Consider the following 57,671-nt stretch of genomic DNA (forward strand, 5'->3'; position numbering starts at 1 on the left):
GAAATGACATTTGAACGGCCCCGAGCGAGATCGGGAACAGGTTCTTGGCCAGCGGTATTGGCGGCAGGCCTGCGGGTAGTGCCAAGCAGCCCTGCGCCTTTTCTTTTACACTGGCCGCTGGCAAGGCGACGCCAGTGCGCCACGCCGTAAGAGCCTGTTCCAAGACATAGAAATGCAGAAATGGCCGGTCGACCAGCCGCCATCCACTACGGAGTTTCCCAGATGAGTTTCGCCATTCCCGCGCCTGTCCAGCCCACTATTCCGGTGGTTGGCGGCGATCCTTTCCCGGTGCGCCGCATCTATTGCGTCGGCCGCAACTACGCTGCCCACGCCCGCGAGATGGGCCATGATCCAGACCGCGAACCGCCATTCTTCTTCATGAAGCCGGCCGATGCCATCGTGCCGACCGACTCGGTGGTGCCCTATCCGGCGGCCACCAGCGACTACCACCACGAGATCGAAATGGTGGTGGCATTAGGCCAGGGCGGGCGCGACGTGCCGGTGGAAAAGGCGCTGGAACTGGTGTTCGGCTACGCCGTCGGGCTCGACATGACCCGCCGCGACATCCAGGCCGCCGCCAAGAAAATGGGCCGCCCCTGGGACATGGCCAAGGGCTTCGACCAGTCGGCGCCATGCGCACCGCTGCTGCCGGTGTCCAAGGTCGGCCATCCCGACAAGGGCGCGGTCTGGCTCAAGGTCAATGGCGAAGTGCGCCAGCAGGGCGACCTGTCCGACCTGATCTGGAGCGTGGCTGAAACCATTTCCTACCTGTCGGGCCTGGTCGAGCTGTTCCCGGGCGACCTGATTTACACCGGCACGCCGGAAGGCGTGGGCGCCGTGGTCAAGGGCGACAAGCTGGAAGGCCATGTCGACGGTCTGCTCGATATCAACGTCACCATCGGCTGACCCGGCCGGGTTTTTCTTCCCGGCTGAATGAAGCAAGCGCCGCGGCCTTGACGGGAGCGGCGCTTGGTCTTTCGGGATGGTCATGAGAAATGTTAAAATAACAACATTTTGTGCCGATTTGCCCGCCTTCACGGAGGCGGACACCAAACTGTCATGAAGCCTGTTGCGATGCGGCGTATAATAGCGGTCTTCCGGGTAATACGGCCAGCGCGCCTTCTGCGCGTTCGCACTTGCAGATTAAATGTGAACAGGTCCTGGGCCCGGTCAGCATATGCATCATCCGAAGCGAGCCGCCGCGTTGATTTGGCCCGGCCTCGCGTAATACTCTTCAACACTGAAAGCAATTGAACCCGTGCGCATGCACCCCATGCATCGGAGCCGTTGTACAGGCTGCCGCGGCGCTGTCGCACCGTTCGCAATAAACCATGTCCGACACCACGCCCGCGTCCGCAGCACCGGCTGCACCCGCCGTCCGCTTTGAAGATTTCGGCCTCTCGCCAGATATCCTGAAGGCCTTGGCCGAACAAGGCTATGTCCATCCCACCCCGATCCAGGCGCAGGCGATTCCCGTCGTGCTGCAGGGGCGCGATGTGATGGGGGCGGCGCAGACCGGCACCGGCAAGACCGCCGGCTTCTCGCTGCCCATCATCCAGCGCCTGCTGGCCTACGCCAGCACCAGCGTATCGCCCGCGCGCCACCCGGTGCGCGCGCTGATCCTGACGCCGACCCGCGAGCTGGCCGACCAGGTGGCCGACAACGTCAAGGCCTATTCGCGCTTCACGCCGCTGCGCTCGACCGTGGTGTTCGGCGGCATCGACATGGCGCCGCAGACCGCCGCGCTGCGCGCCGGCGTCGAGATCGTGATCGCCACCCCGGGCCGCCTGCTCGACCACGTGCAGCAAAAGACGGTGAACCTGTCGCAGACCCAGATCCTGGTGATGGACGAAGCCGACCGCATGCTCGACATGGGCTTTTTGCCCGACCTGCAGCGCATCATCAACCTGCTGCCCAAGCAGCGCCAGAACCTGATGTTCTCGGCGACCTTTTCGCCCGAGATCAAGAAGCTGGCCGCCAGCTTCCAGAACAACCCGGTCACCATTGAAGTCGCGCGCAGCAATGCCACCGCCGAGACCGTCACGCAAACCATTTACAAGGTCGATGAGAGTGCCAAGCTCGATGCCGTCGGCTACATCATCCGCGAGCGCGGTTTGAAGCAGGTGATCGTGTTCTCCAACACCAAGATCGGCGCCTCGCGCCTGGCGCGCCAGTTGGAGAAGGACGGTGTCAATGCCTCCGCCATCCACGGCGACAAGAGCCAGTCCGAGCGCATGGCTGCGCTGGAAGCCTTCAAGCAAGGCCAGATCGAAGTACTGGTGGCGACCGACGTGGCCGCCCGTGGCCTTGATATCGCCGAACTGCCTTGCGTGATCAACTACGACCTGCCTTACAACGCCGAGGACTATGTCCACCGCATCGGCCGTACCGGCCGCGCCGGCGCATCGGGCGACGCCATTTCGCTGTTTTGCGATAAGGACGAGCGCTTGCTGGTCGATATCGAAAAGCTGATCAAGAAGAAATTCGAGCGCGCAGAACTGGCCGGCTTTACCCCGCGTACGCGCGAACGCCATGAGCGCGCGGAGCGCGGCGAACGTAGCGACCGCGGTGAGCGCAGTGAACGCGGCGGCCGTCCCGAGCGGAGCGAGCGCAGCCGTGATGGCGGTGCTCCCGTTTCGCGCCGCGAAAAGGTGGACCCGTGGTTCCTCAAGCCTTATGAGCCGACCGGCATTGAAGAGGAGTCCACCAAGCCGGAGATCCTGCCCAAGTCGAATCGCCCCAAGCCCAAGGTGGCGGCGTTGCTGGGCGGGATGCCCAAGCGTTGAGCCGCTCCGGTTCAAGATGAAAGCCCGCAGATGCGGGCTTTTTTTATGTGGTGCGGCGACGGGAGGGCTAAGCCGAGTCATCTTGCGCCGAAGCGCGCATCCCACGCCGACAGCGCCAGGCGCCAGAAGCTTTCACGGTCATGTCCCGGGGCTGTATCCAATCCAAGAAATGCCGCCGCCCGTTGCAACTCCTTCAACGGCTGGCCGAGATCGATCGCCTGCGCGCCGTTCTGCTTGGAAAATTTCTCGCCCACGTCATTCATCAGCAGCGGCACATGCAGGTAGCGTGGTGTCGGATAGCCCAGCAGGCCCTGCAGGTAGATCTGGCGTGCCGTCGAATCCAGCAGGTCGGCGCCGCGCACGATGTCGGTGACGCCCTGGTCGGCATCGTCCACTACCACCGCCAGCTGATACGCCCAAAAACCATCGGCGCGCTGCAGGATAAAGTCACCTGCTTCCGTAGCCAAATGCTGCTGTTGCGGGCCCAGCCAGCGGTCGTTGAAGCGCACCAGTTCATCCGGCATGCCGGCGTCGGGGACACGCAAGCGCAGCGTTCGCGCCACCTTGCCGGGCGCCAGCCCGTGGCGGCAGGTGCCGGGATAGATGGCCGCGCCGTCGCTGGCGACGCCAACGCGCGAGTCGGCGATTTCCTTGCGGCTGCAGCCGCAAGGGTAGGCGTGCGCGCCCAATTGCTTGCGCGCCGCCTGGTAACGGGGCTTGCGCTGGCTTTGCACCCATACCGGGCCGTCCGGCTGCATGTCCAGTGCCGCCAGCGTTGCCAGGATGCCGTCGGCGGCGCCGGGAACGGTGCGGGTTTCATCGATATCTTCAATGCGCACCAGCCAGCTGCCGCCATGTACGCGCGCATCCAGGAAACTGGCCAGTGCCGCAACCAGCGAACCTGCGTGCAGCGGACCGGAAGGCGAGGGGGCGAAGCGGCCCGTATAAGCGCTTCTGCTCATGCGTTCTTTCCGGGCGCGACCGGCCCCAGCAGCATGCGTTGCACTTCCGGCCGGGACAGGTATTGGATGAACCACTTCAGCGACTTGCCCTGTTCCCCCTTGGGCCAGGCGATCATGAAATTGTCGTTGGGTTTGGCGGCCAGCGTCTGTTTCTCGACCAGCGCGCCGCTGGCCAGGTAAGGCTCGGCCCAGATGCGCGGCAGGTGGCCGCAGCCCAGGCCGGCCAATTGCGCTTCCAGCTTGTCGGCCACCGTGGCCACTGTCAGCGTCTCCTGGCCGGACAGCAGCCCCATGGTCAATGTCGGCAGCGACTGGCTGTTGTCGCCCACGGCCACGGCGCGGTGGCTGCGCACCTGCTCGGCCGGCAGCGGTTCCGCGGCATTCGCCAGCGGATGCTGGGGCGCGACAGCAAAGACCCAATCCACCGTGCCCAGGTCATGCATCTGGAAGCGTCCGCTGGTGCGCACGATTTCCGGCCCGTCCAGCGTCACGCCGATGACCAGGTTGGCGCGGCCTTCGATCAGCTTTTCCCAGGCGCCGGTCAGCACACCCGGCGTGAAGCGCAGCCGGGTGCCGGACTGTTCGCGGTCGAAGGCCTCGATGATGGGCAGCATCTTGCCGAACGGGATCAGGCTGTTGAGCACGATGTGCAACTCGGTCTCGCGTCCGGTGGCGGTGCGCTTGACGCGCTGCTCAAGGTCGTTGGCGGCCAGCAGCAGATGGCGGCCTTCCTGCAACAACTGCTGGCCGGCCGGGGTCAGCTGGGCGCGGTGGCCGCGACGGTCGAACAGCAGGACGTCAAGGTCGTCTTCCAGCTTGCGCACGCTGTAGGTGAGCGCAGAGGGCACGCGATCCAGGGCCAGCGCGGCGGCGGCGAAGCTGCCTTTGCGGTCGATCATGTCGAGGATCAGCAGGGATTCCAGGGTCAGGTTCAAGAGGGCGCCTCGTCGGTTTTTATCTTGTTTAAATTATTTGAATGAGCTGTATGAATTTTAGGCCTTATACCAGAAAAATATAGTGTCTATAGTGGCTACATCGACAAACAATTTGTATGAATCAATTCCGAGGCATACAGAATTCACTGAAAGGGGTGTTGTCATGATGCAACTGCGCAAAGCAAACGATCGTGGACACGCCAACCACGGTTGGCTGGATTCATATCACAGCTTTTCCTTCGCCGACTACCACGATCCGCAACACATGGGCTTCGGCCCGCTGCGGGTGATCAACGAAGACCGCGTGGCCGCCGGCCAAGGCTTCGGCACCCACGGCCACCGCGACATGGAGATCATCTCGTATGTGCTGGAAGGCGAACTGGCCCACAAGGACAGCATGGGCAATGGCAGCGTGATCCGCCCCGGGGATGTGCAGCGCATGAGCGCCGGCACCGGCGTGCGCCACTCCGAGTACAACCATTCGAAGGATAGCGGCGCGCATTTCCTGCAGATCTGGATCATGCCCGACCAGGCCGGCGCCGAGCCCGGTTATCAGGAAGCGCATTTCTCGGCCACCGACAAGGACGGCAAGCTGCGCCTGGTGGCCTCCAAGGATGGCCGTGACGGTTCGGTCAGCCTGAATCAGGATGCGCTGCTGTACGCCGGCCTGTTCGACGGCGACCAGCATGCCAGCTACACGCTGCCGGAAGGGCGCCTCGGCTATGTACACGTGGCGCGCGGCAAGGTGAGCGTCAACGGGCAGGCGCTGGAAGCCGGCGATGCGCTCAAGCTGGCTGCCATCGACAAGCTGGAGATCAATGGCGGCGACAAGGCTGAAGTGCTGCTGTTCGACCTGCCGCGTTAAACCTGTTTTTGCAGTACCCGCCGGAGCCGATCACCCGGCGGTTTTTTCACACAGTCAAACTCCCACTCGAGAAGGAAACATCATGAGCAAAGTCGCCATCGTCTACCATTCCGGCTACGGCCACACCAAGAAGCAGGCCGAAGCCGTACAGGCCGGGGCTGCATCGGTTGCCGGCGCCAGCGTCGACCTGATCGCCATCAATGCCGAAGGCAACATCACCGACGCCGACTGGGCGACGCTGGATGCGGCCGACGCCATCATCTTCGGTTCGCCGACCTACATGGGCAGCGTTTCGTGGCAGTTCAAGAAATTTGCCGACGCTTCTTCCAAGCCCTGGTTCAGCCAGAACTGGAAAGACAAGGTCGGCGCCGCCTTCACCAACTCGGCGACCATGAACGGCGACAAGCTGTCGACCCTGCACTACCTGTTCACGCTGGGCATGCAGCACAGCATGATCTGGGTCGGCACCGGCCTGATGCCTTCCAACAGCAAGGCCGCACAGCGCAACGACATCAACTTCGTCGGCTCCTTCTCGGGCCTGATGGCGCAAAGCCCGTCGGACTCCTCGCCGGAAGAAGGCCCGCTCCCGGGCGACCTGGCAACTGCCAAGCTGTTCGGTGCACGCGTGGCTGAAACTGCCGCCAAGTTCAAGAAGTAATCAGGCGTTCGCGCAGTAAAAAGCCCACCTTGCGGTGGGCTTTTTCATTGGCGCGGAGCGCTGGGCGATCAGGCTTGCGCGGCAGCCGCTGTGCCGGCATCGGCCACGGCGCGTTGCTTGGACGCGCAATGCGGGCAGGACTTGCCCGGCACGTAATCCGGCGACAACTGCTCGCGTGGCGTGACCACGGCGCGACAGGCGAAGCATTGCGCGGTCTGGCTTTCCTTCAGGTCGGGACTCAGCGCGGTGCGGTAGTCGAAGACGAAGCAGTCGCCTTGGTAGTGGGCGCCGCCGACTTCCTCGAAGTAGCGCAGGATGCCGCCTTCGAGCTGGTAGACGCTGTCGTAGCCGATGTTCTGCATGTGGATCGCCGCTTTTTCGCAGCGGATGCCGCCGGTGCAGAAGGTGACCACGGTCTTGCCGTCGAAGTCGGGCTTGTGGTCGGCGATGACCTGCGGGAATTCGGTGAACTTGGCGATACGGTAGTCGACCGTGTTGTCGAAAGTGCCCACATCAACCTCGAAGGCGTTGCGGGTATCGACCATCACCACGGGGCGGCCAGCGTCATCGTGGCCCTGGTCCAGCCAGCGCTTCAGGTCTTGCGGCTCCACCGACGGGGCGCGGCCTTCTTCCGGCTTGATCAGCGGGTGCTTCATCGTGATGATTTCAGCCTTGAGCTTGACCAGCATGCGGGTGAAGGGTTGCTTTTCGGAAAAGCTCTCCTTGACCACGATGTCGGCGAAGCGCTCATCGGCGCGCAGCCAGGCCAGGAAGGCGTCGATCTCATGGCGCAGGCCGGCCAGGAACAGGTTGATGCCTTCCGGGGTCAGCAATATGGTGCCGCGCAGGTTGTGCTTTTGGCAAAATTCCAGGAATTGCGGACGCTTCTCGGCCGTGTCGTCGAAGGTGATGAATTTGTAGGCGGCGATGTTGACGTAGGGTGTATCCGGGGACTGCATGGTTCTTTGCTCTAAGTCTTTGAATTGTCAGCATTATATACGCGCCAGCATGGTCTTCGCAGCTATTTGGCGCTTCTCTGATACAGATCAAGCGCGTCCTTCGACCGCAGCCGGCAGGCTTGCGTGATGCCTTGTCAAGCAGGATTTGCATGCGCAAAAACCGGCTAATTCCAGAGAGGGGAGCTCCCAACCTCCGGTAAAATGTGGCCCCATGACTACACCGCAATTCGTTCACCTCCGACTGCATTCGGAGTACTCCATCGTCGACGGCCTGGTGCGCATCGATGATGTCGTCCAGGCTGCCGCCAAGGATGGCCAGGCGGCGATGGCCGTCACCGATCTGACCAACCTGTTCGGCATGGTCAAGTTCTACAAAGCCGCGCGCGGCAAGGGCATCAAGCCGATCGCCGGCTGCGACATCTGGATCACCAATGACGCCGACCGCGAAAAGCCCGCACGCCTGCTGCTGCTGGTGAAAAACCACCACGGCTACCTGCAGTTATGCGAATTGCTGTCCCGGGCCTGGCTGGAAAATATTTACAAGGGCCGTGCCGAAGTGCGCATGGAGTGGCTGGACGCGTTGCGCCGCCAGGAAGGCGGCAATGGCCTGATCGCCTTGTCCGGCGCCCAGGGCGGCGACGTCGGCCAGGCCATCGACAATAGCAATATCGCGTTGGCGGAAGAATGTGCCAAACGTTGGGCAGACATTTTCCCGGGGGCCTATTACCTCGAGATCCAGCGCGCGGGCCATCCCAACATGGATATCCAGGTGCGCCAGACCGTGGCACTGGGCGCCAGGCTGGGCTTGCCGACAGTGGCTACGCACCCGATCCAGTTCCAGTCCACCGAGGAATTCATCGCCCACGAGGCGCGCACCTGCATTGCTGAAGGCGAGATCCTGGCCAATGCGCGCCGTGTACGCCGCTTCAACGATCAGCAATACTTCAAGTCGCAGGCCGAGATGGCCGAGCTGTTCGCCGACCTGCCCGGCGCCATCGCCAACACCATCGAGATCGCCAAGCGCTGCAACCTGGTGCTGCAGTTGGGCAAGCCGCAACTGCCCGACTTCCCTACGCCGGACGGCATGACCATCGACGACTTCCTGGTGGCCCAGACCAAGGCCGGCCTGGTAGAACGCCTGAAGCACCTGTATCCGGACGAGGTCCAGCGCGAGAAGGAACGCCCGCGCTATGAGGCACGGCTGCAGTTCGAGAACGATACGATCATCAAGATGAAGTTCCCGGGCTACTTCCTGATCGTGGCCGACTTCATCCAGTGGGCCAAGAACAACGGCGTGCCGGTCGGCCCCGGCCGGGGTTCCGGCGCCGGTTCGCTGGTGGCTTACTGCCTGCTGATCACCGACCTCGATCCGCTGCGCTACAACCTGCTGTTCGAACGTTTCCTGAACCCGGAACGGGTCTCGATGCCCGACTTCGACATCGACTTTTGCCAGGAAGGCCGCGACCGCGTCATCCAGTACGTGAAGGACCGCTACGGCAAGGAGGCGGTCTCGCAGATCGCCACTTTCGGCACCATGGCCGCCAAGGGTGCGGTGCGCGATGTGGGGCGCGTGCTCGATCTCGGCTACAACTTCTGCGACGGCATCTCCAAGCTGATTCCGTTCAAGCCGGGCAAGCTGGTGACGCTGGCCGACGCCATCGAAGAAGAGCCGCTGCTCAAGGAGCGCCTCGAGAACGAAGAAGAAGTGAAGCAGTTGATGGGCCTGGCCCAGCAGGTCGAAGGCATCGCCCGCAATATCGGCATGCACGCCGGCGGCGTGCTGATCGCTCCCGGCAAGCTGACCGACTTCTGCCCGCTTTACACGCAGGGCGGCGACGCCGGCGTGGTCTCGCAATACGACAAGGACGACGTGGAAGCCGTCGGCCTGGTGAAGTTCGACTTTTTGGGCTTGACCACGCTGACCATCCTCGACCGTGCCGAGCGCTACATCCGCATGCTCGATCCGGCCATGGCCGACTTCGATTTGGCCAAGCTGCCGTTGAACGACCGCGCCTCCTACGATCTGCTGACCAAGGCCAAGACGGTCGCCGTGTTCCAGCTTGAAAGCCGCGGCATGCAAGGCATGCTCAAGGACGCGCGCCCCGACCGCTTCGAGGACATCATCGCGCTGGTGGCGCTGTACCGCCCGGGCCCGATGGACCTGATCCCCGACTTCTGCAAGCGCAAGCACGGCGAAGCCTTCGACTACCCGGACCCGCGTACCGAGGGCATCCTCTCCGAGACCTACGGCATCATGGTCTACCAGGAGCAGGTGATGCAGATGGCGCAGGTGATCGGCGGCTACTCGCTGGGCGGCGCCGACTTGCTGCGCCGTGCGATGGGCAAGAAGAAGGCCGAGGAAATGGCCAAGCACCGCGAGCTGTTCCGCGAGGGCGCGGCCAAGAACGGCCTGTCGACCGAGAAGGCCGACGAGATTTTCGACTTGATGGAAAAGTTCGCCGGCTACGGCTTCAACAAGTCGCACGCCGCCGCCTATGCGCTGCTGTCGTATTACACCGCCTACCTGAAGGCGCACCATCCGGCCGCGTTCATGGCAGCCAACTTGTCGCTGGCGATGGAAGACACCGACAAGGTCAAGATCCTGATCGAAGACGCGATCGACATCTGCAAGCTGTCTATCCTGCCGCCCGATATCAACCAGTCCGACTATCGCTTCATGCCGGTGGGCGAACCAGGCAAGAAGGCCACGCAGGTCCGTTACGGCCTGGGCGCAGTCAAGGGCGCCGGCCAGAACGCCATCGAATCCATCCTCGAAGCGCGCAAGGAAGGCCCGTTCAAGGACCTGTTCGACTTCGCCAAGCGGGTCGACAAGAAACAGATCAACCGCCGCACCATCGACTCGCTGATCCGCGCCGGCGCCTTCGACTGCTTCAAGGTCGACCGCGCCATCCTGCAAGCCTCGGTCAACCTGGCCTGGGAAAGCGCCGAGCAAGCCGAGAAGTCGGCCAATCAGGTCAGCCTTTTTGGCGGCGACGACAGCGATCTCGAAGCGCCGCTGGAATACGTGCAAGTCACGCCGTGGAGCGACAAGCAGCGCCTGACCGAAGAGAAGGGCGCGCTGGGCTTCTACCTGTCGGGCCACCTGTTCTCGGCTTACGAAAAGGAAGTGCGCCGTTTCGTGCGTACCAAGATATCGAGCCTTGAGCCTTCGCGCGAGCCGCGCAGCATGGCCGGCATCATCACCGGCGTGCGGGTGCAGATGACCCAGCGCGGCAAACTGGTGATCTGCACGCTGGACGACGGCACCGGCGTGATCGAAGCCACGATCTATAACGAAGTGTTCGAGCCGTTCAAGCACCTGATCAAGGAAGACGAGCTGCTGGTGGTGCAGGGCCGTGTTTCCGAAGACCGCTTCAATGGCGGCTTGCGGGTATCGGCCGAGAAGGTCATGGACCTGGGCGCGGCGCGTATCCAGTACGGTGTGCGCATGGTGGTGTCGATCAACAAGGCGATCGACGCCAACCTGTTGCGCGACGCGCTGTCGGCGCACCGCCAGGAGCAGGGCTTGCCGTTCGTGATGCGCTACCTGCAGGCGGATGCCGGCTGCGAGGTGGTGCTGGGGGATGCGTGGCGGATCAATCCTAGTGATAGTTTGCAGAGTGCGCTGGTGGCTTCTTTCGGCAAGGAGGCCGTGATTGTTGAGTATTGAGAATTCGGGAGATGGCCACAAGCTTGCGCTGCCGCAACGGTAGAATTGCAGGTTTTGGCTGATCGGGACAGCCTGCCGCAGCTTCGGCAGGCGATCATGCAATGTCGCGGGCGCCACTCCAGGCGCTCGCTTTTGGAATCAAAGAATGAAACTGAACATTTCGCCGTACTTCACCCGCCTGTTGCACATGCACAAGCCTTATCGCTGGCGCTTGACACTGGCTTTCGTCGCCATGGCGGTGACAGCGGGCACCGAGCCGGTGGTCCCGTATATCTTCCAGGTGCTGCTCGACAAGGGGTTCGTCGGTAAGCCGGCGTTTTCGCTATGGCTGGTGCCGGTGGCGGTGATCGGTATTTTCGTCATCCGTGGCGCCTCTACCTTCGCCAGCAGCTACCTGATGACATGGGTGACCACGCGGATACTGAACGAAGTGCGCGGGCAGATGTTTGCGCGCATGCTAGATTTTCCGCTGGCCTTCTATGCCACCAACAGCGTTGGCAAGGTAATCAATTCCATCATGTTTGAAGTGCAGGGCATCACTGACATGGTGACCCGCATCTTCACTTCTATCATCCGGTCGGCGCTAACGGTGCTGGGCCTTTTGGCCTGGCTGCTGTATCTGAACTGGGTGCTGACCACTGTCACACTGGTCTTGCTGCCGCTGTTGGCGATTGTGGTGCGCTTTACCAGCCGTAACCTCAAGAAACTGAATCAGGATTCGCTGCGCGTGAATGCCGAGCTGACCCAGGTGATCGAAGAGTCGACGCGCGCCCAGCAAGTCATCAAGATCTTCGGTGGACAGGATTTCGAAAAACAGCGTTTCCATGAGAACTCGGAAAACCTGCGCCGCTACACCATGCGCATGACCAAGACATTCTCTTCCACCGTGCCGATCACGCAATTCATGACCGCATCGGCGGTGGCGATCGTGATCGTCATGGCGCTGATCCAGTCGGGCAACGGCCAGATTACCGTGGGCGGTTTCGTTTCCTTCATTACCGCCATGCTGATGTTGCTGACTCCGCTGAAGCAATTGGCAGAAGTCAACGGTCCCCTGCAGCGCGGCATGGCCGCAGCTGAAGCAGTGTTCAATCTGATTGACATGCCGACCGAGCGCACCGGCGGCCGTACGCTGGAAAAGCGCGCCGCCGGCAAGATCGACCTGGTCGACCTGTGTTTCAGCTACCCCGAGCGTGACCAGTTGGCGCTGGATCATGTGAATTTGAGCGTGAATGCGGGCGAGACCGTGGCGTTCGTCGGCATGTCCGGCGGCGGAAAATCGACGCTGGTTAACATGATTCCCGGCTTCTATTCGGCCACATCCGGTCAGATCTTGTTGGACGGCGAGCCTATCGAAGACATTTCGCTACGCAGCCTGCGCCAACAGATCGCGATGGTCAGCCAGAACGTGGTGCTGTTCAACGGCACCATCATCGACAACGTGGCTTACGGCGACCCCCATCCCGATTTGGCCAAGGTCGAGGCAGCATTGGAGGCCGCCCATCTGGGTGATCTGATGAAGGAACTGCACGATGGCATTCATACCGTGATCGGCGACAACGGTTCGCGCCTGTCCGGCGGACAGCGCCAGCGCCTGGCGATCGCCCGTGCGATCTACAAGAATGCACCCATACTGATTCTCGATGAGGCCACTTCTGCACTCGATACCGAATCCGAGCGTGCAGTGCAGGCGGCCCTGGATTGGCTGATGGAAGGCCGTACGACCTTCGTGATCGCCCACCGCCTGTCGACGGTGGAACGTGCTGACCGCATTGTGGTGCTATCGGCCGGCCAGGTGGTCGAAATCGGTTCGCATCAGGAGTTGCTGGAAAAGAACGGCGCCTATGCCAAGCTATATCACCTGCAATTCTCGGGTGAAGGCACCGAACAGGATGAAGTCAAGTTGCAGCAATTGAAGAAACTGCTCTGAAACACGGGCGAATATTCAAAGAAAAACGTATGACCAAACAAGTTGACGCAGGATCGCTTCCCATGTTGAGCCAGATCGTCCCGCCCGAGGTGTTGCAGAAGTCGAACAAGATCCTGTTCGTGGCGCACCTCGCTTTGGGTGACTTTACCTATATGCAGGCTTGCTTCAAGGCTTTTGCTGAAGCCTATCCGCATATCAAGATCCACTTGTGGGTGGACGAAGTACGGCGCACCTATGACTTCCGCCAATGGAGGCACCTGCAGAAATACGTCGTGTTCGACTGGTTGCAGACTTGCCCGATGTTCGAGAAACTCTACACCAAGACCTACAGTCCTTTTGTGCTGCGCGATTCGATCCGGGAAGCCCAGGCCGAGGACTACCCTGTCGTCGTTTCCTTTGGACTGGCGCGTCGCCCGATGTATGCCAAGATGGTACGCAAGATCAGCAAAAAGGGCTTTGTTGTGGCAATGACGAAGCGGGTGCGCTTCTATGATTTCCGCAAGCACATGATTTATGGGGCGCTCGATGGTGCCATTCCGGTGTATTCGCATGACAGGACGCTGCATGTGAGCGATGTCTATGCAAACTGGTTCACCGGCCTGTTCGGCATCCAGGTTCCGCATGAAAAGCGCGTGCCGGTAATGGACGTGCCGCAGCAGTGGAAAGACGATGCCTTGCGCCAGCTGGAGGAGTGGAGTGTTGCCGCCAAGGATCGGCGCAAGCATCCTTTGGTATTCCTTAACGCTTTCGCCAAACCGCCCGAGCGATCCTGGCCGCTGGCCAAGGTGACTGAGCTGGTACGTCGCATGCAGGCCGATCCCAAGTGGGCCGAGGCGGATTTCGTCATCAATACCATTCCAGAACAATGGGATAGTACTCAGAGAGAAGTGCTGGCCGCCGGTGTCCCGCGTGTTCGCCTGTTCAGCGCGCACGACCACTTCTTCCAGTTACCCGCCATGCTGGAACAGAGCGACCTGATTGTCACCGTGGAGACTTCCATCATGCATCTGGCCAACGCAGTGCGCGTGCCGGTGGTTGCGCTGATGCGCCAGATCAATCCTGAGTGGGCGCCGATCGATGCCGCCAACACCAATATCGTGTACACCCCCGAGCATGAAGACTGGATTAACAAGATCAGCGTTGATACGGTGATGGAGTTCCTGCACATGCCGATGGGCAGTGCGCCGCGCTTCACGCCCACGCAGCTGCAACGGATGGCCCGCTGAAATGCCGCTCATTCCTGCACAGCGCCTGGCTGCAGCTGACAAGATCCTGTTCATCGCTCACCTGGCGATCGGTGATTTCACGTACCTGCAGAACTTCTTCAAGGCTTTCGCCGAAGCCAATCCACATCTCAAGGTGCACATCTGGATCGACGAGGTACGGCGTACGGGCGACCAGGCCAAATGGGGCTACCTGAAGAACTACGCCCTGTACGATTGGGCGGAGAACTGTCCTTTCTTTGACAAGGTCTATCGGCGCACCTACAGTCCGCAATTGCTGGCCGCATCGATCGCCGAGGCGCGCGCGGAACATTACCCGCTGGTGGTATCGCTGGCCACATTGCGCCCGGCGCAGTATGCCGGGCTGGCACGCGCCGCCGGCGGGCCCGATGCCTGGGTGGTTGGCATGAAGCGCAAGCCGCGCTGGTATGCCCCTTCTGATTTTTTTGCCTACGGTAAGCTGGATGCATCGTTCGCTCCGTTTGCAGGATTTGCGGGATACCACATTACCGATGTCTACGCCGACTGGTTCCGCCAGTTGTCGGGACTTGCGGTCGACGGAGCGGCACGCTATCCCTTCGTCGACATTCCGCAGCAATGGCGTGACGCCGTGGCTGGACAATTGGCGAAATGGGGCGTGACGCCCGATGTTCCGGGCTTGGCGACAGGCAAGCCGCGCCTGGTTTTCATCAATCCATTCGCCAAAACCAGGAAACGTTGCTGGCCGGTACCCAAGGTTGTGGACTTGATCGGCGCCTTGCAGCAGATGGATGAATGGCGCGCCACAACGTTCGTAATCAATGCCACGCCGCAGGAGATCGAGCAGGCCAAGGCACAGGTCGCAGATCGTTTGCCGCCCAACACCCACTGGTTCAGTGCGCAACAGAACTTCTTTCAGCTGCCTGCCCTCCTGCAGCGCAGTGGCCTGATCATTTCGGTCGAGACCGCCGTCATGCATCTGGCCAACGCCGTGCATGTTCCGGTAGTGGCGCTCATGCGCAGGAAGAATCCCGAGTGGGCGCCGATCGATCGTGAGCGTAGCACCGTCATCATGGCGGCCAAACGCAGCGACTGGGTTGACGCCATCGACGTGCAGGAAGTGCTGGAGGTGTTGCGATGAGCGCCATGGCGCAGATAACTGCGCCATCCGGGAATACGGATACCTTCCACGTGGTGTTTTGCGTGGATGACCGCTATTTTCGCTGCATGGGAGCGACCATCGCTTCCATCATCGCCAATAATGCGGAGCGGAATTTTGTCTTCCATGTGCTGGCGACCAAGGTATCAGAGGATAACCGCCGCCGCTTCGAGAGCCTGGCCCAGCGGCCCGGCATCACGGTGTATCTGCACTTGCTCGACGCTGCGCTGTTCTCACGCTTCGATCAGTACACCAAGTCGTCCTATTATTCTTCTGCCATCTTCGCGCGGCTGGTGATTCCGGACATTCTTAAGTCTTATACCGACCGTGTGCTTTATCTGGATGCCGACATCCTTTGCGTAGGTAGCATCGACGAGCTGGCACGACTCGATCTGGCAGATGACATCGCCATCGTAGTGCCTGACGCCGAGGCGACCACGCGGCGCCGCGTGGAGGCGCTCAAACTGAAGCATCCAAGCTACTTCAATTCGGGCATGCTGTACATCAACATCCCGAAGTGGATCGAAGCCGGGATCACCCAGCAAACTATCGATGCCATTTTGAAAGACGGCGAGAACTTTCGTTTCCCCGATCAGGATGCCCTTAATGTAGTGCTGGATGGGCGTGCGCGCTTTGTCGGCGTGCGCTGGAATTACCTCTATGGATTGGTTGGCGACCTGGAGAACAACCGCCCCGCGCTGGCCATTCCCGCGGGAGCGGCAACCTTCATCCACTTCGCAGGTTCGGTCAAGCCATGGGGCGTCTGGAGCGGGCATGATTCCGTGCGCCTGTTCCAGAAGTACCATGCGCTTTCGGCGTGGTCGGATCAGCCGCTCGACCTGGAGCCGACCAACTACAAGGAACTGCGCATGCATTCGCGCTTCCAATGGGCGCGCGGCAACCGGCTGGACAGTCTGCGCTGGTACTGGCGCTACCTTCTGGTGCGCCGCGCGCGTAAGTGAGAGTACGGGTCTTCTGCACCAGCAAACTACAATTCCTGCGATCAGAAAGAACATACATGGCTGACCAACTGGTTCCCGCCGAGCTGCTCGAGAAGGCGGATAAGATCCTTTTCGTCGCCCATCTTGCGCTGGGCGACTTCACCTATATGCAGAACTGCTTTCGCGCATTTGCCGAAGCATATCCGCATATCCGCATGCATTTATGGGTAGATGAGGTCCGGCGTACTTCAGATGCTTCCCAATGGGAGTATTTAAGCAAATATTCGCTCTATGATTGGGTCAAAGCATGCGGCCTGTTCGACAAGATCTACGATAAGACTTATAGTCCAGCGCTTTACAAGCAGTCGATTTCGCAAGCGCAGCAGGAACAGTATCCGATCGTGGTGTCGTTTGCCGTTCTACGGCGGCACCTGTATGCGGAGCTGGCGCGCAAGCTTGGTCACAATGGTTTTGTCGTCGGACAGAAAAAGCGCGTACGGTTGCTGGATATTCGTAAGCATCTGGCTTATCGCAAGCTGGATGCGCATATACCTGCTTACAGTACTTCCGATCTGAATGGCCGCCATATCAGCGCTATCTATGCCGGATGGTTCGAGCAACTATTCGGTATGGCGATTCCTGAAGCGCACCGTTTTCCCTATATTGATATTCCGCAAGAATGGCAACGGCGGGCTCACGAGGATTTGCGCCGGGCCGGGATTCCAGAGGGCAGTAAATTGGTTTTCCTGAATGCTTTTTCTAAATCGGAAGAGCGTAGCTGGCCACTGGAACGAATGATTGAACTGGCGCAACGGATGCGTGAACGGAGCGCTTGGAAGGATGCGCATTTCATCATTAACTGCGTACCGGAAAAGATGGCGCAAGCGCGCCATCTGTTTACAGATGGTGCATACGGGCTGCACTTGTTCAGCGCGGATGAGAATTTTTTTCAACTACCAGCCACGCTCGCGTTGTGTTCCTTGATTGTGTCGGTCGAAACGGCGATCATGCATTTGGCCAATGCTGTGCATGTACCGGTCGTCGCGCTGATGCGCCAGACGAGTCCGGAATGGGAGCCGATCGATGCCGCCTCCAGCAAAGTGCTCAGGGTTAGGACGCGTAAAGGATGGGTTACGGAGATATCCGTGGATGATGTACTTATTGGTGTTGAATAGTTGGTGTGATGCTCAAATGAGAAAAATAAAGATTCGAAGTGGTATCGCAGTTAATGCCGGCAATGATGGCTTAAGGAGTGCATACGTAGGGATAAATTTCGTATGTGAGGGGAAAACATGACCAAACAGTCATCGATGCCGGCATTCGTCAAGCAACTCTTGTTCGTAGTGATCGTAGTTTTCGTCACGCTTGGATTGTCAGTTGATCGCTTGGCAGGTGTCTGTTTTTATTTATTGGTACTGTTGAGCCTGGTTGCCATTTTTATCCGGGGGCGAGAGAGCATCGTTGCGTATGTACATTCATGGCGACGCTTTTGGATTTTCTATCTGGCGATGTCCGCTTTTACGTTGTGCATACTGCTGAACCAGATAGTCGTTGGCAATGGAACTTTGAAGGACCTGAATATCGGATTCAGATTCATGGCGTTCATCACCATGTTTTGGGCCTTCCAGCAGTTGGAGCGCAGGCATTTTCGCCTACTGGGCTTCATGTTCGGGGTCGGCGCATTGGTAGCTACCGCTAAGACGTACTTTATGACTAGTGGCGGAGCCGTCCGTAGCTATTCCAATTTTATGCCTATCATTGCGTATACGGAATTGGCAATGATGCTGGGAGCATTGGCCGTATTGTCTATCAAATGGGATGATGAGATATTATCTAGTCGACTTCGCTTGCTGTCGATGATCTTTAAATTGACTGCCGGGGGAGGTGGGTTGTATTCGGTCTACTTGTACCAATCGCGCGGCGCATGGCTGGCTATTCCCATTTTTGTCGTGACTGGCTGTCTTACCTTCATGTCGCGAAGTGGCTTGCTCCGGAAGATGGCGGTGGCATTGGCGATTCTGCTGGTGATTGGCGGTATTTATGGATCGACTAGCGCAGTGCGCGAACGGTTTATGCAGGCAGGAATCGATATCAATGGTATCAGGCAGAATGGCAATATGGATTCGTCTCTGGGGACTCGTTACCAGCTTTGGAAGGCATCGCTTACGATCTTTAAGGAACACCCGCTGGTGGGGGTCGGTGTGAACGGTTATTCAAAAGCATTGGAAGATGTGGCCGACAGAGGGCTGATCACTGCCGAGAGCGCTAAACTGCCGCATTCCCACAACGAGTTTTTGTTTATTGCGGTTCTGTTTGGTTCTGTTGGCATTGTGAGCTTACTAGCGCTCTATTTTGTGCCGCTCTGGTATTTTTTGCGGGGATTTGGATTAAATAATCCGAAGGCCGACGCCGCAGTGCTCATGGGGGCATCCTTGTGCCTGTCCTACATTGCTGATGGCCTTGTGGATGTGATGTTCGTATGGCGTGAATGCGCCTTGTTTTACACCATCATGGCCGCATTGCTGATGGCTGCAGTTAAACACTTTCGCGAACCTGGCGCCGCTTACCATCGATAAGCCGTGAGTATTGGCAGCCAACACTTGAGCCATCATGTCCTGGTAGTTGTCGCCGAACTTACCCGGTCCGGATTCAGCAGAATCACTTCACAGCCTTTTTTCGGTCGCCTGTACCGGAGAGCGTTCTACGGTCCCCCGAAACGGAGCTTGCTGAGATCGACATAGGCTGCGAGTGCGCCTGTCCCGGCTGATTCTGGTTATTATTCGCGTCAAACAGTAACAAGAGCGGAGGGAGGCTAGCATCGCTTACATTTCGCTGGGCGGGTCACATCAGAATAATATCGTACTGCTCCTGCTGATAATCACTCTGCACCTGCAACGAAATCGGCTTTCCGATGAAATCCCCCAGCATCGCCAGGTGCTGCGACTCCTCCTCCAGGAACATATCCACCACCACTTGCGACGCCAGGATGCGGAATTCACGCGGGTTGAATTGTTTGGCTTCGCGCATCACCTCGCGCAGGATCTCGTAGCATACCGTGCGTGAGGTCTTGACCTGGCCGCGGCCCTTGCAGGCGGGGCAGGTCTCGCACAGGATGTGGGCCAGCGATTCGCGGGTGCGCTTGCGGGTCATTTCCACCAGGCCCAGCGTCGAGAATCCGGATACCGAGATCTTGGTGCGGTCGCGCTGCAAGGCCTTCCCCAGTTCGGCCAGCACTGCGGCGCGGTGCTCGGTGCTTTCCATGTCGATGAAATCGAGGATGATGATGCCGCCCAGGTTGCGCAGGCGCAGCTGGCGCGCAATGGCGTGTGCCGCTTCCAGGTTGGTCTTGAAAATGGTGTCGTCGAAGTTGCGGCCGTTGACGAAGCTGCCGGTGTTGACGTCGATGGTGGTCATCGCCTCGGTCTGGTCGACGATCAGGTAGCCGCCCGATTTCAGGTCTACGCGCCTCCCCAGTGCGCGTTCGATTTCCTCTTCCACGCCATACAGATCGAACAACGGGCGTTCGCCGCGGTAGTGTGCGAGCTTGGTCAGTACCGATGGCGTATAGAGCGTGCCGAACTCCTGCAGCATGTGGAAGTTCTCGCGCGAGTCGACCTGGATGGTCGCAGTGTCGTCGTTGACGAAGTCGCGCAGTACGCGCTGGGCCAGCGAGAGATCCTGGTGCAGCAGCGTGGGCGCCGGATTGGTTTTGCTTTGGCTGACGATGGAGGCCCAGGTCTTGCGCAGGTACTCGACGTCCATTTGCAGGTCCGGGTCCGAGGCGTCTTCAGCCATGGTTCGGATAATGAAGCCGCCTTTTTCTTCCGGCGGCAGCAGTGCCTGGACTTTGCTGCGCAACAGCTCGCGTTCCGCTTCGTTCTCGATACGCTGGGAGATGCCGATGTGCTTGTCCTGCGGCAGGTAGACCAGCATGCGGCCGGCGATCGATATCTGCGTGGACAGGCGCGCACCCTTGGTGCCGATCGGATCCTTGATGACTTGCACCGTCACGGTCTGGCCGTCGTGCAGCAGTTTCTCGATGGCGACGGCAGGGGCGTTCTGGCCGTCGTGCGGCCGCGCTTCCCAGATGTCGGCCACGTGCAGGAAGGCGGCGCGTTCCAGGCCGATGTCGATGAAGGCCGACTGCATGCCGGGCAGCACGCGCACGACTTTGCCCAGATAAATATTGCCCGCCAGGCCGCGCGAGAGCGTGCGCTCGATGTGCAGCTCTTGCACGGCGCCCTGCAGGATCAGCGCCACGCGCGTCTCCTGCGGGGTGATGTTGATCAGAATATCTTCGCTCATAGGATTCGAACGCCCGCTTTTTGTAATAGTTGAGCCGTCTCGAATAGCGGCAAGCCCATGATACCGGAATGGCTGCCGACAATATTGGAGACGAACATCGACGCCAACCCCTGGATGCCGTAGGCGCCGGCCTTGTCGTAGGGTTCGAGCGTGTTGCAGTAGGCCTGGATGGTTTCGGTGCCGAGTTCGGCGAAGCTGACGTCGGATTGCTGGGTGACTTGCCAGACCTCGGTTTCCACGCCCATGGTCAGTCCCACTGCGATGCTGGTCAGCACCTGGTGGGTCCGGCCGGACAGGCGGGTGATCATCTGCACAGCCTCGTCATTGTCAGCCGGCTTGCCCAGGATCAGCTGGTCGATCACCACCGTGGTGTCGGCCGAGAGGATGGGGCGGTGCGGCAGCTGGCGCAGGATCATGGTGTGCTGTGCGCTGTTGAGTTTGTCGCGCGTGACGCGGGCGACATAATCCAGCGGGCTCTCGCCGGGCAGCACGCTTTCATCGACTTCCTTCTCCGAGAGCAGCAGTTCGAAATCGATGCCGATATGGCGCAGCAGCTCGCGGCGGCGCGGGCTCTTGGAGGCGAGGTAGATTTTTTGGTCCGCAGGTTTCATTCAGCCATACATGTCAGAAGTCGCTACCCGCAGCATGTGCTGCAGATGGCAATGGTGATAGACATCAGGCGCGGTGATATGGGTGATTCTGGGTAATCGACCACGCCCGGTACAGTTGTTCCGCCAGTATCACCCGCACCATGCCATGCGGCAGGGTCATGCTGGAAATGCGTATCAGCGTGTCGGCGCCAGCCTTGAAGCCGGGATCGAGCCCGTCGGCGCCGCCGATGACGAAAGCGACGTCACGCCCGTCCTGCTGCCATTGGACCAGTTGCTGCGAGAGCTGCATGGTGGTCCAGTCGCGGCCGCGTTCATCCAGGGCCACGATGCGCGCACCCTTGGGCAGGGCCGCCTCGATCTTGGTGCGCTCTTGCGCCATCACGGTTTCGGCCGTACGGCTGCCGGAACGCTCGATGGGTTTGATTTCCTTCAGGAGGATCCGGCATTCAGGAGGCATGCGCTTGGCATATTCCTGAAAGCCGGTTTCGATCCAGGCCGGCATCTTGTGGCCGACGGCCGCGATGATCAACTGCATCGCATCAGGCGTCAGGCTTTGGTGGTGCGCTTGGCGGCCGGTTTCTTGGCAGTCTCGCTCTTGGCGGCAGCCACGCGCACGGTCTTGCCGACCGGGGTCTTGGACGCGGCGGTCTTGCTGCCGGCCTTGGCCGTGGTACTGCGCGTCGTGGTGGCGCGGGTGGTGGTGGTCTTGGGTGCGGTCGCCTTGGTGCCGGTGGTGCGTGTCGTACGCGTGGCCGTGCCCGTGGTACGCCTGGACGCCGTGGCAGTAGCGCCGGCGGCAGTAGTCGTGCGCGGCTTGCGGGCCGGCTTCTTCGGCGCGTCGTCGTCATCGTCCAGCGCCTGGCTGGCTTCGACGGCTTCTGCCTGGGCCCTGGTGCGGCGGATCTTGGGCGCCGGCGCATCGGCAGCCTGGTCGGCAACGCGCTTGGCAGCGGCCGACGTGCCGGTGCGCTTGGCGGCGCCCAGCTTGACTTCCTTGTCGCCCCAGATCTCTTCCAGGCGGTAATACGTGCGGATCGCAGGCTGCATGATGTGGACGATCATGTCGCCCAGGTCGACCAGCACCCATTCGCCGGTGTCTTCGCCTTCGATGCTGATGACATGGCCGCCCTTGGCCTTGACCTTGTCGCGCACCGAGGAGGCAAGCGCCTTGGTCTGGCGGTTCGAGGTGCCGGAGGCGATTGCCACGCGGTCGAACAGGCTGGTCAGGTGGGTGGTGTCGAAGATGCGGATTTCTTGCGCTTTGACGTCTTCCAGCGCGTCCACGACCAGGGTTTGCAGTTTTTTGATATCCATTAGTTTCGGTACAGATGTTGTTGTTCGATATAGTCTAGCACCCTGGCCGGAATCAGCGAATCAGGACGGGTGCCGCGTTGCAGCTGTGCACGGATTTCGGTCGATGAAATGTCGACCGCCAGCCCGGAGGCCAGGTAGCCGTATCCGTGCGTGGTGCTGCGTATGTCTTGCGGGCTGCCGCCACGGCGCTGGAACTCGTCCATCACCGCCGGCGGCACATGTGCTTCGGCCAGGTTGAAGCCCGGGCGCGAAGCGGCGCACAGGTGCGCGTAATCAAATAAGGCTTGCCAGTGCTGCCAGGTATCCAGGTGCAGCAACTGGTCGGCCCCCATCAAAAATACGATGGAGACGGAAGGGCCGAGTTCCGCGCGCAGGGCGCGCAGGGTGTCGATGGTATAGGTGGCGGTGGAGCGGCGAATTTCCTGCTCGTCGATCACGACCGGCACTTGCTGCGTATCGAAAGCGCGCCGCACCATCTCCACCCGGTCGGACGGGGAGGCCTGCAGCCCGTGTTTTTGCCAGGGGTTGCCGGTGGGAATCACGCGCAGCTCGTCGGGCTGCAGCAAGCGGACGAAATGCTCGGCCAGCAGCACATGGCCATTGTGCACCGGATCGAAGCTGCCTCCCAGAACGGCAACGCAGCGCTGCGCCGCCTGCGCAGGCGGCGCCATTACAGCCATTCCTTGTGCACCAGGAAGTCCGAGTACAGCCGCGCTTCGGCGCTGCCGGGCTCGGGCTGCCAGTTGTAGCGCCATTTCACCAGCGGCGGCATCGACATCAGGATCGATTCCGTCCGTCCGCCCGACTGCAGGCCGAACAGCGTGCCGCGGTCGAACACCAGGTTGAATTCGACATAGCGGCCGCGGCGGTAGGCCTGGAAGTCGCGTTCGCGTTCGCCGTAGGGCATGTCGCGGCGCGCTTGCAGGATCGGCAGGTAGGCGTCCAGGAAGGCATCGCCCACGCTGCGCTGCATGGCGAAGGCCTGGTCGAAGGGCAACGCATTGAAATCGTCGAAGAAGATTCCGCCTACGCCGCGGGGTTCCTGGCGGTGCTTCAGGTAGAAATATTCGTCGCACCACTTCTTGAAGCGCGGATAGAGATCTTCACCATAGGGCGCCAGCGCGTCGCGGCAGGTGCGATGGAAATGCTGCGCGTCTTCGGCAAAGCCGTAATAGGGCGTCAGGTCCATGCCGCCGCCGAACCACCACACCGGCTCTTCACCTTCTGCATGGGTGGTGAAGAAGCGCACGTTCATGTGCACCGTCGGGATGTACGGATTACGCGGATGCAGCACCAGCGACACCCCCATCGCCTCCCATTCGCGCCCGGCGATGTGCGGGCGGTTGGCGGCGGCCGAAGGCGGCAGATTCTTGCCCATCACGTGCGAAAAGCCCACGCCGCCGCGCTCCAGCACATTGCCTTCTTCCAGCAGCCGCGAAGTCCCGCCACCGCCTTCGGGGCGAACCCACGAATCGGACAGGAAGGACTTGCCGTCGGCCTGTTCAAGGGCGGCGACGATGCGGTGTTGCAAATCCTGCAGGTAAGCTTTGACGGAAGAGGTGGCGTTCGGGGAGGTGGTCACGGCGTGTCGCTCAGGGGCACGGTTACAAATACCACGCGATTGTACCTTGCCGAGCCCCTGCCGGGGCGGGCAAAAGAAAAGCCCGGCGGGTGCCGGGCCGGTTTGCCACAACTTTCGGTCAGGTCTGAGGCGGTTGCGCCACAGGTACTGCCACCTGGTAGGTAGCCGGCGCCGGCCAGCCTTGCTTCAGGCACACCTCGGCGATGGCGTTCTGGACATCGTTGGAGACCTGCCCGAAATTAGGCGTAGAGGCATAGATACGCAGCGCCAGCAGCGTGCCGGTGGCGTTGAACTCCAAGATGACGATCGACGGCGCCGGGTTTTCCAGCACATTGGGAATGGCCTTGACGCGCTCCATCAGGCGCGCGATGGCCTCCTGCGGGTTGACGCCGTAGGCAATCTGGCAACGCAGGTCGGTGCGGCGGGTGGCGTTGACGTTGAAATTGATGATGTTGTCCGAAAACAGCTTGTTGTTGCCGATGATGACGCGCAGGTTGTTGTCGGTGGTCATGGTGGTGGTGACCAGACCGATGTCGGAGACGGTACCGGTCTGGCCGGCGGCGGTGATGTAGTCGCCGACCTTGAACGGGCGCAGCACCACCAGGAAGATGCCGGCAGCGAAGTTGGCCAGGAGGCCCGACCAGGCCACGCCCAGCGCCACGCCGACCGCACCGATCATGGCGGCGAACGAGGTGGTGGGGATGCCGCACACTTCCAGGATGCCCATCACCAGCAGGATGCGCAGGACCACGTGGGTGACGGAGATCGCATAGTTGATCAGCGTCGCCTCAAGCTGGCGGGCGGTGAGCACGCGCCGCACCACCTTGGCCAAGGTATTGATGAGGATCCCGCCGATGATCCAGATGGCGATGGCGGCGATCACCTTCAGGCCGAAAGGCACCAGGTAGAGGTTGATCAGCGTGTCGAGGTTGAGGAGATGTTGTTGCATGCGAGGTTCCTTTTCTGCTTTTGTGCTTTTCGTCTTGGGATGCGGCAGGCCGTCTCGAATTTATCAAAATGACAAGGGCAAGAGGGCTTGCGCAAGTTGATTAGTTCGCCGTGGCGCACATTTGTTGCAATACGACAGAGATTTTATGCGATGGAGCCGCCCAAAAAGAACGCTCCCCCGCAAACGGCCTGCTTTGCGGGGGAGTGGTCATTTTCTTCGTCTGGCCGGTGCTTGAACAGCGCCGGCCGGCGAGTTCAGTGCTCTCAGCGCTTCAGCGCGCGCCAGCCGATGTCGCGGCGCATCTGCGAACCTTCGAAATGGATCAGGTCGGCGGCAGCATAGGCATGCTTCTGGGCAACCTTGACGCTGTCGCCCAGGCCCACCACGCACAGCACGCGGCCGCCCGAGGTGGTCAGCTTGTCGCCGGTCAGGGTGGTGCCGGCGTGGAAGGTCACGCAATCGGGCGTCTCGGCCGGGATGTCGGTGATCAGGTCGCCGTTGCGCGGAGTGTCGGGATAGTTGTATGCCGCCATCACCACGCCCAGCGCGGTGCGGCGGTCCCATTCCAGTTCGACCTTGTCCAGCGTGCCGGACACCGCATGCTCGAACACCGTCAGCAGGTCGGTCTTCAGGCGCGCCATGATCGGCTGGGTTTCCGGGTCGCCCATGCGGCAGTTGAATTCCAGCGTCTTCGGGGTGCCTTCGTCGTCGATCATCAGGCCGGCGTACAGGAAGCCGGAGAACGGGATGCCGTCCTTGGCCATGCCCTGCACGGTCGGGACGATGATCTCGCGCATCACGCGCGCATGCAGCGCCGGGGTGACGATGGGGGCGGGCGAGTAGGCGCCCATGCCGCCGGTGTTGGGGCCCTGGTCGTTGTCCTGCAGGCGCTTGTGATCCTGGCTGGTGGCCAGCGGCAGGATATTCTTGCCGTCCACCATGACGATGAAGCTGGCTTCCTCGCCGCTCAGGAATTCCTCAATCACCACGCGTGCGCTGGCGTCGCCCAGCTTGTTGTCCGACAGCATCATGTCGATGGCCGAGTGCGCTTCTTCCAGCGTCATGGCAACCACCACGCCCTTGCCGGCGGCCAGGCCGTCGGCCTTGATCACGATGGGCGCGCCCTTTTGCGCGATGTAGTCATGCGCCGCTTTCACGTCCGAAAAGGTCTGGTATTCGGCGGTCGGGATCGCGTGGCGCTTCATGAAGGCCTTGGCGAAGTCCTTGGAGCTTTCCAGCTGGGCCGCTTCCTTGGTGGGGCCGAAGACTTTCAGGCCGCGGGCGCGGAACACGTTGACGATACCGGCTGCCAGCGGCGCTTCCGGGCCGACCACGGTCAGCGCGACATGCTCCTGTTCGACAAAGTCGGCCAGCGCGGCCGGGTCGGTGATGGCGATGTTTTGCAAGCGTTCGTCCAGCGCGGTGCCGCCATTGCCGGGCGCGACGTAGACAGTCTGGATGCGCGGCGACTTGGCAATGGACCAGGCCAAGGCATGTTCACGGCCACCGGAGCCGACAACTAGGATTTTCATGTGGATTCGCTTAAAAAATGAGCTGAAAAATGCGCTGAAAAGCGGAGCAGGAGTGGCGGATTATTCTTCAATGACGGCGTTGGTATAGAGTTCCTGGGTATCGTCCAGGTTCTCCAGCGCGTCCAGCAGTTTCTGCATTTTTACACCGTCTTCGCCGGAAAATACGGTCTCGGTCGAAGGCTTCATGGTGATTTCCGCCACTTCGGCCTTGAAGCCGGCGGCTTCCATCGCAGCCTTGACGGCGGAGAAGTCGTTGGGGCCGGTCAGCACCTCGATACCGCCTTCATCGTCGGTGATCACGTCTTCGGCGCCGGCTTCCAGCGCGGCTTCCATCACGGCGTTCTCGTCAGTGCCGGGCGCGTACATCAATTGGCCGCAGTGCTTGAACAGGAAGGCCACCGAGCCTTCGGTGCCCATGTTGCCGCCGAACTTGGAAAAGGCGTGGCGCACTTCTGCCACGGTACGCACGCGGTTGTCGGTCATGCAATCGACGATGATGGCGGCACCGTTGATGCCGTAGCCTTCGTAGCGCACTTCCTCGTAGTTCACGCCGTCCAGGGCGCCGGTGCCGCGCTGGATGGCGCGGGTCACGTTGTCCTTGGGCATGTTGGCGTCGGAGGCGCGGTCCACTGCCAGGCGCAGGCGCGGATTGGCGTCCGGGTCGCCGCCGCCCATGCGGGCAGCCACGGTGATTTCCTTGATCAGGCGGGTCCAGATACGGCCGCGCCTTTCGTCCTGACGGCCTTTACGGTGTTGGATATTGGCCCATTTGCTGTGTCCAGCCATGTTGGATCTTTCTTGCGAGATAAGTAATGCCAGAACGCATCAGTGCACATGCCGGGAACATTGGGAACATTTCCGGGGTGGGATCTGACTATAATCGGGCCAGAATTTTACCATATCGCCATCCCCCGATTTTTTGCCCGGAGAGCCTCCAGACCATGACCAATCCGCTTCCCATCGCACAGAACGCCGCGCAGCAACTGAGCCTGTTGCCGCAGTTGGCCAACCGCCACGGTTGCATCACCGGCGCCACCGGCACCGGCAAGACGGTGACGCTGCAGGTGCTGGCCCAGGCGTTGTCGGATATCGGCGTGCCGGTGTTCATGGCCGACGTCAAGGGCGACTTGTCAGGCCTGGGCAAGGCCGGCAGCGCCTCGCCCAAGCTCAAGGAGCGCCTGGCGCAACTGGCTCTGCCCGAGCCGGCCTGGGCTGCCGCTCCGGTGGCGTTCTGGGATGTTTATGGCGAAAAGGGGCATCCGGTGCGCGCCACGATCTCGGATATGGGGCCGTTGATGCTGGCGCGCATGCTGAACCTGAACGATACCCAGCAAGGTGTGCTCCAGCTCGTGTTCAAGATCGCCGACGACAATGGCCTGCTGCTGCTCGACACCAAGGACCTGCGCGCCATGCTGCAGCACGTGGGCGATCATGCGGCCGAGTTCAAGACCGAATATGGCAACATCTCCGCGGCCAGCATCGGGGCCATCCAGCGCGGACTGATCGCCATCGATGAGCAGGGCGGCGATAAATTCTTCGGCGAGCCCATGCTCAACATCGAGGACTGGATGCAGACCGACGCCACGGGGAAAGGCATCATCAACATCCTGTCGGCCGACAAGCTGCTCAACGCGCCGCGCCTGTATTCCACCTTCCTGCTGTGGATGCTGTCCGAACTGTTCGAGCACCTGCCCGAAGTGGGCGACCTCGACAAGCCCAAGATGGCCTTCTTCTTCGACGAGGCCCACCTGCTGTTCGACGAGGCGCCCAAGCCGCTCTTGCAGAAGATCGAGCAGGTGGTGCGCCTGATCCGCTCCAAGGGCGTGGGTGTGTACTTCGTCACGCAGAACCCGCTGGACATCCCCGACACCGTGCTGGGTCAGCTCGGCAACCGTGTGCAGCACGCGCTGCGGGCCTACACCCCGCGCGACCAGAAGGCGGTGCAAGCCGCCGCCGAGACTTTCCGCGCCAATCCCAAGCTCAATACCGCGCAAGCCATTACCGAGCTGGCCGTGGGAGAGGCGCTGGTCTCCTTCCTGGATGAAAAAGGCCGTCCCAACGTGGTCGAGCGCGGTTACGTGCTGACCCCGGCCTCACAGATCGGCCCGGTAACCGATGACGAGCGGCGCGCGTTGATTGCCGCTTCACTGGTGGCCGGCATCTACGAACAGGCAATCGACCGGGAGTCCGCCTATGAACGCCTTAAAGGCCGCGCAGTCCAGCAGCCGCAGGCGCCGCAACAGCAGGCACCTCAGTCCGCTCCGGCTGACGACAATGCCTGGGGCGCTTCGGCCGGGCGCACCCCGCAGCCGCCGCAATCCACCGTGCCCGGCACGCGCGCGTCCGGCGGCGCAGCCAGCCCGGCGCCCCAGCCACCGCAGCAACAAGAAGAGGGCGGCCTGGGCGACTTGCTCAAGGATGCCGCCGGCGGCATCTTCGGCAACGGCACAGGCAGCCGCCGCAGCGATTCGCCGCTGCAGGCGATGGTCAAGTCGGCCGCGCGCAGCATCGGCTCGCAGGTCGGGCGCGAAATCATCCGCGGCGTGCTGGGCTCGCTGATGAAGAAGCGCTAAGAACCTGAACCGGTTCCGGGCGGCGGGCGCGTCCGGATGGGCCGTCTCCGGCAGCCATCCGCCGTACGGTTTACAATCGCGGCCATGACCGCCATTGCCCATCACTCTTCCCATCGCCAGGCCTTCCTCGGCGGTTTGCTGCTGGCTATCGTCGGCGCCATTTTCTTTTCCGCCAAAGCCATCGTCGCCAAGCTGATGTACCGCTATCAGGTCGACGCCGTGATGGTGATCACCTTGCGCATGATCTTCGCCTTCCCGATGTTCTTCGCGGTGGCGATCTGGAAAGCCCGCAGCGAACCGCCGCTGGCGCGCTCCGACTACCTGCGCATCACGGTGCTGGGCCTGATGGGGTATTACCTGTCCAGTTTCCTCGACTTCCTCGGCCTGCAATACATCTCGGCCGGGCTGGAACGGCTGATCCTGTTCCTGACGCCATCCTTCGTCATGCTGATCGCCTTCGCTTTCTTCAAGCGCCGTGTCGGCTGGATCGAGTGGGCGGCGCTGGTCGTGTCTTACTTCGGCACCGTGCTGGTGCTGCTGCACGACCTGAACGCCGGCGGCAGCAATGTCATCCTGGGCAGCGTGCTGGTGCTGGGCTCCGCCTTCACCTATTCGATCTACCTGATCTCTTCCGGCGAGCTGGTGCGCCGCGTCGGCGCGATCCGGCTGGTGGCGTATGCGATGTGCGTGTCCACCGTCGCCTGTGTGATCCAGTTCTTCATCTTGCGCACGCCTTCGGAATTGTTCGTCCAGGCTGCGGGCGTCTACCAGCTATCGCTGTTCAACTCCGTGTTCTGCACGGTGCTGCCGGTGTTCCTGACCATGGTTGCGGTGGCGCGCATCGGCGCCCCGACCGCCGCCCAGGCCGGGCTGGTGGGGCCGGTATCGACGCTGTTCATGGGCGCCGCGTTGCTGGATGAACCCATTACCGGCATCCAGCTGACCGGCACGGCGCTGGTGCTGTCGGGGATTTGGCTGCTGTCGCGCAAGAAAATTTGAACATCCGTTAAACCGAACAAGGAGACTGACATGGCAAAAGCAATCCGCATGAGCAAGACCGGTGGCCCCGAGGTGATGGAATACGTCGACGTCGAGGTGGGCGATCCAGGGCCGGGCGAGGTGCGCATCCGCCACGCGGCGGTCGGCCTGAACTTCATCGATGTGTATTTCCGTTCGGGCCTGTATCCGCAGCCGCTGCCTGCCGGTTTGGGGCAAGAGGCAGCCGGCACCATCGAGGCAGTCGGCCCAGGGGTGGCAGGCTTCAAGGTGGGCGACCGCGTAGGTTATGCGGGTCGTCCCAATGGCGCTTATGCCGAAGAGCGTGTGATGCCGGCTGACATTCTGGTCAAGCTGCCCGATTCGATCAGCTTCGACACTGCGGCCGCCATGATGCTGCAAGGGATGACCGTGCAATACCTGCTGCGCCAGACCTATCCGATCAAGGCCGGCGAAACCATCCTGTTCCACGCCGCCGCCGGCGGTATCGGCCTGATTGCCTGCCAATGGGCGCGCGCGCTGGGTGTGAACGTGATCGGCACCGTCAGCAGCGAGGAAAAGGCGGCGCTGGCGCTGAAGCACGGCTGCACCCACGTGATCAATTACAAGACAGAGAATTTCGTCGAACGCGTCAAGGAAATCACCGGCGGCAAAGGCGTGCCGGTGGTCTACGATTCGATCGGCAAGGATACCTTCATCGGTTCGCTGGACTGCCTGCGCCCGCGCGGCATGATGGTCAGCTTCGGTAATGCTTCCGGCCCGGTTGCGCCGTTCGGCGTGTCGGAACTGGCCTCGCGCGGTTCGCTGTTCCTGACCCGGCCATCGCTGGGCAACTACACCGCGACCCGTGCAGACCTTGATGCTACCGCCGCCGACCTGTTCGGCATGGTCGAAAGCAAGAAGATCAGTATCGAAATCAACCAGCGCTATGCGCTCAAGGATGCGGGGCAGGCGCATGCCGACCTGGAAGCGCGCAAGACCACCGGTTCGACTATCCTGATTCCCTGAGCCACGACGCCTGGAGGCCAATGCCATGAATGATTCGCAGAATGATCCCGGGCAACGCAACCCGATGGGACATCCGCCGGAGCAGCCGGCAGGGGATGACGGTTCGCCCAAATTCGGGCGGCTGCTGATCGTGCTGATTTGCGCCGTGTTGCTGATTGTGGCGATTACCTTTGGCAGCGAAGCCTATTTTTCGTAATCGTCACGGTTTGGCCAGGCGCTGACGCGTCGTTTGCCGTGGCCGCATGGCCACGGCATTCGCGCGAGGTTCATGGCGCGGGCTTGCCGTCTTTCTCGACCTGGATCTTGATATGCCGGGTCACGCCGCTGGGGCCGGGAAATTCGGAGAAGGCAGCACGCACCATGTAGGGCATGGCCGCCGCCAGTCCACCGCGGTTGCCGTCGCTGTCGACCACCACGTCATACAGCGTCTTGCCGTCGCCCGCGTTGGCGATGCCGATCTGCAGGCGGCGCAGGAAAACCGGATAGCTGGTGGTCTGCATCGGGCCGCCGTACCAGAACGGATCGTAGAAAGGCCCGTAGGGGCCGTAAGGGTAGGGGCCGAAGCGTCCCCAGCCAGGGGCCGGGCCGTAGAAGAACGGATCATAGGCCGGGCGGCTGACCACCACCTGTTCGGTGTTGATGCCATAGCGGAAACTGACGGCGAGCTGTGCCGACTTCTTGTCGGCCGCCTCGGTGAAGCCCAGGGTTTGCAACTGCTGGCGGATCAACTGGGCGTAGTTGCTGTATTCGAGATTGTTCTCCTGCTCCTTGGCAGGGACGAACACGTAGGATTTGCCGTTGGCATCGGCAGGCCATGCGTGGAAGGCGGTCACATCGCTTTCGACCACGGAAGCGCAGCCGGACAGCAGCAGGCTGGCTGCCGCGATGAATAAAAAGAGCCAGCGTTTCATGGCATATCTCCAATCAATATAACGAACTGTTCCCGGCTCGAAAGCGTGTGAACAGGTTTCTGGAACCTGGCGTTGGACTGGGTAGTCGGTAGTTCTGGGTATCGGCGCGCCGGCATGAGGGCCAATGGGACGATGAAGCTTCGACCTGGGGCGGCGTCGTTTGATCCCGGACAAGCATGGCATCGCGCACTATTTTCGTCCGATGCCTATTTCCCGGGGTCTATTGTAGTGCGGCGGCGCAAAAGCGGTTTGCGCCATGGCATCAAGCGGCGCACATCTGCGTAAAAATCCATGCCTGGCGCTGATGGGGTGAGAACGTTCGGCGCCTGCACGGGTCTGTGCCAGAGGTGGCCGGACAGCCGGTTCATCGCCGTGATTTCAGCCTTTCTGCCCGCGACGCGTGGGTTGATTGGTAAAATCTGGCTTTGGCCCATTTGCGGCCCATTTTTCTTCATTTCCTTTCCCGGATAGGCTCCATGCGCACCGATACGCCACAGACGATCCATCGTAAAGACTACGCCGCTCCCAATTACCTGGTCGACACCGTTGAAATGGGATTTGACCTCGAGCCCGCTGCCACCCGCGTGGCGACCCGCATCGCCATGTACCGCAACCCGGCTGCGGCCGGCCGCGACATCGTCCTGTTCGGCGAAGAGCTGGAACTGGTCGCCCTGCGCCTCAACGGCAAGACGCTGGCCAAGGGCGACTACCGCCTGGCCGGCCACGTGCTGACCATTCCTGCGGCGCCGGCCAAGGCCGTGCTGGAAATCGAGACGGTCACCCATCCCGACCGCAATACTTCGCTGATGGGCCTGTACGTTTCCAACGGCAATTTCTTCACCCAGTGCGAAGCCGAAGGTTTCCGCAAGATCACCTTCTTCCCGGACCGTCCGGACGTGATGGCCAAATACACCGTCATGTTGCGCGCCGACAAGAAGAAATATCCGGTGCTGCTGTCCAACGGCAACCTGGTCGAACAGGGCGACCTGCCCGGCGGCCGCCACTATGCCAAGTGGGAAGACCCGTTCAAGAAGCCGTCCTACCTGTTCGCGCTGGTGGCCGGCGACCTGGTCTGCCAGGAAGAGAAGTACAAGCTCAAGTCCGGCCGCGAAGTGCTGCTGCAGGTGTGGGTGGAAGAGGGCAACCTCGACAAGACCCAGCATGCGATGGATTCGCTCAAGAACAGTATCGCCTGGGACGTCGAGCGTTTCGGCCTGGAGCTGGACCTGGACCGCTTCATGATCGTCGCCGTCGGCGACTTCAACATGGGCGCGATGGAAAACAAGGGCCTGAACATTTTCAACACCAAGTACGTGCTGGCCAACCCGCGCATCGCCACCGATGTCGACTTCGCCAACATCGAAGCGGTGGTCGGGCACGAATACTTCCACAACTGGACCGGCAACCGCGTGACCTGCCGCGACTGGTTCCAGCTGTCGTTGAAGGAAGGCCTCACGGTCTTCCGCGACCAGGAATTCTCGGCCGACATGATCGGCACCGACAGCGGCCGCGCGGTCAAGCGCATCGACGACGTGCGCGTGCTGCGCCAGGCGCAATTCCCCGAGGATGCCGGCCCGATGGCGCACCCGGTGCGCCCCGACTCCTACGTCGAGATCAACAACTTCTACACCGTCACCATTTACGAAAAAGGCGCCGAAGTGGTGCGCATGTATCAGACCCTGCTGGGCCGCAAGGGCTTTCGCAAGGGCATGGACCTGTACTTCAAGCGCCATGACGGCCAGGCCGTGACCTGCGACGACTTCCGCGCCGCCATGGCCGATGCCAACAAGCGCGACCTGACCCAGTTCGAACGCTGGTACAGCCAGTCCGGCACACCGCAGGTCGATGCCAGCGCGCGTTACGACGCCAAGGGAAAAATCCTGGAACTGACGCTGGAACAAACCTGCCCCGCCACACCCGGCCAGAAGAAGAAACAGCCTTTCCATATCCCCGTCGCCGTCGGCCTGCTGGACGTCAAGGGACGCGACATGCCCCTGAAGCTCGAAGGCGAGAGCGGCGCGGATGCAACCGGCACCCGCGTGCTGGAGTTGACCAAGGCCAGGCAGACTTTCCGCTTTACCGGCGTCAACGAGGCGCCGGTGCCGTCGATCCTGCGCGGCTTCTCGGCGCCGGTGGTGTTGAAGGTCGACTACAGCGACGCCGAGCTGGCCTTCCTGATGGCGCACGACAGCGACCCGTTCAACCGCTGGGAGGCCGGGCAGCGCCTGGCCATGCGCCGCCTGCTGAACCTCACGGTGGCGGTGCAGGCCGCGCGCCAGTCCGGCCATGTGGTGGCGGTCGATACCGTGCTCAACAACATCGAGCACGACGGCGCTCTGGCCGATGCGCTGCGCGCCACGCTCAACGACGAGTCGCTCGACCCGGCATTCCGCGAACTGGCGCTGACGCTGCCGTCCGAGACCATGATTGCCGAGCAGATGGAAGTGATCGATCCGCATGCGATCCACATCGCCCGCCAGTTCCTGCGCCGTTCGCTGGCGCGCGAGCTGCGCGACGACCTGCTGGCGGCCTATCGCGCCAACCGGACGCCCGGCGCCTACAGCCCGGATGCCGCCTCGGCCGGCCGCCGCGCACTCAAGAATGTGGCGCTCTCTTATCTGGCCGAGCTGGATGATGCAGAAGCGCTGTCATTGGCACAGTGCCAGGACGAAGAGGCCAACAACATGACCGACCGCCTGGCCGCGCTGGCGGCGCTGCTCAACAGTACCGCCAGCGGCAAGAGCGAAGCGCTGCAAGGTTTCTACGACGAATTCGAAGCCGAGGCGCTGGTGATCGACAAGTGGTTCACGCTGCAGGCCACGGCCCGCGATGCTGATGTCAACACCGTGCGCTCGCTGGCCGGGCATCCCGCATTCACGCTCAAGAATCCCAATCGCGCGCGCAGCCTGATCTTCAGTTTCTGCAACGGCAATCCTTCGGCGTTCCATGCGCTGGACGGCAATGGCTACAGCTTCTGGGCCGAACAGGTCATCGCACTCAACGGCAGCAATCCGCAAGTCGCCGCGCGTCTGGCGCGCAGCTTGGACCGCTGGCGCAAATACACCCCGGCGCTGCAGGAAAAGATGCGCCTGGCGCTGCAGCAGGTGGCGTCGTCGCCCAATTTGTCGCGCGACGTTTCCGAAGTCGTCACCAAGGCGCTGGCGAATTGAGCGCAAATACAGCATTCATCATTTTCAAACAGGGAAGACCACACCATGAAACGCATCAGCCTCACGCAACACTTGATTGAGCAGCAGCGCCTGCACAACAAGATCCCATCCGAACTGCGCCTCCTGATCGAAGTCGTCGGCCGCGCCTGCAAATCGATTTCGCACGCCGTCGGCAAGGGCGCGCTGGGCGAGGTGCTGGGCAGCGCCGGCAGCGAAAACGTGCAGGGCGAGGTGCAGAAGAAGCTGGACGTGATCTCCAACGAGATCCTGCTGGAAGCCAACGAATGGGGCGGCCACCTGGCAGCCATGGCATCCGAGGAAATGGAGACCATCCACCGCATCCCCAACCGCTATCCGAAGGGCGAATACCTGCTGATGTTCGATCCGCTGGACGGCTCTTCCAACATCGACGTCAACGTCTCCATCGGCACCATCTTCTCGGTGCTGAAGGCGCCGGACGGCATGACCGAGCCGAGCGAAAAAGACTTCATGCAGCCCGGCACCAGGCAGGTCGCCGCCGGCTATGCCGTGTACGGCCCGCAGACCGTGCTGGTGCTGACCACCGGCGACGGCGTGCATTGCTTCACGCTGGACCGTGAAATGGGCGCCTGGGTGCTCACGCAAAAGGACATCCAGATTCCGGCCGACACCAAGGAATTCGCCATCAACGCTTCCAACCAGCGCCACTGGTTCCCGCCGGTCAAGCGTTACGTCGACGAAATGCTGGCCGGCACCACCGGACCGCGCGGCAAGGACTTCAACATGCGCTGGATCGCCTCGATGGTGGCCGATGTGCATCGCATCCTGAACCGCGGCGGCATCTTCATGTACCCGGCCGACGCCCGCGAACCCGAAAAGCCGGGCAAGCTGCGCCTGATGTATGAAGCCAATCCGATGGCCTTCATCGTCGAGCAGGCCGGCGGCGCCGCCACCGACGGCAACCAGCGCATCCTCGACATCCAGCCGGAAAAGCTGCACCAGCGCGTGGCCGTGTTCCTGGGATCGAAGAACGAGGTGGAGCGCGTCACTTCCTATCACAAGGAATAAACGGGAATAAGCGGGAATAAAACGGCAAGCCGTCGCATGGCGGCTTGCGCACCATCGGAAACGGCGCCGGCATGAAACATGCGGGCGCCGTTTTTCTTGCCGCGATTTTCCCGGATCAAGCCGTATCGGGCATTTGCCTGGCCTGCCGAACCTGGTTGCGTCCACCGCGCTTGGCTTCGTACAGCGCGGCGTCGGCTTGCCCGACCAGCTCATCTATCGGCGGGATGTGTTGCCTGCCGGGCAGGATGCTATTGACGCCTGCGCTCACGGTAACGACACCGGCCGGGTTTGCGCTGTGCGCAATGCCCAGTGCCTGGATGCCGGCGCGGATTGTTTCGGCCATTTGCGCCGCGCCGGCTTCGTCGGTATCGGGCAGCAGCAACAGCATCTCTTCACCGCCGTAGCGTACTGCCAGATCGGCCGGCCTGCGCTCCATGCCTTTTAGCACTTTCCCGATCTGGCGCAGGCATTCGTCGCCGGCCTGGTGGCCATAGATGTCGTTGTATTGCTTGAAGAAATCGACATCGATCAGCACCAGCGACAATGGCCCGCCACCCCGGCAGGCGCGCCGGTACTCCTTCTCCAGCATGTCGTCGAAATGGCGGCGGTTGGCCAGCCCGGTCAGGCCATCCCGGTGCGCCAGCATTTCCAGGGTACGGTTCAACTCCTGCAGTTCGTCTTTGGCTTTGAGGGCTTTCAGCTCGGCTTGCAGGCGCAACTCGATCTGGCCGATCAGGCGCCAGCCGAAGGTGGCGATCATCAGCAGCAGGATCAGGACGCCCATACTGTAGACCAGCGTTTCCTGATACCAGTCGGCCAGCACATCGTCCTCAGACAAGGCCACCGTGACCACCACCGGATATTTCTTGATCGCCTGGTAGCTGAACAACCTGCGCACGCCATCGATGCGCGAATTGTTGGCGATGGAACCGTTCGGCGCGGCCGGCAGCAACCGGCGGAAAAGCAGGCTGTCGCTGAAGTCCCGGTTGATCAGTTTGTCATCGAAAGGCTGGCGTGTGAGCAGCGTCCCATTGCGCAACAGCAACCCGATGGAGCCTTTTGTGCCGACATCGAAGGTGCTGTAGAACCTGGTGAAGTAGGCCAGGTCTATCGTCGCCAGCGCGACGCCGGCAAAACTGCCGTCACGATGATTGATGCGCCGGGAGATCGGAATGACCCAGCGATTCGTGCTGCGGCTGCGCAATACGGCGCCGATCAGCGGAGTGCGCTCGTCGTGGTCGCGGTGGTAGATGAAATAGGGGCGGTCACTGTTGTTGCCGTCCAGATGCGACTCGCCGGATGAATTGACGACCCAGTAGCCCAGTTCGTCGCAGATCAGCAGGCCGTCCAGTTCCGGCATTTCTTCGGAAAGGCGGTGCAGCAATGGCGCCATCTCCATCACCAGGGGGCTGCCCATGCCCAGCGCGGAAACACGGTCGGTCACATTGAGCAGCAGCCCATCGATGGCCTGGAACGCATCGTTGGCATGCTGTGACAGTGCCTTGGCCATGTTGCCGGAAGCGATCCGGGCGTTGTCCAGGTCGCTGTGCCTGGCACTCCAGCTTTGCCATCCGTGCAGTAACGTAATGGCCACACAGGTCAGGACGACAAAGAGTCTGGCGCGTTTTGATACGGGATGCGTCTTTTCCTGGTGTTCCCCTAGCCGTATCGCTTGCATGCGGATACCCCCCGAATCGGAATCGGCCGCCTGTTTTGTCCCCGCGGTTGGCCGCCGTAAGGATCAGTATAGATAGAAGGTCAAGTCCGCAGTCGGAAAAGTGAAGGGGAAAACATGCTTAATTCACCGGCCTGCGCATGAGCCGCACGCTGTGGATGGCGGTGAGTCCCACCGATATCCAGATCGGCACATAAGTGCCCAACTGGGCAGCGCCGAGCGATTCACCCAGCACGGCCATGGCGACAAACACCAGCAGCACCGGTTCGACATAGCCGAGGATGCCGAACAATCCCATCGGCAGCAATTTGCCGGCGCGCAAATAGCATGTCAGCGCCACCATGCTGAGTATGCCCAGCCCGGGCAGCAACAGATACATCGCGGGTTCCCGTACCGTCAGCGGGAACGCGTCGCTCAACGCCAGGGCCAGCACGGCTGCCGGCAGCAGCAGCAGCAATTCGATCGTGAAGAGCAGCAGCGAATCCAGCTTGATGCGGCGGCGCAAGATGAAGTAGGGCGGATAACCCAGCGCCACCAGCAGCGTGGGCCATGAAAACGCACGCGTCATCCACAGCTCGTGCGCTACGCCGGCCAGTGCACAGAGCACCGCCATGCGCTGCAGCAAATTCAGCCGCTCGCCATAATGGAAACGTCCCACCAGCACCATCGTGAGCGGCAGCAGGAAATACCCCAGCGATACCTCCAGCGCACGGCCGTTGACCGGCGCCCACAAGAACAGCCATTGCTGCACGCCCAGCATGGCGGCCATGGCCAGCAACGAGATGCATTTGCCAGGATCGCGGGCGATCTCGCAGCAAGCCGTTTTCAGTTGCGCACCATGACGGCGCCAGGCGATCACGGCCAGCACCGCTACCGTGGTCCAGACGATGCGCCAGGCGAAGATGTCCATGCCGTCGAGCGGCGCCAGCAGGCGGGTATAGCCGGAGAGGAGGGCGAACAGCGTGGACGCCAGTACCGACAGGCCGATGCCGCGGACGGTTTCAGGGTGATTCATACGATGCCAGTTGGGTTGGCCGGGACGCATGGGTTGCGCATCGGCAAAGACGCGATTCTACGGCATGCGGATGTCCGCGTCAGAGGCCGGGCAGCGCGTGCAGTTTCGGCGCGTTACACTGCGTGGATAAATAAAATGATGGATGAGACCGGCTCCGATGGATATCCGATATGTGCAAAGTTTCGTCGCCGTGGTGGAAAGCGGTTCGCTCGCGGAAGCCGCCCGCCGGCTGGATCTGACCGCTGCCGCAGTGGCCGCGCGCGTGCGTTCGCTGGAAGAAAGCCTGGCGGCGCCGCTGATCCAGCGCTCGGGACGTTCCGTGCGGCCCACTGCCCAAGGATTGAAAGTGCTGGAAAGCGCGCATGCCTTGCTGCGCTCGGCACGCGACATGCAGGCGCTGGCGCGCGATGGTGCAGGCGCGGTCGGCGAGCTGCGCCTTGGCGCGTTCGTCTCGGCCATGACCAGCGTATTGCCGTCGCTGCTGCAGCGTTTCTATCGCTGTTACCCCAACGTCAGTATTTTCGTCGAACCGGGCGCCTCGGTTGAATTGTGCCGCAAGGTTGCGGCGGGTGAGCTCGATGCCGCCGTGGTGGTGGAACCGCAGTTTGCCGTGCCCAAGACCTGCGAATGGCTGCCGCTGATGGATGAGCCGCTGGTGGTGATCGCACCGGCCGGCAACGAAGGGAAAAGCGCGCACGAACTGTTGCGGCATGAACCCTTCATCCGCTACAACCGCAACGTGCTGGGCGGCCAATTGGCCGACCGCTATTTGCGTGACCACGACATCGTGCCGCACCAGCGATTGGAGATCGACAGCCTGTTGGCGATTGCGGCGATGGTCGGCAAAGGCCTGGGCGTATCGCTGCTGCCGGACTGGTCGGCGTTGTGGGAAGGCGGCCTGGCACTGGTGAAGGTCGAGCTGCCGGACCGTGCGCCGGTACGCCGCGTCGGCCTGATCACTGCGCGCCATTCGCCGCATGTGGCGCTGGCGCGCGTGTTTGCCGACGAGGCGGTGAGGGCGTTCGCCGAGAATCGGGCGAGTGCGGGCTAAGTGTCTTTGCGCTGCAGGTTTTCCGCACGCAGGAATTCGAAATCAACGCCCTTGTCGGCTTGCGTCACGTTCTCCAGGAACAGTTTGCGGTAACCGCGTCCGGCGGCGGGTTTGACGATCGGATGCTCTTGCGCGCGCCTGGCCAGTTCCTGTTCGGAAACCAGCAAGGAAATTTCACGCCTGGACACCGACAGCCGGATACGGTCGCCCGTGCGCACATATGCCAGCGGGCCGCCAATGGCTGCCTCGGGCGTAACGTGCAGCACGATGGAGCCGAACGCGGTGCCGCTCATGCGGCCGTCTGAAATGCGCACCATGTCCTTGACGCCCTGGCGCGCCAGCTTGCGCGGGATCGGGATGTAGCCTGCCTCCGGCATGCCGGGCGCACCCAGCGGGCCGATGTTCTTGAGCACCAGCATGTCGTCGGCATTGACGTCGAGCGATTCGTCGTCGATGCGTTCGGCCAGATCCTGCAGGTTATCGAACACTACCGCACGGCCCTCATGTTCCATCAGTGTCGGATCGGCCGCCGATTGCTTGATGATGGCGCCACCGGGCGCCAGGTTGCCGCGCAACACCGCCAGTCCGCCTTGCGGATAAATCGGATTGCCGACGCTGCGCACCACTTCCTGCGCGAAGCCGGGGCCTTGCGCTTCCAATTGCTCGCCCAGCGTGATGCCGTTGACCGTCATCGCATCCAGGTGCAGCAACGGCTTCAGTTCGCGCAGCAAGGTGGCGACGCCGCCGGCCTTGTGCAAATCTTCCATGTAGTGCGAACCTGTGGGTTTGAGATCGAGCAGCACCGGTGTCTCGCGCCCCATGCGGTCGAGTTTGGCGAGGTCGATTTCCAGGCCTACGCGTCCGGCGATGGCGGCCAGGTGCACGATGGCATTGGTTGAGCCGCCGATGGCCAGCAGTACCCGCAGGGCGTTGTCGAAAGATTTTTCGGTCAGGATCTTGTCGATTGTCAGGCCGCTGTGCGCCAGTTGCACGGCGCGCGTACCGGTCTCTTCCGCCACCCGGATGCGGTCAGCGGTCACCGCCGGCGGCGAGGCGCCGCCGGCCACCGTCATGCCGATGGCCTCGGCGATGCAAGCCATCGTGCTGGCCGTGCCCATCACCGAACAGGTGCCGACGCTGGCGACCAACTGGTTGTTGACGTCGGCAATTTCCTCATCGTCGATGTCTTCGGCGCGGTACCTGGCCCAGTAGCGGCGGCAATCGGTGCAGGCGCCTACGCGCTCGGAGCGGTGCGATCCGGTCAGCATCGAGCCGGTGATGAGCTGGATCGCGGGAATGTTGGCCGAGGCTGCGCCCATCAACTGCGCCGGCACCGTTTTGTCGCAGCCGCCGATCAGCACGACGGCATCCATGGGCTGGGCACGGATCATTTCTTCCGTATCCATCGACATCAGATTGCGCAGATACATCGACGTGGGCGCGGCGAAGCTCTCGTGGATAGAGATGGTGGGAAAGTCCATCGGCAAGCCGCCGGCCAGCATGATGCCGCGTTTGACCGCCTCGATCAGCTGCGGCATGTTGCCGTGGCAGGGATTGTAGGCGCTGCCGGTGTTGACGATGCCGATCACCGGGCGGGCCAGTGCATCGTCGGTATAGCCGGCGCCCTTGATGAACGCCTTGCGCAGGAACAGCGAAAATCCCTGGTCGCCGTATGAAGTCAATCCGCGGCGCATGCCTGTGGCGGGCTGCGTCTTGCCATCGGCTGACGGTTTCTTGCTCATTGCTGGTCTCCTTTGTATCGTTTTTAGAGAAGGATGTTCAAACGAATGAGAAGGAGACTCATGATCATCCTTTCAAATACGGCAAGTATTTCAAAGGGATGGAGATGCAAACAGCGCTTGTCTTGATCTTCAAACCAAAAAGTTTTTTTGGTTCGGATGGCAGGGGGGCGTTGTATCGCTGTGCCGATTTTGTTAAGGGAAGCCGGATTGCGGTTGCACCGCCGCAAGTTGCTGTTATGCTGGTTTTATCGCACCAAAAAATACAAGGGAAGCGGGCGGCCCGACCCGGCGCCGTTCGGCACAGAGGAGATTCCATGAAGAGATTCCTGCCCGCCGGCCTGCTGCGACCATGGTCATCGCCACGGCAGCGCAAGGGGCCGAATGCACGAAAGTCGTGATATCGGCCGATTCCGACTATGCGCCTTTGCACTGGTACGACGGCAAGCGCCTGACCGGCGCCAGTATCGAAATCGCTTCGCGCGCATTGACCGCGTTGGAAATCCCATTCGAGGTGCGCTATGTGGGTCCGTTCCATCGCGTGCTGAAGGAGGCGGAAAGCGGCGAGGTGGCCATGGTGGCTTCCCTGAAGAACACGCCTGAGCGCCAGCAATATCTTGCCTTTACGACGGTTCCGCTTTTTTCGAATCCGATTGCGGTATTTGTCGCGCGCGACCGCAGCTTCAGCTATTCAGGCTGGAAGGACCTGGTCGGCAAGCGTGGCGCCATCACGATGGGCAACCAGTTCGGCGGTGGTTTCGACGAATTTCTGCGCGACAACCTCAAGGTGGAGCAGGCGCAGAAGGCTTATATGAACTTCAGCAAGCTCGATACCGGCAGCATCGACTATCTCATCACCGGCTATTACAGCGGCATGATCTATCTGAACCAGAGCAGGCAGGCCGACCGTTTCATGGCGCTCAAGCCGTACGTGAGCGCGACGGATAATTTCATTGCCCTGAGCAAGGCGAACCCTTGCGTCAAGTATCTGCCCAGGATCAATGTCCAGCTGGAGTCGATGCAAAAGCGCGGCGAGTTGCAGGCGATTCTGGAGCGTTATACCTCTGCACTCAAGATCGATCCGCCCGCCAAGGGGAAAACAGCCGATGCGGTTATCCCACCGGCAAAATAATGTGGCGACTTCAGGGTGACGCCGGCTTGCGGCGTATGTCGCCAGGAAGCTTCGTCCAAGGCAACGCCGAGGGATCGAGCGCAAAGGCACCCGGTGAAGCGCACAGGAGAACGGCACGCGCCAGCGGTTCGAAGTCGGCGCGGAAATGCACGACGCTCTTGACGGCGATGATGTCCAGCGTTTCCGGCTCCAGGCCGACGAAACGCAGCAGCGCCAGATCAATCAGCTGAATCGGCTGGGAAACGACGATGACCTGCACGCCGCCGATCTGCAGCAGTGCCGATGGGCCCAGCGTGAGCCGGTAACCCTTGAAGACGCTGCCGGTGGCATCGACATCGCCGTGATGCACGCGCATGACGCGGAACCTTGCTTCGAAAGGCGCATCGCCGGCGAGCCCGGATTTGCCGCCGAGCGCCAGGTGCAGCTCGGCGCTTGCGCCGGCCGCATGGGCTTGCGCCGCAGCCTGTGCATCGACCAGCAGGCCGATGACGGCGTTGCGTGCGTCGGCCGCGACCAGGGCGCGCAATAGACCGGTCGTGTCGGCGCTGCCTCCGGCGCCGGGATTATCCTGGCCGTCGGCGATGATGACCGGGCCGGTTGCGCCTTGTGAACGCAGCAGATCCTGGGCACGGGCGACGGCATCGCGTGCATCAAGGATTTCGCCGGCGAAACCGGATTCGGCGGCCTCGACGGCCGCGGCCAACTGGTCGGCCGCGGCGCGCGCATCGTCGGCGCAGGCCGCATATGCCCATACCGCCGGGCCGCATTTGTCGGCATCGGCCGCAGGAAAACCCATTGCCAGTCCGGCGGCCAGTGTGTCGCTGTCGAGCGCCTCTTGCAGTTGCCGCAGCGAGCGGGCCGGTTCGGCGCCGGTGTATTGCCAGCAGATCGGAATGAGAAAGGGGATGCGGCGCCACGCCGCCTGCGGGCGCGGCATGCCCTGCAGCCGGCGCACCAGCCAGGCATAGGCGCGCGCGCCGGTAGTCGCCATGTCCACATGCGGATAGGTGCGATAGACCAGCAGCAGGTCGGCGCTGTCGACCATCAGCGGCGAGACATTGGCATGCAGGTCCAGGCTGGCTACCAGCGGGATATCGTCTCCAATGGCCAGGCGTACGCGGCGCAGGATTTCGCCGTCGGCGTCGTCGATGTGTTCGGCGGCCATGGCGCCGTGCAAGTCGAGATAGACGGCGTCGGCCTGCGCCTGGACGATGCCCTCCAGCAGCAGCGCCACGATGCGCTCGAAGGCGTCCTCGGTCACACGGCCGGAGGGGCCGGCGGCGCACCAGGACACGGGAACCAGCGTATGCGCACCATCCCGCGCTGCGCCAATGAAGCCCGCAATCGGGATATTGCGCGGCTGGGCGCCGCCGGCCGGCGTCAGCTCTTCCAGCAGCGCCGGGCCTTGCAAGAGACCGGGCCAGGTGTCGGCGGCGAGAAAATCCTGCCAGCGGGTAGGCGTGGGGGAGAACGTATTGGTTTCGTGCTGGAAGCCGCCAATGGCGATGCGCATGCGAGATCCTGAGAATCGATCAAGTCAATCAAGTAAAAAAGGGCGAAGCCAAATAAGTTGTCGCGAGAAACATGCTGGAAAGCATGGGTAGCCAGACTCGATCATAATGGTGCTGGCAGCATGAGAACCCTTCGGCTACAGTCGAATATCGCATAAGTTAATTCCGAAAATTCATTTCTCCTGGTCATGGCCAGATCCTAAAATTTCGCACTTTGCCTCGAACTCCCAAGGATCAGCTAGCTTCCCGGCTGATGGGAAAAGGGGCGATTTTCTGGAGCCTCTGCATTGAATTCCGTCAATTCGACGGGCGCGCGCATCGGTATCGACGTCGGTGGCACCTTTACCGACTTTGTCCTCTACGATGCAGCACGCCAACAGCTCGCCTATCACAAAGAACCCAGCACACCCGCCGATCCGGCATTGGCGGTGCGCAACGGCTTGGTTGCGCTGATCGGCAAGCATGGCCTTAAACCTGAGGATATCGGCGTGCTGCTGCATGGCACCACCATTGGCCTGAACGCCATCATCCAGCGGCGCGGCGCGCGGGTGGGGCTGATCGTGACCGAGGGTTTCCGTGACGTGCTGGAAATCGGCCGTGCGCGCATGCCATCGTCCTTCGATTTCCATGCCACACGGGAAGAGCCGTTCCTGCCGCGCGAGCGCGTGGTGGAAATCGGCGCCCGTTTCAACCGCAATGGCGACGCAACGCGCTGGCCGCAGGCCGACGCCATCAGGCAGGCCGCCGAAGATATCCGCGCCCTGGAAGTCGATACCGCAGTGATCATGCTGATCAACGGCTTCCTCAAGCCTGAGCAGGAGGGGGCGCTGGCGCGGGACATCGAGGCGCATACGCCCGGCACCAGGATCATCTCGGCCGCCCAGGTCTGGCCGGAAATCCGTGAATACGAACGCACCGTGGCCGCCGCGCTCAATGCCTATATCCAGCCGTTGATGCAGCGCTATTTCGAACGCTTGTCCGAGCTGGTGGATGAACTGGGAGTGGCGGCGCCGATCCTGGTGACGGCCTCCAATGGCGGTTCGCTGTCGCTCAATGCGGCGCTGGCGCGCCCGATCGATACCGTCCTGTCGGGGCCGGCCTCGGGCGTGGTGGCGGCCGCGCGCCTGGCCACAGCTGCCGGCGTGCCGCGCATCGTCACCTTCGACATGGGCGGCACGAGCAGCGATATCGCCGTGTCCCAGCATGGCCTGGCGGAAATGGTCACGCGTACCGACATCGGCGGTTTGCCGCTGGTACTGCCGGTCATTGGCGTCTCCGCCATTGGTGCCGGCGGCGGTTCCAAGATCCGTGTGGATGAACATGGCGTATTGAAAGTCGGTCCGGAAAGCGCCGGCGCCGACCCCGGCCCGGCCGCCTATGGCCGTGGCGGCGTCGATGCGACCGTCACCGACTGTTATCTGGCCACCGGCGTGCTGGATGCCGCAGCGTTTGTCGGCGGCGCTATGTCGCTCTATCCGGAGCGTTCGCAAGCCGCGCTGGAGAAGGTCGCCAGTGCATTGAAGCTGGATGGCGCCAATGGCGTCGAGCGCGCCGCCTCCGGTGCGCTGGCGGTGGCGTCGGCGCAGATGGCTTCCGAATTGCGCAAGAACCTGGCCCAGCGCGGTCTCGATCCTGCCGAGTTTGCACTGGTGCCCTTCGGCGGCGCCGGCCCGACCCACGCCAACTGGCTGGCCGAAGAGGCCGGACTGGTGCATGTGCTGGTGCCGTTGAAGCCGGGCACCTTCTGTGCCTTGGGCGCTGCGACCGCCGACTTGCGCCGCGACTTCGTGCGCAGCCTGCGCGTGACGCTGGACGACGCCGCGGCCGGCGCGGTGGGCAGCATCTGGCAGGAGCTGGAAACGCAAGCCGCTGGCTGGCTCGAGGCGCAGGGCGTAGCCAGCACCGGCACGCCGTCGTTCTGGCCGGCGCTGGATATGCGCTATGCCGGACAGGCCTACGAATTGAACGTGGCCTTGCCGCATCCGCTGCCGTCGCCGCTGGATGCGGCCACGCTGTCCGAATACTTCCACCGTGAGCATGAACGCCTCTACGGGTTCCGCGATGCGCAGGCGCCGGTCGATGTGTCGACCGTGCGGCTGGCCATTGTTGGCCACATGGTCGCGGCGGCCAACGTGCCGCGTTTTGCCGGCCAGGGCAAGCCTGTGCCGCGCGCCACGCGCAAGGTATTCCTGCGCGATGCCTGGCAGGATGCCGCCATCTATACCCGCGACAGCCTGGGCGCCGGCGACGCGTTCGACGGCCCGGCGGTGATCGAGCAGGACGACACCACCGTCCTGGTATTGCCCGGCTGGCAGGTGCGCACGGATGCACTGGGCAACCTGCATCTCACCCCCGTGCAAGGGCGAGGGCCGGCGCAACCGCAACCGTCGGAACAAGGAGGCGCAGCATGAAGCTCGATCCCGTCAGCATCGAAATCCTCGGCAACAAGCTCACCTCCATTGCCGAAGAAATGTGCCTCACACTGCAACGCACCGGCCGCACGCTTTACGTCAAGGAAACGGCCGACTTCTGCTGCGCGCTGGTGGGCCTGGACGGCAAGTTCTTCGCCTATCCGCGTGCGTTGGGCGTATCCGGCTTCGTCGGCCTGGACTGCACGACCACGATCGAGGCGGTCGGGCCGCTGCAGCCGGGCGACGTGATTTTGACTAATGATCCGTACCGCTCCAAGGGCCTGGCGACGCACTTGCCGGACTTGCAGGTGGTGCAGCCCTATTTCCATGAAGGCCGCATCGTGGCTTATGGCTGGGGCTTCCTGCACGCGTCGGACGTCGGCGGCAAGGTGCCGAGCAGCATTTCGCCGAGCAACCATGAAATCTTCCAGGAAGGCTTGCAGATTCCGCCTGTGAAGATCATGCGCAGCGGTAAGATCAATGACGACGTGGTTCTGCTGTTCACTGCCAACAGTCGCACGCCGGACGCCAACATGGGCGACCTGAAGGCCATGCTCGGCGCGCTCGCGACCGGCCGGGATCGCGTAGCGCAGACCGTGGCGCAACACGGCGTGGCGTCGTTCCTCGATGCCCAGACCGACCTGGTCGACTATGCCGCACGGCGTGCGCGGGCGGTGCTGTCGAAAGTGCCGGCCGGCACCTACCGCTTTGTCGATTACCTGGATGATGAAGCCGGCGCCGGTTTGCCTGTGCGTATCGCGCTGGCGGTCACCCTGGCCGGCGGCAACATCACGCTGGACTTCACCGGCAGCGATCCGCAAGTGGCAGCCGCCATCAACATCCCCAGCCACGGCTTGCCGCACGCGTGGCTGACGCTGCGCATCCTGGCGCTCATCGCCACGCTCGACAAGGGCGTGCCGATCAATGCCGGCCTGTTGGCGCCGGTGTCGGTGATTGCGCCGGCCGGTACCATCGTCAATCCGTTGCCGGGCGCTGCCGTCGGTGTGCGCCATGCGGCGGCCGTGCGCGTCAACGATGCGCTCAACGGCGTGCTCGGCCAGGCCTTGCCTGAACACATGCCGGCTGCCAGCGGCGGCACCATCATTCCGGTGGTGGTGGCAGAGCCATCACGCCATGGCCACGGGCAGAACGTGCAAGTGGTCGAGCCGATGGTCGGCGGCACCGGCGGCCGCCGCGGCCACGATGGCGCGGACGGGCGCGACAGCAGCATTTCCAATCTGTCCAACAACCCGGTCGAAACGGTCGAGGCGGAGACGGGCATCGAGATCCTGCGTTATGGCTTGCGCCCCGGCTCGGCGGGACCCGGCCAGTGGCGCGGCGGCAACGGCCAGGCGATCCGCTTCCGTATCCTGCAGGACGACACCTTCGTGCTGGCGCGCGGCATGGAGCGCCTGCGCTTCCGCCCATGGGGCGCCCATGGCGGCCAGGCCGGCGCATCGGCCGGACTGGTGCTGTATCGCCAGGGTGAGGCGCCGCGCGAACTGGGCAAGATCGACTTGCTGCCGGTGGTGGCGGGCGATGAAATTGAAATTCGTACGCCCGGCGGCGGCGGCTGGGGCGATCCGTTCCAGCGCGATGCCGCGGCGGTCCTGGCCGATGTGCAGCGCGGCTTGTTGTCGCTGGACGCGGCGCGCAGCGAATACGGCGTCGTCATTGACGGGCAGGGCAGCCGCCAGGCGGTCGATGCCGCAGCGACAGGACAGGCGCGCGCGCAAGGCAGCAAGGGCATCGGACGCTTTGGCCCGGAGCGCGATGCTTGGGAGCGCGTTTTCAAGCCCGAACATCTGGACCGCCTCAACGCCGCACTGTTCGCCTTGCCTCCGGCAGCGCGCAGCCGGCGCCGCAAGCAGATCTTCGCCGCGGCGCTTGGCGGGCTGCCGCCGGAGTTCCCGCGCGAACCTGCCGCCGATGCCGCACTGGCCGACGCAGCCGGGCGCTTTGAGGCATCGGTGTCGGAACTGGTTTCTGCTGTATCGGCAACATCGGTAACACACTAGAACGCATCTCACGCCTGTTGATGACATGCGTTCTGACTATCCATCCAACCTGACTGGAGCAAGCAAGTGAAATCCATCCGCATTATTCCGACGCTGGCCATGACCGCTTTGGCAGTGGCCGTTCTGGCCGGCTGCGGCGAGAAGAAAACCGACGCCCCGCAGGCAGCTGCCGCACCGGCGGCGACCGACAAGGTCGTCATCGGCGTCTATGGCGGAGATTGGGAAAAGAACATCCGTGCCGCCGGCCTTGAGCAATACGCCAAGGACAACAACATCAATGTCGAGATCGTGCCGGGCGCCGATGCGGAATGGCTGGCCAAGCTGCGCGCGGCCAACGGCAACAAGCCGGCGTTCGACGTCGTCGTCTTCCAGCCGGACTCGGTGCAGCGCGCCGCCGCCGCCAATCTGCTGGAGCCGCTGGAGGCCAAGAACATCCCGAACCTGGACAAGCTCTACGGCACCGTGCAGGAAAAATTCGTGCGCGACGGCAAGACCTACGCTGCCGCCTTCAGCCTGGGCCAACTGGGCCTGGCCTACCGCACAGACCTGGTCAAGACGCCGCCGACCAGTTGGCTGGACCTGTGGAAGCCTGAATACAAGGGCCACGTCGCCGTATCGTCCCCGGCCTATGCCGCCGGCCTGCAATTCTTCGCTGGCCTGACCCACGCGCTGGGCGGCGAACTCAAGGACGATGCCGCCGTTGATAAGACCTTTGCCAAGCTGGCCGAGCTCAAGCAGAACGCCGTCGCCTTCCCGGACAGCCCGGGCGCCATCCAGACCTTGCTGGAACGCGGCGATGCATGGGTCGTGCCTTATTGGGATGGCCGTGTGTTCGCGTTGCAAAAGAGCGGGCTGAAGGTCGGCTTCGCGTACCCGACCGATGGCCCTGTCGTGGGCGCTGCCAACTGGGTCATCGCCAAGGGCGCGCCTAACCTGGCCAATGCCTACAAGCTGGTGGACTTCCTCTCCGGCGCGCAGGTGCAGAAGGCGTTCTCCGACAAGTCGCTGTACGGCATGACCAACCGCGACGTGCAGTATGACGAAGAGCTCAAGACCAAGGTGCAGGTCGGCGAAGAGGCTTACAAGAAGCTGATCTGGATCGACTATGAAACGGCGACACCGAAGGTGGCCGACTGGACCAACCGCTGGGCGCAGGCGTTGGGCGGCGGTAAATGAGCGCAATTGAAATCCATGGCGTTGCGCGGCAGTTCGGCGAACTCAAGGCGCTGGACGGCGTAGACCTGGTGATCGGGCAGGGCGAGTTCTTCTCGCTGCTCGGCCCCAGCGGCTGCGGCAAGACCACGCTGCTCAACATCATTGCGGGATTTCTGGCGCCCAGCGCCGGGCGGGTGGCTATCGGCGGACGCGACATCACGGCGCTGCCGCCGCACCAGCGGGACATCGGCATGGTGTTCCAGAACTACGCTCTGTTCCCGCACTTGAATGTGTTCGACAACGTGGCCTATGGCTTGCGTGTGCGCAAGTCGGGCAGCGATGCGATCCGCAAGCGGGCGGGTGACATGCTGGACCTGGTGCGCTTGTCCGAGCTGGGGCATCGCATGCCGCACCAGCTTTCCGGCGGCCAGCAGCAGCGCGTGGCGATTGCCCGCGCGCTGGCCATCAGCCCGCAGGTGCTGCTGCTGGACGAACCGCTGTCCAATCTCGATGCCAAGCTGCGCAAGGAAATGCAGGCTGAATTGCGCCGCATGCAGCGCGACGTGGGCATCACGACCGTGATGGTCACGCACGACCAGGAAGAGGCGCTCGGTCTGTCCGACCGCATCGGCATCCTGGGTTGTGGGCACCTGCAGCAGGTCGGTACGCCGCTGGAACTGTACCGCCAGCCGGCCAACCGCTTTGTGGCCGAATTCGTCGGCCAGGCCAACCTGATCGCAGCGCGGCGCGATGCGAACGGCGGCTATGCCGCCTTGCATCACGCAGGGGCGTCCCAGGCGCCGTTGCATTTGATGCCGGCAGACGGCAGCGCCGGCGAAGCCCTGTTCCTGCTGCGCCCGGAGCGCATCCGCCTGGCGCCCGGTAGCGGCCATGCTGCGCCCGCCATCAACGTTGCCAGCGGTATCGTGCGCGACGCCAGCTATACCGGCGCGGGCATCCATATCACCGTGGCGCTGGCGGGCCATGGCGAGCTGGCGGTCGATGCTCCCGAATCGGCATTCGCGGCCATTCCCGCGCCGGGTTCGCCGGTGCAATTGTCATGGTCGGCGCAAGACCTCGTGCCGCTGCCGCCTGAACGGAGCGCCGCATGAGCCTGGCCGACAAGAAGGGGCCGGTGGACACATGGTTTCCCTGGCTGCTGCTGACGCCGTCGATGCTGTTCCTGGCAGCGTTCCTGGCAGTGCCGGGCATCCTGCTGATAGTGCTGAGCCTGCGCAACGTGGACAGCATGCTGATGCTGCTGCCGACCTACGGCCTGGCGCAATATGCGCAGGTGTTCACATCGCAGCATTACCTGTCGGCGCTGGGGACCACCTTGTGGGTGGCGGCACTGACGGCGGCGCTGTGCGTGCTGTTGGCCTATCCGGCGGCATGGCTCCTGGTGGCCACGCGCAGTCGCGGCTGGCGCACGCTGCTGTATGTGATCCTGATCTCGCCCCTGCTCACCAGTGTGGTGATCCGCACGTTTGCATGGATCGTGCTGCTGGCGCAAAACGGCCTGATCAACGACATCCTGCGTCACACCGGCCTGATCGATTCGCCGCTGGCGCTGCTGTGGAACATGAAGGCCGTCATCGTTGCCTACGTGCAGGTGATGCTGCCCTTCGCGGTGCTGCCGCTGGCGACCTCGCTGGGCGACATTCCCGAAGCCTTGCCGCGTGCCTCGCAAAGCCTGGGCGCGGGGCCGTTCCATACGTTCACCCGTGTGGTCCTGCCGCTGACGATCCCGGGCATGATGAGCGGCGCGATCATCGTCTTCGCGCTGGCCGCGGGCAGCTATGTCACGCCATTGCTGATCGGCGGACGGCTGCAGCCCTTGCTGCCCATCGGCATCTACCAGCAGGCGCTCCAGATTGCCAATCTGCCATTGGCGGCAGCCTTGTCGCTGACCTTGCTGGTGGTGACGGCCGGCATTGCGGGCGCGATGACTTACTTGCAAAAACGTTGGGAGCGTCGCGTTTATGGCCACTGATCTGCCCGCTTTACATACTGCTGCGCAAAGCACGGCGTCGGCCAAGGCCTGGCGGCTGGCCGGGATCGGCGCCGGTGCGCTGGTGTATGTGTTCCTGAGTCTGCCGGTGCTGGTGATCTTCCTGTCGGCATTCAGCCCGGAGGCGTATCCGCAGTTTCCGCCGCAGCAATTTTCGCTGCGCTGGTTCTACGCCTTCTTCGAGAATCCGGCTTGGCTCCGGGCGCTCGAAGTCAGTGCGTGGTTGCTGCTCATCGCCACGCCGGTGACGACGCTGCTGGGGACAACGGCGGCTTATGCGCTGGCCAGGCTGGATTTCCCGGGACGTTCCGTGATCCAGGCATTCGTGCTCTCGCCGCTGATCATCCCGCAAGTGGTGCTGGGCATCGCCTTGCTGTATGTGCTGACCGGCGCCGGGATGGCCGGCTCTCTGCTTGGGCTGGCGGCGGGCCATATCGTGGTCGCCTTGCCGTATGCCGTGCGAACCGTCAGCGTCAGCCTGGCATCGATGGACCGCCGCCTCGAAACGGCCTCGATGAATCTGGGCGCCACACCGGCCTACACGTTCCGCCACGTGACACTGCCGCTGATCAAGCCGGGCATTGTGGCCGGCGCCGTGTTTGCGGCAGTGACCTCATTTGGCGAAGTCTCGGTCAGCCTGTTCCTGACGGCGCCGGGCACGGTATCGATGCCGGTGCGGATTTTCACCTACATCGACCAGACCTTCGATCCGGTCGTCAATGCCGTGTCGGCCATCTTCATCGTGCTGGCGGTGCTGGCGCTGGTGTTGATCGAACGCACAATCAGGTTGACCAAAGCGATGTAGGACGCAAACAGCAGGTGCATGCTTTAGCCAGGAGAAGAAAGGCCGCGCAACGTCGCGGCCTTTCTTTTTGTTTTTCCAGCCTGAGATCGCGAATGATTGATAAATGCTGTAAATAGTAATGATTGTCATTACAATACAGACATAAAAACATGTTGAAAAAGCGTAAAGGGGAGAAAACCTCTTATTGTTTTATTGATAATTTTAGGTGTGGCAGCCGCCAGAGGCGGACCGATGCCTGAAAGACAGGTAAATCATGTCCAATGCAGGGGTGCACAAACAAATCGGGGTTCTCTACAGCGAGCACCACAACTGGCTGGCCAACTGGCTCAGCCAGAAACTGCGATGTCAGTATCTTGGTGCAGACCTGGCCCAAGACACGTTCGTGCGCCTGTTTGCCGGACGGCTGCCAAATAACCTGGACAATCCCAAGGCTTACTTGACTACGGTGGCCAAGGGGATCGTCAACACCTATCTCCGGCGCAAGAATCTTGAGCAAGCCTATCTGGAAGCGCTCGCCGCCGCGCCGGAGCCGGTGCAGCCGTCGCCTGAGGAGCGTTTGCTGGTCTTGGAGGTATTGGCCGACATAGACAGGATCCTCGACGGACTGCCGGCCAAGGTAAAACAGGTCTTTCTGCTCGCCCAGCTGGATGGTCTTCCCTATGCCGACATCTGCGATTCGCTGGACGTGTCGCTCGCGACGGTAAAGCGCCATATGGTCAAGGCCTATAGCCATTGCTTAAGTGCCATTTAGAGCGGAGCAAATTTTGATGGAGCAAGCACCACGCAAGCCACTCTCCGAGGAAATCCTCCAGGAGGCCGCAACCTGGCTGATGGAGATGCACGATGGTCCGTTGACGCCTAAGGAGCGTGTTCGCTTTAATCAATGGCGCCAGCGCAGCACCGAGCACGAGATGGCTTGGCAAAAGGCCGCGATGCTGCTCGATAAGTTTCAGAGGGTGCCGGTGCCAGGGGCCGTGGCGCTCAAGGCTGCGTCGGTGCCTTCACGCCGTGCTGCCATCAAAACGCTGGTGGTACTGCTGGCCGCGGGGCCAGTCGCTTGGACGGCGTATCGCTTGTCGCCATTGTCTGGCCGAGGCGACGTGGTGACCACGCAGCGCGGCGAGCATCGCGACCTTGTGCTGGATGACGGCACAAAAATCTCCTTGAACACCTCGACCCAAATCCAGGTCCAGTACAGCGATGAGATGCGCCGCGTCCGTTTGCTGCAAGGGGAGATACTGGTCTCCACCGCAAAAGATGGCCGGAACCCGGCCAGGCCTTTCATCGTAGAGACGGCCGAGGGCCGGCTTCAGCCGCTCGGTACACGCTTCACCGCCAGGCAGCTGGATGGGCGCTCGCATGTTGCGGTGGTTGAGGGCGCTGTGGAACTCATCCCTGCAGATGCGCCGACCGAAAAGCAGCGTGTCCCGGCAGGATATCAGGCCGCGTTTTCCTCGCACGCCGTGGAGCCCCTGACGCAGGGTAGCGAGCTGAGCCTGGCCTGGACTACGGGCATGCTGGTGGTGGACAAGATGCCGCTTTCAGTCTTTGCGGGAGAGTTGGGACGCTACCGGGCAGGGCTGCTGCAGGTCGATGCCGAGGTCGGGAAACTGGCCGTCTCAGGAGTATTCCCATTGGAAGACACGACTGCCAGCCTGACGCTGCTTGAGCAGACCATGCCAGTGCGTATCCAATATTTCACCCGTTATTGGGCACGCATTGTGTCCCGATAGCCATGTCGCAGTCCCTGAAATTCTTTTTAAAAAAGCTGAGCCATTTTTGAAGTTCGTTGGGCATACCAGTGAAGACGCTCAATTCGGACATCGAAAGGTTCAGTATGGATTACCCAGAAAGAAACAGGAAAGTAGTGCGGAAACGGTCGGCTGAAGCAGCATTGATGCAGAAGTCGGCCATGGCGATAGCCATTCATTGGGCCGCCGCAGCGATGGCGATGTCATCGCTGGCATACATGGCCCCTGCGGTTGCCGCAGAAACAGCCAACGCCGTACAAAGCTTCAGCATCGCCCCGGGGCCGCTTGCACAGGCATTGCCGGCATTCGCTGCTCGCGCAGGCGTTCCCTTGTCATTCGACGGAAAGCTTCTGGAGGGGAAAACCAGTCCGGGGCTGACGGGTACTTACTCCGTCGATGAGGGTTTTTCCCGTCTGTTGCAAGGAACGGATCTCCAGGCACAGCGCCTGCCCGGCGGCGGCTATACCGTTAAAGCACCCACTGTAGCGCCCGGCGCCTCCATCGGCGAGCTGCAGCCCATTGAAATCAGCGCACAACGCACCAGCAGCACCATCATCCGGCCGACGCGCCAGAGTAATGTCATTGAGCGTGAAGAGCTCAATGAGTTGCGCCAGTCGTCCGATAGCCTGGCAACTGTGCTCGGCAAGATTGTTCCCGGCATGGCGGATTCGAGCCACACGATGACGGACTATGGCCAAACGCTGCGCGGCCGGAACACCCTTGTCCTGGTGGACGGTATTCCGCTCAACACCAACCGGGATTCATCCCGGAACATGGCCACGCTGAACCTGGCCAGCATCGACAAGGTTGAGGTGCTGCGTGGAAGTAGCGCCATTTATGGCGCCGGCGCCGCCGGCGGCATTATCGCCGTGACGACCCGCCCGGCAGGCGGCGAACCGTATGCGGAGACTACCTTCACGTTGAAGTCCGCGCTGTCTCACCTTGGGAGCGACGGCCTCGGCGGCGAGGTGAATCACTACATGTCCGGCGCCAGCGGTGCGGTGGACTATGCGTTTAACGTTGGCTACCAGCATGTCGGCGGCTCCTTCGATGGCAAAGGCAATCGCATCGCACCCGAACCTAGCCAGGGCGACCTGTTCGATAGCGACAACTACACCCTGGGCGGAAAACTGGGCTTCCGCATCGACAAGAACCAGCGCCTGCAGTTGTCCGTCAGCCGGTACGTCGCAGAACAGGACAGCTCCTACGGCTCAGACCCGGCGGTAGCGAAACTGCCGGCGGGCAGTGCCGTCGCGCGTCCCCTGGATGGCCTGCAGTTGGCAGAGCAGAACCAGATTAAAAACACCCTGGTGAGCCTGGATTACCAGAACCAGGATGTCTTCGGCAGCACGTTGTCGACCCAGTTGTACTACCGCGACTACTTCACCCGCTTTACTCCCTTTGATGCACGCGCAGTCTCTACGCGAGGGAACAATGTCGACCAGGTGATGCAGAACTCCCGCGTACTTGGCGGCCGCGCTACCTTGAATACACCGCTGGCCGACAATACCAAGCTGCTCTGGGGCCTGGACTTCAACCAGGAGCGCAGCGATATGCCGGATGACATCTTCAACGCCGCCGCGTACGACGCAAGCGGCGGCAGCGTCTTCCAGCGCACCGGAACCTTGCTTTACATGCCATTGCTGACTACCCGCTCCATCGGCGGCTTTGCCCAGCTCCAGCACAAAATGAATGAGAAGTGGTCGGTTGAGACGGGCTTGCGCTATGAGCGCGCCTACGCCAGTTACGACGATTTCATCCCGCTGTCGCAGAGCAAATCGGCATCTCCGCAGAAGGTCCGCGGCGGTTCGGTTTCCTTCAGCTCCTGGATGAGCAATGCCGGTGTCGTCTTCAAGCCTGTCGCCGGGCACGAAGTCTATGCGTCGTTCAGCCAGGGCTTCCAGCTTCCCGACATCGGCGTGCAGATCCGCAATGCGACCCCGGCCTTCAACATTTCGTCTTCATCCCTCGAACCGGTGAAGACCAACAGCTACGAGCTGGGGTGGCGCGGTGCATTCGGCAACGTCCTCGGCAACCTGGCGATATTCCATACCACCTCCAAGCTGGGTGATATCCAGAGCTTCAACAATGGCCTTATCCTGACCCGCACCGCGGAGAAGATTTCCGGCATCGAGGCCGGCGCCGACTATCTGCCGGACGATTCGGCATGGGGCGGCGGCGCGACATACGCAATGATGTGGGGACGCGAGACGCCACAGGGAAGCTCCAGCGACCAGATCATGAGCGGTTACCGCATCCCGCCAATGAAGCTCACGGCTTATTTGCAGTACAAGCCGAATAGCAAATGGAGCAATCGCCTGCAGGCGACCTACTTTGCTTCACGCGATTACCGTCTCAAGGGACAAACGGCATTTGGCCGCCGGGAGGTTGGCAGCTATACCACCGTCGATCTGGTGAGCAGGTATCAACTGACGCAAAAGGACACTGTTTCTCTTGGTATAGAGAACCTGCTTAACCGGTATTACATCCCGGCCTACAGCCAGCTTATGCGCAACAGCAATAACACCAGTCGCTTGCCGGGTGCAGGGGCTGTGATGAGCGTGAGTTATAGCCATCGCTGGTAACTATCGCAAAAGAAAAAAGCGGCTCACATTGCTGTGAGCCGCTTCTGTTCTGGTGCTGATGGGCGGAATCGAACCGTCGACCTACTGATTACGAATCAGTTGCTCTACCAACTGAGCTACATCAGCTGAAGAAGCGGAATTATAGCGCTTTCTTTTTTCTTCTTCTAGAACAAGCACTTCAAACATTTCCCCCATAGTTCCCCCTGCTTCTTTATTGTCGCTGCGAATTCTTCGTCAATGATGAAGACTTTGCAGGGAGGATTCTATAGCCCGGTGGTGGCCTTCGGAACACGCTATGGACGGATTAAGGGGATTTCGTGAGTTGGTGGCTGACTCCAAAAAACTTTCCGTGTACGGTCCTCGTCAAAATCTGTTTGCGTTCTTCGTGGCTGGAAATGGAACTGATTAGCCTGCTTTGTTACACAAGATCAGTGCATTTCAAGCTCGATGCTAACAGTCCGCCTGGATTTGAAAAATGATAAAGACAACATACTTAAAGATAGGTCGGAAGGAGTTTTTGTTAAACCAAAGTCCTTCTACCACGATGAAATTATCGGTGACTCCGATAAGTGACGAGCGTCTGTGCGCGGAGCTATATGCCGAGGTCGGCGCACCGCATTACTGGAACGTATATCGTGTTTGCTGGGATCTGTCAGATTGGCAGCATTATGCATGTCAACCCAATGTCCAAATTTCGCAGTTTCAGCTTGCTGCTAAAGTGGTGGGATACTTGGAGCTGAGGCATTC

47 protein-coding genes and 1 tRNA gene (1 of these 48 running past the window's edge) are annotated in these 57,671 nt (G+C 61.8%); 30 read left to right on the forward strand and 18 right to left on the reverse strand.

The genetic code is table 11. The features are described from left to right. Positions 1-222: 222 nt before the first annotated feature. Entirely contained in the window at positions 223-906 is a 684-nt protein-coding gene (locus tag AKL28_RS09730) for a fumarylacetoacetate hydrolase family protein (protein WP_050467934.1), read from the forward strand. Positions 907-1,331: 425 nt separating this feature from the next. Then, the gene (locus AKL28_RS09735; protein WP_050467935.1) at positions 1,332-2,786 is read left to right on the forward strand and encodes a DEAD/DEAH box helicase; all 1,455 of its coding nucleotides are present in this window, start codon (positions 1,332-1,334) and stop codon (positions 2,784-2,786) included. 77 nt (positions 2,787-2,863) lie between these two features. Here AKL28_RS09735 and gluQRS read toward each other — a convergent pair whose 3' ends face one another. Together gluQRS and AKL28_RS09745 are read right to left on the reverse strand one after the other, a co-directional pair. Next, complete coding sequence (gluQRS, locus tag AKL28_RS09740; RefSeq protein WP_050467936.1) at positions 2,864-3,748, reverse strand: tRNA glutamyl-Q(34) synthetase GluQRS; 885 nt, start codon at positions 3,746-3,748, stop codon at positions 2,864-2,866. Further along, the gene (locus AKL28_RS09745) at positions 3,745-4,683 is read right to left on the reverse strand and encodes a LysR family transcriptional regulator (protein ID WP_050467937.1); all 939 of its coding nucleotides are present in this window, start codon (positions 4,681-4,683) and stop codon (positions 3,745-3,747) included. Before AKL28_RS09745 ends, gluQRS begins: the two co-directional genes overlap by 4 nt. Positions 4,684-4,846: 163 nt before the next feature. Between AKL28_RS09745 and AKL28_RS09750 the strand changes: the two genes are divergently transcribed. Both AKL28_RS09750 and AKL28_RS09755 read left to right on the forward strand, forming a co-directional pair. Next, positions 4,847-5,548, forward strand: coding sequence for a pirin family protein (locus AKL28_RS09750; RefSeq protein ID WP_050467938.1), 702 nt, complete (start codon positions 4,847-4,849; stop codon positions 5,546-5,548). 82 nt (positions 5,549-5,630) lie between these two features. Further along, positions 5,631-6,206 carry a flavodoxin family protein gene (locus tag AKL28_RS09755; protein WP_050467939.1) on the forward strand — a complete coding sequence of 192 codons (576 nt, stop codon included), beginning with the start codon at positions 5,631-5,633 and terminating at the stop codon, positions 6,204-6,206. Positions 6,207-6,274: 68 nt separating this feature from the next. On the opposite strand, the gene AKL28_RS09760 is transcribed toward AKL28_RS09755, so the two are convergent. Beyond that, complete coding sequence (locus AKL28_RS09760) at positions 6,275-7,165, reverse strand: sulfurtransferase (RefSeq protein ID WP_050467940.1); 891 nt, start codon at positions 7,163-7,165, stop codon at positions 6,275-6,277. 211 nt (positions 7,166-7,376) lie between these two features. Here AKL28_RS09760 and dnaE point away from each other — a divergent pair, with 211 nt between their 5' ends. From dnaE to AKL28_RS09795, 7 genes are all read left to right on the forward strand, one after another. Next, complete coding sequence (dnaE, locus tag AKL28_RS09765; protein WP_050467941.1) at positions 7,377-10,835, forward strand: DNA polymerase III subunit alpha; 3,459 nt, start codon at positions 7,377-7,379, stop codon at positions 10,833-10,835. A gap of 145 nt (positions 10,836-10,980) precedes the next feature. After that, positions 10,981-12,765 (forward strand): lipid A export permease/ATP-binding protein MsbA, encoded by a 1,785-nt coding sequence (gene msbA / locus AKL28_RS09770; protein ID WP_050467942.1) that lies wholly within the window; start codon positions 10,981-10,983, stop codon positions 12,763-12,765. Positions 12,766-12,794: 29 nt separating this feature from the next. Next, positions 12,795-13,991: a glycosyltransferase family 9 protein gene (locus AKL28_RS09775; protein ID WP_231602383.1), complete on the forward strand. Its 1,197-nt coding sequence runs from the start codon at positions 12,795-12,797 to the stop codon at positions 13,989-13,991. Position 13,992: 1 nt separating this feature from the next. Next, positions 13,993-15,108, forward strand: coding sequence for a glycosyltransferase family 9 protein (locus AKL28_RS09780; protein ID WP_050467943.1), 1,116 nt, complete (start codon positions 13,993-13,995; stop codon positions 15,106-15,108). 5 nt (positions 15,109-15,113) lie between these two features. Next, positions 15,114-16,088 (forward strand): glycosyltransferase family 8 protein, encoded by a 975-nt coding sequence (locus AKL28_RS09785; protein ID WP_231602384.1) that lies wholly within the window; start codon positions 15,114-15,116, stop codon positions 16,086-16,088. Between the two features lie 56 nt (positions 16,089-16,144). After that, positions 16,145-17,242: a glycosyltransferase family 9 protein gene (locus tag AKL28_RS09790; protein ID WP_050467945.1), complete on the forward strand. Its 1,098-nt coding sequence runs from the start codon at positions 16,145-16,147 to the stop codon at positions 17,240-17,242. Positions 17,243-17,359: 117 nt separating this feature from the next. Then, positions 17,360-18,643, forward strand: a complete 1,284-nt coding sequence (locus tag AKL28_RS09795; RefSeq protein WP_050467946.1) for an O-antigen ligase family protein — start codon at positions 17,360-17,362, stop codon at positions 18,641-18,643. A 265-nt stretch (positions 18,644-18,908) separates the two neighbouring features. Here the strand turns inward: AKL28_RS09795 and rng are convergent, their stop codons facing one another. From rng to AKL28_RS09840, 9 genes are all read right to left on the reverse strand, one after another. Continuing rightward, positions 18,909-20,372 (reverse strand): ribonuclease G, encoded by a 1,464-nt coding sequence (gene rng / locus AKL28_RS09800; RefSeq protein WP_050467947.1) that lies wholly within the window; start codon positions 20,370-20,372, stop codon positions 18,909-18,911. After that, positions 20,369-20,983, reverse strand: a complete 615-nt coding sequence (locus tag AKL28_RS09805; protein WP_050467948.1) for a Maf family protein — start codon at positions 20,981-20,983, stop codon at positions 20,369-20,371. The genes rng and AKL28_RS09805 overlap by 4 nt, the downstream gene beginning before the upstream one ends. A gap of 64 nt (positions 20,984-21,047) precedes the next feature. Further along, positions 21,048-21,518, reverse strand: a complete 471-nt coding sequence (gene rlmH / locus AKL28_RS09810; protein ID WP_050467949.1) for a 23S rRNA (pseudouridine(1915)-N(3))-methyltransferase RlmH — start codon at positions 21,516-21,518, stop codon at positions 21,048-21,050. Between the two features lie 11 nt (positions 21,519-21,529). After that, a complete protein-coding gene (rsfS, locus tag AKL28_RS09815) occupies positions 21,530-22,297 on the reverse strand; it encodes a ribosome silencing factor (protein WP_050467950.1) in 768 nt (255 codons plus the stop codon). Then, positions 22,297-22,968: a nicotinate-nucleotide adenylyltransferase gene (locus AKL28_RS09820; protein ID WP_050467951.1), complete on the reverse strand. Its 672-nt coding sequence runs from the start codon at positions 22,966-22,968 to the stop codon at positions 22,297-22,299. The genes rsfS and AKL28_RS09820 overlap by 1 nt, the downstream gene beginning before the upstream one ends. Next, positions 22,968-23,879: an oxygen-dependent coproporphyrinogen oxidase gene (hemF, locus tag AKL28_RS09825; RefSeq protein ID WP_050467952.1), complete on the reverse strand. Its 912-nt coding sequence runs from the start codon at positions 23,877-23,879 to the stop codon at positions 22,968-22,970. The genes AKL28_RS09820 and hemF overlap by 1 nt, the downstream gene beginning before the upstream one ends. Positions 23,880-23,997: 118 nt before the next feature. Then, positions 23,998-24,828 (reverse strand): mechanosensitive ion channel family protein, encoded by an 831-nt coding sequence (locus AKL28_RS09830; protein ID WP_050467953.1) that lies wholly within the window; start codon positions 24,826-24,828, stop codon positions 23,998-24,000. Between the two features lie 263 nt (positions 24,829-25,091). Beyond that, on the reverse strand, positions 25,092-26,360 hold the full coding sequence (purD, locus tag AKL28_RS09835) for a phosphoribosylamine--glycine ligase (protein ID WP_050467954.1): 1,269 nt from the start codon (positions 26,358-26,360) through the stop codon (positions 25,092-25,094). Between the two features lie 60 nt (positions 26,361-26,420). Beyond that, positions 26,421-27,146 carry a YebC/PmpR family DNA-binding transcriptional regulator gene (locus tag AKL28_RS09840; RefSeq protein WP_050467955.1) on the reverse strand — a complete coding sequence of 242 codons (726 nt, stop codon included), beginning with the start codon at positions 27,144-27,146 and terminating at the stop codon, positions 26,421-26,423. 155 nt (positions 27,147-27,301) lie between these two features. On the opposite strand from AKL28_RS09840, the gene AKL28_RS09845 reads away from it, so the two are divergent. The 4 genes from AKL28_RS09845 to AKL28_RS24820 all read left to right on the forward strand — a co-directional run bounded on the left by AKL28_RS09845 (position 27,302) and on the right by AKL28_RS24820 (position 31,133). Then, the gene (locus AKL28_RS09845) at positions 27,302-28,933 is read left to right on the forward strand and encodes a helicase HerA-like C-terminal domain-containing protein (RefSeq protein ID WP_050467956.1); all 1,632 of its coding nucleotides are present in this window, start codon (positions 27,302-27,304) and stop codon (positions 28,931-28,933) included. Positions 28,934-29,017: 84 nt separating this feature from the next. Further along, on the forward strand, positions 29,018-29,932 hold the full coding sequence (locus AKL28_RS09850; RefSeq protein ID WP_174525328.1) for a DMT family transporter: 915 nt from the start codon (positions 29,018-29,020) through the stop codon (positions 29,930-29,932). A gap of 30 nt (positions 29,933-29,962) precedes the next feature. After that, complete coding sequence (locus AKL28_RS09855; RefSeq protein ID WP_050467957.1) at positions 29,963-30,937, forward strand: quinone oxidoreductase family protein; 975 nt, start codon at positions 29,963-29,965, stop codon at positions 30,935-30,937. 25 nt (positions 30,938-30,962) lie between these two features. Beyond that, on the forward strand, positions 30,963-31,133 hold the full coding sequence (locus AKL28_RS24820; RefSeq protein ID WP_169801800.1) for a hypothetical protein: 171 nt from the start codon (positions 30,963-30,965) through the stop codon (positions 31,131-31,133). A gap of 70 nt (positions 31,134-31,203) precedes the next feature. On the opposite strand, the gene AKL28_RS09860 is transcribed toward AKL28_RS24820, so the two are convergent. Beyond that, the gene (locus tag AKL28_RS09860; protein WP_050467958.1) at positions 31,204-31,848 is read right to left on the reverse strand and encodes a DUF4136 domain-containing protein; all 645 of its coding nucleotides are present in this window, start codon (positions 31,846-31,848) and stop codon (positions 31,204-31,206) included. Between the two features lie 476 nt (positions 31,849-32,324). Here AKL28_RS09860 and pepN point away from each other — a divergent pair, with 476 nt between their 5' ends. Next, on the forward strand, positions 32,325-35,018 hold the full coding sequence (pepN, locus tag AKL28_RS09865; RefSeq protein WP_050467959.1) for an aminopeptidase N: 2,694 nt from the start codon (positions 32,325-32,327) through the stop codon (positions 35,016-35,018). Between the two features lie 45 nt (positions 35,019-35,063). Next, positions 35,064-36,065, forward strand: a complete 1,002-nt coding sequence (locus AKL28_RS09870; protein WP_050467960.1) for a class 1 fructose-bisphosphatase — start codon at positions 35,064-35,066, stop codon at positions 36,063-36,065. A 115-nt stretch (positions 36,066-36,180) separates the two neighbouring features. Here the strand turns inward: AKL28_RS09870 and AKL28_RS09875 are convergent, their stop codons facing one another. Together AKL28_RS09875 and rarD are read right to left on the reverse strand one after the other, a co-directional pair. Next, positions 36,181-37,659, reverse strand: coding sequence for a sensor domain-containing diguanylate cyclase (locus tag AKL28_RS09875; protein WP_231602385.1), 1,479 nt, complete (start codon positions 37,657-37,659; stop codon positions 36,181-36,183). A gap of 202 nt (positions 37,660-37,861) precedes the next feature. Then, positions 37,862-38,755, reverse strand: coding sequence for an EamA family transporter RarD (gene rarD, locus AKL28_RS09880; protein ID WP_050467962.1), 894 nt, complete (start codon positions 38,753-38,755; stop codon positions 37,862-37,864). Positions 38,756-38,912: 157 nt separating this feature from the next. Here rarD and AKL28_RS09885 point away from each other — a divergent pair, with 157 nt between their 5' ends. After that, complete coding sequence (locus AKL28_RS09885; RefSeq protein WP_050467963.1) at positions 38,913-39,806, forward strand: LysR family transcriptional regulator; 894 nt, start codon at positions 38,913-38,915, stop codon at positions 39,804-39,806. On the opposite strand, the gene AKL28_RS09890 is transcribed toward AKL28_RS09885, so the two are convergent. Next, positions 39,803-41,548, reverse strand: coding sequence for an IlvD/Edd family dehydratase (locus AKL28_RS09890; protein ID WP_050467964.1), 1,746 nt, complete (start codon positions 41,546-41,548; stop codon positions 39,803-39,805). The two genes, AKL28_RS09885 and AKL28_RS09890, sit on opposite strands and share 4 nt — an antisense overlap. Between AKL28_RS09890 and AKL28_RS24390 the strand changes: the two genes are divergently transcribed. Further along, entirely contained in the window at positions 41,548-41,946 is a 399-nt protein-coding gene (locus AKL28_RS24390) for a hypothetical protein (RefSeq protein WP_156226286.1), read from the forward strand. The two genes, AKL28_RS09890 and AKL28_RS24390, sit on opposite strands and share 1 nt — an antisense overlap. Beyond that, positions 41,943-42,677, forward strand: a complete 735-nt coding sequence (locus AKL28_RS09895) for a substrate-binding periplasmic protein (protein WP_231602386.1) — start codon at positions 41,943-41,945, stop codon at positions 42,675-42,677. The genes AKL28_RS24390 and AKL28_RS09895 overlap by 4 nt, the downstream gene beginning before the upstream one ends. A gap of 10 nt (positions 42,678-42,687) precedes the next feature. Here AKL28_RS09895 and AKL28_RS09900 read toward each other — a convergent pair whose 3' ends face one another. Next, complete coding sequence (locus tag AKL28_RS09900; protein WP_050467966.1) at positions 42,688-44,190, reverse strand: M81 family metallopeptidase; 1,503 nt, start codon at positions 44,188-44,190, stop codon at positions 42,688-42,690. Between the two features lie 285 nt (positions 44,191-44,475). Between AKL28_RS09900 and AKL28_RS09905 the strand changes: the two genes are divergently transcribed. The 9 genes from AKL28_RS09905 (at position 44,476) to AKL28_RS09945 (ending at position 56,924) form a co-directional block, all read left to right on the forward strand. After that, on the forward strand, positions 44,476-46,599 hold the full coding sequence (locus AKL28_RS09905; RefSeq protein WP_050467967.1) for a hydantoinase/oxoprolinase family protein: 2,124 nt from the start codon (positions 44,476-44,478) through the stop codon (positions 46,597-46,599). Next, positions 46,596-48,617, forward strand: a complete 2,022-nt coding sequence (locus tag AKL28_RS09910) for a hydantoinase B/oxoprolinase family protein (protein WP_050467968.1) — start codon at positions 46,596-46,598, stop codon at positions 48,615-48,617. The genes AKL28_RS09905 and AKL28_RS09910 overlap by 4 nt, the downstream gene beginning before the upstream one ends. A gap of 66 nt (positions 48,618-48,683) precedes the next feature. Further along, entirely contained in the window at positions 48,684-49,793 is a 1,110-nt protein-coding gene (locus AKL28_RS09915) for an ABC transporter substrate-binding protein (protein WP_082221433.1), read from the forward strand. Beyond that, positions 49,790-50,884, forward strand: coding sequence for an ABC transporter ATP-binding protein (locus tag AKL28_RS09920; RefSeq protein ID WP_050467969.1), 1,095 nt, complete (start codon positions 49,790-49,792; stop codon positions 50,882-50,884). The genes AKL28_RS09915 and AKL28_RS09920 overlap by 4 nt, the downstream gene beginning before the upstream one ends. Next, on the forward strand, positions 50,881-51,765 hold the full coding sequence (locus tag AKL28_RS09925; RefSeq protein WP_050467970.1) for an ABC transporter permease: 885 nt from the start codon (positions 50,881-50,883) through the stop codon (positions 51,763-51,765). Before AKL28_RS09920 ends, AKL28_RS09925 begins: the two co-directional genes overlap by 4 nt. Next, positions 51,755-52,588: an ABC transporter permease gene (locus AKL28_RS09930; protein ID WP_050467971.1), complete on the forward strand. Its 834-nt coding sequence runs from the start codon at positions 51,755-51,757 to the stop codon at positions 52,586-52,588. Before AKL28_RS09925 ends, AKL28_RS09930 begins: the two co-directional genes overlap by 11 nt. Positions 52,589-52,841: 253 nt before the next feature. Further along, complete coding sequence (locus AKL28_RS09935; protein WP_050467972.1) at positions 52,842-53,339, forward strand: sigma-70 family RNA polymerase sigma factor; 498 nt, start codon at positions 52,842-52,844, stop codon at positions 53,337-53,339. Between the two features lie 16 nt (positions 53,340-53,355). Continuing rightward, positions 53,356-54,321, forward strand: coding sequence for a FecR domain-containing protein (locus AKL28_RS09940; protein ID WP_050467973.1), 966 nt, complete (start codon positions 53,356-53,358; stop codon positions 54,319-54,321). A 179-nt stretch (positions 54,322-54,500) separates the two neighbouring features. Beyond that, complete coding sequence (locus tag AKL28_RS09945) at positions 54,501-56,924, forward strand: TonB-dependent receptor (RefSeq protein ID WP_174525329.1); 2,424 nt, start codon at positions 54,501-54,503, stop codon at positions 56,922-56,924. Positions 56,925-56,974: 50 nt separating this feature from the next. Here AKL28_RS09945 and AKL28_RS09950 read toward each other — a convergent pair. Then, positions 56,975-57,050 (reverse strand) — tRNA-Thr (locus AKL28_RS09950). 349 nt (positions 57,051-57,399) lie between these two features. Between AKL28_RS09950 and AKL28_RS09955 the strand changes: the two genes are divergently transcribed. Further along, positions 57,400-57,671, forward strand: partial view of a GNAT family N-acetyltransferase gene (locus AKL28_RS09955; protein WP_050467974.1) — the 5' portion only. Its footprint extends 259 nt past the window's final position; 272 of the gene's 531 nt are visible here — the first part of the coding sequence; the start codon lies at positions 57,400-57,402; its stop codon lies beyond the right edge, outside the window.

The organism is Herbaspirillum chlorophenolicum (assembly GCF_001189955.1).
Taxonomy (GTDB): Bacteria; Pseudomonadota; Gammaproteobacteria; order Burkholderiales; family Burkholderiaceae_D; genus Herbaspirillum; species Herbaspirillum chlorophenolicum.

Excerpts from the sequence above, each read along its gene's own strand:
- AKL28_RS09730 (WP_050467934.1), top strand. The coding sequence starts at position 223 with ATGAGTTTCGCCATTCCCGCGCCTGTCCAGCCCACTATTCCGGTGGTT.
- AKL28_RS09735 (WP_050467935.1), top strand. The coding sequence starts at position 1,332 with ATGTCCGACACCACGCCCGCGTCCGCAGCACCGGCTGCACCCGCCGTC.
- gluQRS (WP_050467936.1), bottom strand. The coding sequence starts at position 3,748 with ATGAGCAGAAGCGCTTATACGGGCCGCTTCGCCCCCTCGCCTTCCGGT.
- AKL28_RS09750 (WP_050467938.1), top strand. The coding sequence starts at position 4,847 with ATGATGCAACTGCGCAAAGCAAACGATCGTGGACACGCCAACCACGGT.
- AKL28_RS09755 (WP_050467939.1), top strand. The coding sequence starts at position 5,631 with ATGAGCAAAGTCGCCATCGTCTACCATTCCGGCTACGGCCACACCAAG.
- AKL28_RS09760 (WP_050467940.1), bottom strand. The coding sequence starts at position 7,165 with ATGCAGTCCCCGGATACACCCTACGTCAACATCGCCGCCTACAAATTC.
- dnaE (WP_050467941.1), top strand. The coding sequence starts at position 7,377 with ATGACTACACCGCAATTCGTTCACCTCCGACTGCATTCGGAGTACTCC.
- msbA (WP_050467942.1), top strand. The coding sequence starts at position 10,981 with ATGAAACTGAACATTTCGCCGTACTTCACCCGCCTGTTGCACATGCAC.
- AKL28_RS09775 (WP_231602383.1), top strand. The coding sequence starts at position 12,795 with ATGACCAAACAAGTTGACGCAGGATCGCTTCCCATGTTGAGCCAGATC.
- AKL28_RS09780 (WP_050467943.1), top strand. The coding sequence starts at position 13,993 with ATGCCGCTCATTCCTGCACAGCGCCTGGCTGCAGCTGACAAGATCCTG.
- AKL28_RS09785 (WP_231602384.1), top strand. The coding sequence starts at position 15,114 with ATGGCGCAGATAACTGCGCCATCCGGGAATACGGATACCTTCCACGTG.
- AKL28_RS09790 (WP_050467945.1), top strand. The coding sequence starts at position 16,145 with ATGGCTGACCAACTGGTTCCCGCCGAGCTGCTCGAGAAGGCGGATAAG.
- AKL28_RS09795 (WP_050467946.1), top strand. The coding sequence starts at position 17,360 with ATGACCAAACAGTCATCGATGCCGGCATTCGTCAAGCAACTCTTGTTC.
- rng (WP_050467947.1), bottom strand. The coding sequence starts at position 20,372 with ATGAGCGAAGATATTCTGATCAACATCACCCCGCAGGAGACGCGCGTG.
- AKL28_RS09805 (WP_050467948.1), bottom strand. The coding sequence starts at position 20,983 with ATGAAACCTGCGGACCAAAAAATCTACCTCGCCTCCAAGAGCCCGCGC.
- rlmH (WP_050467949.1), bottom strand. The coding sequence starts at position 21,518 with ATGCAGTTGATCATCGCGGCCGTCGGCCACAAGATGCCGGCCTGGATC.
- rsfS (WP_050467950.1), bottom strand. The coding sequence starts at position 22,297 with ATGGATATCAAAAAACTGCAAACCCTGGTCGTGGACGCGCTGGAAGAC.
- AKL28_RS09820 (WP_050467951.1), bottom strand. The coding sequence starts at position 22,968 with ATGGCGCCGCCTGCGCAGGCGGCGCAGCGCTGCGTTGCCGTTCTGGGA.
- AKL28_RS09830 (WP_050467953.1), bottom strand. The coding sequence starts at position 24,828 with ATGCAACAACATCTCCTCAACCTCGACACGCTGATCAACCTCTACCTG.
- purD (WP_050467954.1), bottom strand. The coding sequence starts at position 26,360 with ATGAAAATCCTAGTTGTCGGCTCCGGTGGCCGTGAACATGCCTTGGCC.
- AKL28_RS09840 (WP_050467955.1), bottom strand. The coding sequence starts at position 27,146 with ATGGCTGGACACAGCAAATGGGCCAATATCCAACACCGTAAAGGCCGT.
- AKL28_RS09845 (WP_050467956.1), top strand. The coding sequence starts at position 27,302 with ATGACCAATCCGCTTCCCATCGCACAGAACGCCGCGCAGCAACTGAGC.
- AKL28_RS09850 (WP_174525328.1), top strand. The coding sequence starts at position 29,018 with ATGACCGCCATTGCCCATCACTCTTCCCATCGCCAGGCCTTCCTCGGC.
- AKL28_RS09855 (WP_050467957.1), top strand. The coding sequence starts at position 29,963 with ATGGCAAAAGCAATCCGCATGAGCAAGACCGGTGGCCCCGAGGTGATG.
- AKL28_RS24820 (WP_169801800.1), top strand. The coding sequence starts at position 30,963 with ATGAATGATTCGCAGAATGATCCCGGGCAACGCAACCCGATGGGACAT.
- AKL28_RS09860 (WP_050467958.1), bottom strand. The coding sequence starts at position 31,848 with ATGAAACGCTGGCTCTTTTTATTCATCGCGGCAGCCAGCCTGCTGCTG.
- pepN (WP_050467959.1), top strand. The coding sequence starts at position 32,325 with ATGCGCACCGATACGCCACAGACGATCCATCGTAAAGACTACGCCGCT.
- AKL28_RS09870 (WP_050467960.1), top strand. The coding sequence starts at position 35,064 with ATGAAACGCATCAGCCTCACGCAACACTTGATTGAGCAGCAGCGCCTG.
- rarD (WP_050467962.1), bottom strand. The coding sequence starts at position 38,755 with ATGAATCACCCTGAAACCGTCCGCGGCATCGGCCTGTCGGTACTGGCG.
- AKL28_RS09885 (WP_050467963.1), top strand. The coding sequence starts at position 38,913 with ATGGATATCCGATATGTGCAAAGTTTCGTCGCCGTGGTGGAAAGCGGT.
- AKL28_RS09890 (WP_050467964.1), bottom strand. The coding sequence starts at position 41,548 with ATGAGCAAGAAACCGTCAGCCGATGGCAAGACGCAGCCCGCCACAGGC.
- AKL28_RS09900 (WP_050467966.1), bottom strand. The coding sequence starts at position 44,190 with ATGCGCATCGCCATTGGCGGCTTCCAGCACGAAACCAATACGTTCTCC.
- AKL28_RS09910 (WP_050467968.1), top strand. The coding sequence starts at position 46,596 with ATGAAGCTCGATCCCGTCAGCATCGAAATCCTCGGCAACAAGCTCACC.
- AKL28_RS09920 (WP_050467969.1), top strand. The coding sequence starts at position 49,790 with ATGAGCGCAATTGAAATCCATGGCGTTGCGCGGCAGTTCGGCGAACTC.
- AKL28_RS09925 (WP_050467970.1), top strand. The coding sequence starts at position 50,881 with ATGAGCCTGGCCGACAAGAAGGGGCCGGTGGACACATGGTTTCCCTGG.
- AKL28_RS09930 (WP_050467971.1), top strand. The coding sequence starts at position 51,755 with ATGGCCACTGATCTGCCCGCTTTACATACTGCTGCGCAAAGCACGGCG.
- AKL28_RS09935 (WP_050467972.1), top strand. The coding sequence starts at position 52,842 with ATGTCCAATGCAGGGGTGCACAAACAAATCGGGGTTCTCTACAGCGAG.
- AKL28_RS09940 (WP_050467973.1), top strand. The coding sequence starts at position 53,356 with ATGGAGCAAGCACCACGCAAGCCACTCTCCGAGGAAATCCTCCAGGAG.
- AKL28_RS09945 (WP_174525329.1), top strand. The coding sequence starts at position 54,501 with ATGGCGATAGCCATTCATTGGGCCGCCGCAGCGATGGCGATGTCATCG.